The following is a 55884-nucleotide window of genomic DNA, read 5'->3' as shown; positions in this document are numbered from 1 at the left end:
GGACGGCGAGAACACCGCCGATTGCGCGTACTGGATATCCAGGTTCTCGATTGATGGCAGGTTGCCGACACTACCGCATAGCACCACATAGCACTCGTTTTCAATGGCGCGGGCTTGGGCGCAGTGGCGTACCCGCAGGTAGCCGTTTTTGGTGTCGGTCCAGAAAGGTACAAACAGAATATCCATATCCTGGTCAGCCAGCAGGCGGCCCAGCTCTGGAAACTCCACGTCGTAACAGATCAGAATGCCGACGCGACCGGCATCGGTATCGAAGACCTGGAGATCGTCGCCGCCCTCAATGACCCAGTCCCGGCGCTCCTGTGGCGTGATATGCAGCTTCGACTGTTTTTCAATGCTGCCATCCCGATGGAACAGATAGGCCACGTTATAAAGCCGGTCATCCTCGCCCACTTCAATCATCGAGCCGCCGACGATGTTGATGTTGTAAGAGACCGCCATCCGCGACAGCTCGCTCTTGAAGCGGTCGGTAAAGCCCGCCAGGAAGCGAATGGCCCCCATTTGGTCCTGCTGGGCGGCGCGGTCTTGCAGGCCCATCAGCGGCGCATTGAACAGCTCGGGGAAAACGGCAAAGTCGCTCTGATAGTCGGAGAGCGCATCCACGAAGTACTCGATCTGCTGCAGCGCGGCTTCCACCGAGGCAAATTCACGCATCTGCCACTGCACCGCACCCACGCGCACCTGGGTGGGGCGCGTGTCCAGCACGTTCTCTGCTGGCTCGAACAGAATGTTGTTCCACTCAAGCAGAGTGGCGTAGCCACGAGACTGCTCATCTTCCGGCAGGTATTTGCGTAGTAGGCGCTTGACCTGGAAGTCGTTGGCAAGCTGGAACGACAGAATCGGGTCGTAAATCTCTTTACGGGAGACTTTGTCGATGTACTGGGCCGGGGTTAGCTCGCTGGCGTGCTGGTGGTACTCGGGAATCCGCCCGCCTGCCAGAATGGCGCGCAGATTAAGCGAGCGGCACAGCTCTTTGCGTGCTTCATAAAGGCGGCGGCCTAGACGGTAGCCACGGTAGTCCGGGTGGATCAGCACATCCAGCCCGTACATGGCATCGCCATCCTGATCGTTCAGGATAATTTCGCGGTGGCCAATCAAGTCATCGTATTTGTGCGGGTTGGAGAACTCATCGTAATCCACCTGCACGGTGAGGGCGACGCCCACCAGTACGCCGTCGTCTTCAATGGCGATCTGGCCGTCGGGAAACTCCTGGATCAGCTTGTCGATAGTGTGCTTCGGCCAAGCACCACCAATGTCGTGATACACCGCGTCCATCAGCGACTTCAACTGGCCATAGTCGTCGCAGGTCAGGTTACGCAGATTCAGGTGCAGTTCTTCTAGGGACATAGTTCAGGGGTTCCCAGTCGTCGAATGAAGTTAGCCTATTGTATCACTGCTGTACGCTGCGCGTTTTACGCGGCGAAGCGGCACGCACCAACGGGCGGGTTAGCGTTTGCGCCATGATGACACCGGCAAGGATTAACAGTCCGCCGGTGAAGTGGAAGCCCGCAACTTGCTCGCCCAGTAGCGCCATGGCAATTAGCGCGCTAAATAGCGGCATAAGGTTAATAAAGATGCTCGATTGGTTGGCGCCGATTTGGCGTACCGCGCGCATCCACAAAAACGTGGTAATCACCGAAGCGGGAATGCCCGCGTATAAAATCAGCCAGATGTTGTGGCTATCAACCGGTGTCATGGGGCCCATTAAGTAGGGCGGTAGTAGGAACAGCACGGCAAAGCACACCTGGGCATACAGCATCACCCACGGCGGCAGGTTCATTGCCCAGCGCTTGAGCATCACGCCATAAAGGGCGTAGCAGGTGGCGGCGACTACCATTAGCGCATCGCCCTTGGCCACCTCCAACTGTAGTAGGGAGAGCGGATTGCCGCGGCCAAGCAGCACAGTGACACCGATAAAGGCGAGCACGCCGCCTACGACACCGCCTAAAGTAGGAGGTTCCTTCAAAATCAGAGCGCTCAATAGCACCGTGAGTAGCGGCACCATTGCCGCCAGAATGCCCATATTCGTAGCGGTGGTGGTTTCCGCGGCCACATAGGCCAACCCTTGCCAAAGGCCCATCCCCAGAAGCCCTAGCAGGGCAAGCTTAGGCCAGTTACGCATAATCTCATCTTTATGGCGCAATACGGCAGGCAGTACAAAGGGGGTCATTACCGCCAGCGCCAGCAGCCAGCGCAAAAACGCAATACTGCTGGGAGCGATGGCACCCACGGTTAATTGGTTAATGGTCATATTGCCGGACCAGATCAGCACGGTGGCCAGCGGGGGTAAAAAGTAAATCAATGGCATAGCGTATTCCCTTAATACAATCCCTTATCGTTAGCCGGTTAATGTGACGTGCTTTGCCATGATGGGCAAGAGGGAAAAGATAGATGGCGACACGTGGCGCGTATTAAAAACACCCGGCTAGAGTGCGGTAAAGGGCTGTACGTTACGAGCGCTATGTCATACGCTTGTTTGAATATTAACTGGCAAGCCACCCTAATAACAGCCAAGGAGCACCGTGATGCACCATGCGCCAGCTTATCCGCACCTGTTCCGCCCGTTGACCGTTGGGCACTTAACGCTGCCTAACCGTGTATTAATGGGGTCTATGCACACCAACCTGGAGGAAGCGCCCAACGGCTTTGAGCGCTTGGCGGCGTTCTATGCAGAGCGCGCCCGTGCAGGGGTAAGTCTGATCGTGACGGGTGGCATTGCGCCGAATGCCGAAGGGGCGGTATTTCAAGGTGCCAACGCGCTGACAGAGCAATCGCAGGTGGCGGAGCATCGCCACGTTGTCGACGCGGTACACGCTGAAGGTGGGCACCTGTGTATGCAAATTTTGCACGCCGGGCGCTACGCCTACTCACCAGAGCTGGTGGCCCCCTCGGCGCTGCAAGCCCCCATCAACCCGTTCACACCCCGAGCGCTCTCCAGCGAAGAGGTAGAGCAGCAGATTGCCGACTACGTGCGCTGTGCCACCCTGGCCCAGCAGGCGGGTTATGACGGTGTCGAGGTGATGGGCTCGGAAGGCTATTTAATCAACCAGTTTATTTGCCGCCGCACCAACCAGCGCGATGACGAATGGGGCGGTGACTTTGAGCGGCGTATGCGTTTTCCGGTGGAAATCGTCAAACGTATTCGCCAGGCAGTGGGTGAGCGCTTCCTGCTGATTTTCCGCCTGTCGATGATCGACTTGGTGGAAGAGGGAAGCACCTGGGAGGAGGTCGTGCAGCTGGGTCAGGCGATTGAAGCGGCGGGCGCTAACGTGATTAATACCGGCATTGGCTGGCACGAGGCGCGGGTGCCGACCATCGTGACTAGCGTGCCCCGTGCGGCGTTTACCGAGGTCACCCGGCGCATTCGCGCGGCGCTGTCGATTCCACTGATTACCACCAACCGCATCAATATGCCGGAGGTGGCCGAGCGGGTATTGGCTGAGGGCCATGCGGATATGGTATCGATGGCGCGGCCGTTTTTGGCCGACCCCGAGTGGGTGCGTAAAGCCGAGGCGGGCTTGGAGAAGGAGATCAATACCTGCATTGCCTGCAACCAAGCGTGCTTGGATCACACCTTTATGGGCAAGCTGACTTCCTGCTTGGTCAACCCCCGCGCCTGCCACGAAACCGAGCTCACCCTGGAGCCTGTGCAAACGCCTAAACAGGTTGCGGTGGTGGGTGGTGGTCCGGCGGGGCTGGCCACGGCGGTAGCCGCTGCCAGCCGTGGGCATTCCGTGGTGCTCTTTGAGCGGCGCAGCGAGCTGGGAGGGCAGTTCAATTACGCCCGTAAAATCCCTGGTAAAGAGGAGTTTAACGAAACCCTACGCTACTTCCGGGTCATGCTGGAGAAGTACGCCGTGGACGTGCGCTTAAACACGCAGGCCACTGTGGATGCGTTGGCCGGTTTTGACGAGATCGTGCTGGCCACCGGCGTGGTACCCCGCGAACTGGCCCTGCCAGGGGCCGACCACCCCAGCGTGCTGAGCTACGCCGAAGCCATTGAGCAGCCCGAGCGGGTGGGCCAGCGTGTGGCGGTGATCGGGGCAGGTGGCATTGGCTTCGATGTCTCCGAGCTGCTGGCCCATGAAGGGCACCCAACGCTGGACGTGGCGGCATGGTGCGATGAGTGGGGCGTAGATTTAGCGGTAGGCGAGCGAGGTGGCCTAAAAGTACCGCAGCCACCCAGCTCACCGCGCAGCATTGTGATGCTGCAGCGGAAAAGCTCGAAAGCGGGTAAAAACCTGGGCAAAACCACCGGCTGGGTGCACCGTGCTTCGTTAAAGCAGCGCGGTGTGCAGACGCTCACCGGCTGCGAGTATGTGCGTATTGATGATGCGGGCCTGCATATTCGCCGCGATGGGGAGCAGCAGCTGATTGCAGTGGACAGCATCGTGGTGTGTGCCGGGCAGGAGTCGGTGCGCGACCTGGTAGCACCGCTGAATGAGTCGGGCAGCCGCGTGCATGTGATCGGTGGCGCGGATGAAGCCGCCGAGCTGGATGCCAAGCGCGCCATTGAGCAGGGCACCCGGCTGGCGGCCTCGCTGTAACTCGCGTGGAGGGCGTGACGTTAACCGCAAAATGGCGATAGACTGATGGGTCACCCTAACCACTAAGCTGCGTTAGGGGATCAAGGCGCGGGTGGCACCCAGCCTGCGCCGCACGACCGCCAGACAAAAGGACGACTGTCATGCCCTCGGAGTGTACCCCACGATTTTTAGCCAGTGACAACACCTCCGGTATCTGCCCGGAGGCGATGCAGTACTTACTCGAAGCCAACCAGGCGGATGACCTTGCCTACGGCAACGACCGCTGGACCGCCCGCGCCGCCGACCGTTTTCGGGAAATGTTCGACTACGATTGCGACGTGTTCTTCGTGTTCAACGGCACTGCAGCCAACTCACTGGCACTCTCCGCGATGGGGCGCAGCTACCACAGCGTGATTTGCCACGAGCTGGCGCATATCGAGACCGACGAGTGCGGTGGGCCGGAGTTCTTCTCTAACGGTGCTAAGCTGCTGACCTCGCCGGGGGCGAACGGCAAGTTAACGCCACAAGGGATTGAAGCGCTGGTCACTAAGCGCAGCGATATCCACTACCCAAAACCGAAAGTGATCTCGCTCACCCAAGCCACCGAAGTCGGCACCGTTTACTCCCGTGAAGAACTGCTCGCCATTCGCGCCATGGCGGATAAACACGACCTGCGCCTGCACATGGATGGGGCGCGGTTTGCCAACGCCTGCGCCAGCCTAAACGCCTCGCCTGCAGAGTTGACCTGGCAGGTGGGCGTCGATGCGCTGTGTTTCTCGGGTACCAAAAACGGCCTGGCGTTTGGCGAGGCGATCCTGTTCTTCAATCGCGAGCTGGCGGAGGATTTTTCCTACCGCTGCAAACAGGCGGGGCAGCTGGCGTCCAAAATGCGCTACGTATCAGCGCCCTGGCTGGGCCTACTGGAAAGCGGTGCCTGGCTAACCAATGCCGAACATGCCAACGCCATGGCGCGCTACTTATCGGAAGGGCTACAGGCGCTGCCCGGCGTGTCGCTGATGTTCCCTACTCAGGCCAATAGCGTCTTTGTTGAACTACCGCCACACGCCATCGAAGCGTTGAAAGCCAAAGGGTGGACCTTTTATACCTTTATCGGCGCGGGCGGCGCGCGGTTTGTGTGTGCCTGGAATACTACCGTTGAATTGCTGGACCAGCTGCTGGCGGATGTAAAAGCCGTGCTTGATGCGCGTGCGTAAACCGTACCGCCGCTAAGCCGCTCCGACGTTGAGCTCCCACGCGCCGCCTACCCAGGCGGCGCGTTGCGTTGCGCGATCATCACAATATTTAACGCAACTAAACCGCTGCCTTTGTGCTCATAACGTTAACAGCGCTGCGTTGAAGGTGAAGTCATCACTTTTTGCTAATGCTGACTACGCTGATAGAGCGACACCTCAAATAGCATGCCGCCTGGGGTATTGGCTTGGCGGTCGCGCTGGGGGATGGGCCACAGGAGAGTTCCATGAGCATCTTTGATCACGTTCAAGACCGATTTGCCCGCGTTCAGCAAGAGGATATGAGCCTTGAGGAGTACTTGGCGCTTTGTCGCCGCGATCCTAAGGTGTACGCCAGCGCCGCCGAGCGCATGCTGGAAGCGATAGGCGAGCCTGAAGTGATCGACACGGCGAAAGACCCGCGTCTATCACGCATTTTTTCGAATAAGGTGATTCGCCGCTATCCCGCCTTCGCCGAATTTCACGGGATGGAAGAAGCCATCGAGCAGATTGTGGCTTACTTCCGCCACGCGGCCCAAGGTTTGGAGGAGCGTAAGCAGATTCTCTACTTGCTGGGGCCGGTCGGCGGCGGTAAATCGTCGCTGGCCGAGCGCTTGAAGCTGCTGATGGAGCGCATCCCGTTCTATGCCATCAAAGGCTCGCCGGTGTACGAGTCGCCCCTTGGGCTGTTCTCCCCCGAGGAGGATGGGGAACTGCTGGAAAAAGAGTACGGCATTCCAAGCCGCTACCTGCGCAGCGTGATGTCGCCCTGGGCGGCTAAACGTTTAAAAGAGTACGGTGGCGATATTTCCCAGTTTAGGGTGGTACGCCTCTACCCATCGCGGCTAAACCAGATCGCTATTTCCAAAACCGAACCGGGGGATGAGAACAACCAGGATATCTCCTCGCTGGTAGGTAAAGTGGATATCCGCCAGTTGGAGCTTTACTCCCAGGATGACCCGGATGCCTACAGCTTCTCAGGTGGGCTGTGCCGCGCCAACCAGGGGCTGATGGAGTTCGTGGAAATGTTTAAAGCACCGATTAAGGTGCTACACCCGCTGCTCACCGCCACCCAGGAGGGTAACTACAACCCCACGGAGGGCATGGGCGCGATTCCCTTTGATGGGGTCATTCTGGCCCACTCCAACGAGTCCGAGTGGCAGGCATTCCGCAATAATCGTAACAACGAGGCGTTCCTGGACCGGGTCTATATCGTCAAGGTGCCTTACTGCCTGCGGGTCTCCGAAGAGATCAAAATCTATCAAAAGCTGCTGGAAGACTCCTCGCTGAGCGATGCCCCCTGCGCGCCGGATACGCTGCGTATGCTGGCGCAGTTCTCGGTGCTATCGCGGCTTAAAGTGCCGGAGAACTCCAGTATCTACTCCAAGATGCGGGTGTATGACGGGGAGAACCTGAAAGACACCGACCCGCGCGCCAAATCAATTCAAGAGTACCGCGACGCGGCGGGGGTTGATGAAGGTATGCAGGGGCTATCTACCCGTTTTGCCTTCAAAATTCTCTCCAAAGTGTTCAACTTCGACAGTACCGAAGTTGCCGCCAACCCCGTGCATCTGCTCTACGTGTTGGAGCAGGCGCTAGAGCGCGAGCAGCTGCCCTCGGAAGTGTTCGAACGCTACCTTGGCTTTATCAAGGAGTTTCTGGCGCCGCGCTATGTGGACTTTATCGGCAAGGAGATCCAGACCGCCTACTTGGAGTCCTACAGCGAATACGGCCAGAACATCTTCGATCGCTATGTGACCTATGCCGACTTCTGGATCCAAGATCAGGAGTACCGCGACCCCGAAACCGGCGAGCTGCTTAATCGCCAGTCGCTGAACGAGGAGCTTGAGAAGATCGAGAAGCCGGCAGGTATCTCCAACCCGAAAGACTTCCGCCATGAAGTGGTGAACTTTGTGCTGCGTGCCCGGGCGCAAAACAACGGCATGAACCCCAGCTGGCAGTCCTATGAGAAGCTAAAAGGGGTGATTGAGCACAAGATGTTTGCCAATACCGAAGAGCTGCTGCCGGTGATCTCCTTCAACGCCAAGGCGTCGAAGTCGGATCAGAAAAAGCACGAAGACTTCGTGGCACGCATGGTGGACCGCGGCTATACCGAGAAACAGGTGCGGCTGTTGTCGGAGTGGTATCTGCGCGTGCGTAAGTCCCAGTAGCGGGCCGTGGTTAGGCCCGCACACCATAGCGCTGTAGCCAAGCGCTTAAGATCGGGGTGTTAAGGAGGTCGAATGACCTACTTTATTGATCGCAGACCTAACGCTAAGCACAAAAGCGCGGTCAATCGGCAGCGCTTTCTTGAGCGTTACCGTAATCATATCAAGCGCTCGGTGGAGGAGGCGGTGAACCGCCGCTCCATCACCGATATGGAACGGGGCGAGAAAATCTCGATCCCCACCAAGGATATCTCCGAGCCGGTGTTCCAGCACGGCCCGGGCGGGGCGCGCAATATCGTATCGCCGGGCAATAAAGAGTTTCTCCAGGGGGATAAAATCCGCCGCCCCAGCGGCCAAGGGGGAGGCGGCGGTGCGGGAGAGGGTGGTGCCTCCAACCAAGGGGAGGGCAACGATGAGTTTGCCTTTACCCTTACCCGTGAAGAGTTTTTGGAGTTTGTCTTCGATGGCTTGGAGCTGCCCCACTTACAACGTAAGCCGCTCAAGTCCCTGGAAGAGGTCAAAATGGTGCGTGCCGGATTAGCCCGGGATGGCGTACCTTCACGCATTAGCATTACCCGCTCGATGCGCGAAGCCTATGCACGGCGCATCGCCATGCGCGCGCCGATCAAACGGGCGCTGAAAGAGGCCCAGGAGGCGCTAGCGGCGGAGGAGCGCAAAGACCCGGTGCTACGCAATCCGGCGCGTATCGTGGAGCTGAAAGCAGAGATCGAGCGCTTGGAGAAACGCATCGAAGCCATTCCGTTTATTGATACTTACGACTTGCGCTACCACCAGCTTGCCGCCCAGCCGCAACCCTCCAGCCAAGCGGTGATGTTTTGCGTGATGGATGTTTCAGGCTCCATGACACAAAACCATAAAGACATCGCCAAACGCTTTTTCTTACTTCTTTACCTCTTTTTAGAAAAGCACTACGAGAAAGTGGAGCTGGTATTTGTGCGCCACCACACGGCAGCGCGCGAGGTGAACGAGGAGGAGTTTTTCTACTCCCGGGAAACCGGCGGCACCATCGTCTCCAGCGCGCTGAACCTGGTTAAGAAAATCATTGAGAAGCGCTACCCCGCCGGGCAATGGAACCTCTATGTGGCCCAGGCTTCCGACGGTGACAACTGGGACGACGACTCCAATGTGTGCCGCGACCTGCTGGTAAAACAGCTAATGCCACAGCTGCAGTACTACGCCTATGTGGAGATTACCCCCCATGACCATCAGTCGCTATGGCATGAGTACGAAGCGGTAGCCGCCCAGTTTCCCGAGCGGTTTGCCATGCGCCAGATTGTCGAGGCCGGCGATATTTACCCTGTCTTTCGTGAGCTGTTTAAGCGCCGCTTGAGCCAAGAGCGGTAGTGCGAGTTGAGGAGTGCGCCATGAGTGTAACCCGCAAGCCCATAGCGACCGGTTCCGACTGGAATTTCAGCATTCTGGAGCGTTTTGACGAGGAGCTTGCCAGGCTCGCCGATGAGTATCGGCTGGATACCTATCCCAACCAAATCGAGGTGATTACCACCGAGCAGATGATGGACGCCTATGCCAGTGTCGGAATGCCGGTGGGCTACCATCACTGGTCGTTCGGGAAGCAGTTTCTTGCCGTGGAGCAGGCCTATAAACGGGGACAAATGGGGCTCGCCTATGAGCTGGTGATCAACTCCAACCCCTGTATTGCCTATCTGATGGAGGAGAATACCTTGATGATGCAGGTGCTGGTGATTGCCCACGCCTGCTACGGCCATAACTCTTTTTTCAAGGGCAACTACCTCTTCCGTACCTGGACCGACGCGGAATCTATTGTCGATTACCTTGTGTTTGCCCGTAAATACATTGCCCAGTGCGAAGAGCGCCACGGCGTGCACGCCGTCGAGCAGCTGCTGGATGCCTGCCACGCGCTGCAAAACTACGGCGTGGACCGCTACAAGCGGCCGTCGCCCATCTCGGCCGAGGAGGAAGCCAAGCGCCAGGATGAGCGCGAGGCGTACCTGCAAACCCAGGTAAATATGCTGTGGCGCACCATTCCAGAGCCGCCCACTGGCATGGAGTCGCTGCCGGGCAGCCGTCACAATGAGGATGACCCGCTTGGGCTGCATCACGGCGGCCGCTACCCTTCGGAACCCCAAGAAAACCTGCTCTACTTTATCGAGAAGAATGCGCCGCTGCTGGCTCCCTGGCAGCGCGAAATCGTGCGTATTGTGCGTAAACTGGCCCAGTACTTCTACCCGCAGCGGCAAACCCAGGTCATGAACGAAGGGTGGGCCTGCTTTTGGCACTACACGCTGATGAACCGGCTTTACGATGAGGGCAAAGTAGATGAAGGGCTAATGCTGGAGTTTCTCCAATCCCATGCGGCGGTCATTAACCAGCCAGGCTTTGATAGTCCTTATTACAGTGGCCTGAACCCCTACGCGTTAGGGTTCGCTATCTTTATGGATATCAAACGGATTTGCGAAGCGCCAACGGCTGAAGACCGCGAATGGTTTCCCGATATCGCGGGCAGCCCCTGGCGGGAAACCCTGGAATTCGCAATGCGTAACTTCAAGGATGAGTCCTTCATCCAGCAGTTCTTGTCGCCCAAAGTGATCCGCGACCTAAAGCTGTTTTTAATCGTCGATGATGACCAGGCCGAAATGCTGGAAGTTGCCGCTATCCACGATGAGCGTGGCTACCGGCGGGTACGCGAGGCGTTGGCTAGCCAATATGCGCTGTCTGTACGCGAGCCTAATATCCAGGTGGTGGAAGCCGCCATTCGCGGAGACCGCTCGTTGACCCTGCACCATGTCCAGGATAACCGTCGGCCGCTGGGTAGAAGCGTTTATCCGGTGATTCGCCATTTACAGCAGCTATGGGGTTTCCCTGTGCACTTGGTATCCATGGAAGAGGGCAAAGTAACCCGCCGCTACCGCTGGCCAGTAGAAGGGGAAAGTAAAGAGGCCGGTTAAAACCAGTGACCCCGCTCAAGGCGGGGTCGTCGGCTATCGCATGAAGGAAGCGATAGTAACTGAAATGACAGTAATGCTTTGGCCGTTACGCCTTGGCCGTCCACGATTGGCACCAGCCTTCCGGTGCAACGCTGTTTTCCGGGAAGAGTTGGCAACCCTCTGTCTCTGCATTGAAGAACATGCAGTTGGAGCAGAGTTCTCCCTCTTCATAGGCAGGGTGGTCGCTGGCTTCGCTGGCAACTTCAACATAGTTGAGTGCCTGGGCAGTAGGCGAGGAGGGGTCTAGGCGCGGCAGTTCCTGGGCAAAAGCGGTCTTCGACAGGATTCCAGCACCAAACGGCAGGGCGGTGAGGCCTAGCACGCTGTTACGCATGAACTTACGACGGCTCTGATTAGCCATGGTGTCTCCTTATCGTCACGGTCTGACGTTTTGCTACGGTGATCGGGTGGTCATCCACCTCTTAATACTCCGACAAAACTTATAAATCGGAGGTCTGAAGTACATGCTAGCGCATGTGCAAAGTTAGTGCGAATAACCCTGTGAAGAGCGCGACAATCAACCGCGCTGTATAGGCAGCGTTTGGCCGCACCAAGCAGGCTGCTATACTCGCCCCGTAATGTGACACCCACAAAACATGATGGACGAGGATGCCATGCAAAACGCAGTGATCTTGATCAATACCGAAAAAGGCCAAGTCAAAGCCGTCGCTGAACGCCTAGCCGATGTGGAAGGCATCAGTGAAGTGTACTCCACTTGCGGCCGCTACGACCTGGTGGCGATTGCCCGTACCCGTGATTTTGAGAGCTTGGCAGAGCTGGTGACCGAGCGCCTTAACGCGGTAGAAGGGATCAGCGATACCGAAACGCTGAATGCCATGCAGGTACACTCCCGGCATGACCTGGAAACCATGTTTTCACTTGGCTGGTAACACTAGTGGCCTATTAAAGCCCTAGCCATCCATCAAAACGTACATATTGGCCGTAGCTATATCAAAGGCTTGTAAGGGAGTAACTCCGTTGGGGAAATCGCTTATGCACTGGCGTCGTCAGGGGCGGCGCCTGGGCATCGCTGTGCTGTTTGTTATTGTGGGAACCGGGTTATGGGAGTTCCAGGAGCGCCAACATCAGGATGCCTATACCTGGAAAGGCGTGCCAACCTGGGAGGAGTTTCGCCCTACCACGTTCCATCGAGTTTTACGCAATGATGGCTTTTTAACGGGTTGGTCGGATGTGCGTGTCGGTGCGCTGTGGGTGAGCTACCAAGTGGAAGCTGTGCCGAACAATACCCGTATCGGCCCACGGCCCAACTTCCAGACGGATTGGCGCACGTTATGGCCAGTAGGAACAGATAGCTACTCAGGCAGCGGCTACGACCGTGGGCACCTAGCGCCCAACTACGCCATTGCCGCCGTGCATGGTCGTAACGCGCAAATTGATACTTTTTTGATGAGCAATATGACCCCCCAGCGGCCTAACCTAAACCGTCAGCTGTGGCAGCGTTTAGAAGAGTCGGTGATGGATCACTTTGCTCCTCGCTTCGAGCGTCTACAGGTCATTACCGGGCCGATATACCCCGAACGCTTTATGGATAACGTGTTTAACCGCGTTGGCTTTGTGGAAGTGCCCGAAGCCTTCTACAAAATTATCGTCGCCCCCCATGAAGATGCCCCTCTGGCGCTGGCGTTTATCATGCCTCAAGACGTAAGAGGTAATGAGCCGCTGGATGACTACCTAGTGACCATTGATGATATCGAAGCGCGCACTGGGCTGGACTTCTTTCCTGACTTAACCTCCACCATGGAAGCCGTGCTGGAAGGTGAACTGCGCACAGACGGTTGGGCGCTAGAGGAAGTTGCTCGTCGTCCGGGGCGCTATCAGTAAATATGTAAAAGCACGAAGCAACGAACGAGAACAACGAACTATAGCAACGAACTATAGCAACGAATTATGGCGGGTAGAGCGGCGCTGCTGTTTCGCCCGCTAACAAGCGCCTAGCGTGCCCACACGCTGGCAAGTGAGCCAATCTGATAAATAAGTAAAACGTGAACAGGGAAATATAGAAAATCCGCCATGCAGAGATTGCTCTGGGCGATAAAAAATATTGCTATTGAGGATAGAGAGAAGAGTGATGCGGATGGGACCAATAATGGTGCCCAGGAGAGGACTTGAACCTCCACGTCCGTAAGGACACTAGCACCTGAAGCTAGCGCGTCTACCAATTCCGCCACCTGGGCGCATCATCTTTTTGATTGCTATCACAGCTCGACGTTTGTATTCGCATGGTGCCCAGGAGAGGACTTGAACCTCCACGTCCGTAAGGACACTAGCACCTGAAGCTAGCGCGTCTACCAATTCCGCCACCTGGGCGAATACAAACTAACTGCTTGTACATCTGTTTCTTGCTTGCCGCTGCACCCTATTACTTCATGAAAAGGGGATAACATGAAGCAATTTGGTGCCCAGAAGAGGACTTGAACCTCCACGTCCGTAAGGACACTAGCACCTGAAGCTAGCGCGTCTACCAATTCCGCCATCTGGGCAAGTGGCGCGTATGATACCGAGGTCGTGGCTAAATGCAAGCCCTTAGGGGTGTTTTTTAACAAGGAAAACGCATTATTGCAGTGTTAGGTGGTTGGGTGATTGAACAGGCAGCGCTATACTGCGCCTATGACCAAACAAAACATGACACGCTTCAGCTCATTAGCAGCTGAAACCGACGCCAGCGGCGTTGAAGACAACTCCCGCCCGCAGCGCATAGCGCCTGCGTTAACTGTCCGCCTCCCGCAAACGCCACCAAGGATGTTGATCGCATGAAGTATTGGACGTTGAGTGATGATCCGCACGCTGAGCGCGAGGCGCAAAAGTACGATAATCCTGCGCCTAGCCGCGAATATTTACTGGCTGCTTTGGAAAGTTACGGCAAGCCGATTACCCATGAAAACATGAGCCGGATGCTGGGCATTGAAGATGAAGACCATCTTGAAGCTATTCGCCGGCGCATGGCGGCGATGGAGCGCGATGGCCAGGTCCTGCGTGACCGCCGTGGTGCCTATGCGCTGATTGATAAGCTCGACCTTATCAAAGGTAAAGTCTTGGGGCACCGGGATGGTTTTGGCTTTGTACTGCGTGATGACGGTAAAAAGCCAGATTTAGTGCTGCCGCCGCGCCAAATGCGCCGTGTGTTCCACGGTGACCATGTGCTGGTGCGGATCAGTGGCCGTGACCGCCGTGGCCGCGAAGAAGCCACCATTGCCGATGTGATTGCGCGCAACACCCAAACGATTGTGGGCGTATACCGCAGCAATACGCCGGAATTTGGGGTGCTGATTCCTGAAAATCCGCGTATTACTCAAGAAGTCATTATTCCCCATACGGCTAGCGCTGGTGCCAAAGATGGCCAGGTAATTTCGGCTAAGATCGTGCAGCAGCCCGCAACCCGGGTGCAGCCGGTGGGTGAAGTGATCGAAGTACTGGGTGAGCGTATGGACCCCGGTATGGAAATCGATATCGCCATCCGCAGCTACGATATTCCGGCAGAGTTTCCGCCAGAGGTGCTGGACCAAACCAGCGAAATCTCTGCTGAGGTCTTGGAAGAGGATAAAAAGCACCGCGTTGACCTGCGCGATATCCCGCTAGTTACTATTGACGATGAGTCCGCCAAGGACTTCGACGACGCGGTGTGCGCCTGGAAGACCAAGTCCGGTAGCTGGAAGCTGCTGGTAGCGATTGCCGATGTCTCCCACTATGTGCGCCCCGGTACCGCGCTAGACGATGAAGCGCGCACGCGGGGGAACTCGGTCTATTTCCCCGGCCAAGTCGTGCCGATGCTGCCAGAGCTGCTCTCCAACGGCCTCTGTTCATTGAATCCGCACGTCGACCGCTTGGTGATGGTATGCGAGATGAATATCTCCAAGACCGGTGCCATCAGCCGCTACTCGTTCTACGAAGCCGTGATGAACTCCCACGCCCGCCTTACCTATAACAAGGTGGCAGCGATGCTGGACGGCGAGAGCGAAGAGGGCGAGGCACTGCGCCGTGAGCATGCGGAACTGGTTAAGCCGCTCAAGAATTTACATGAGCTGTATGGCCTGCTGCGCTCTGCGCGGGAAGAGCGTGGCGCAATCGATTTCGATACCACCGAAACGGCGATCATCTTTAACGACGAGCGCAAGATCGAAAAAATCGTGCCGCGCACCCGCAACGATGCCCATAAGCTCATCGAAGAGTGCATGCTGGCAGCGAACGTCGCTACGGCACGCTTCCTGGATAAGCACGACTTGCCCGCGCTCTATCGTATCCACGAACGGCCCACCCCCGAACGCCTAGACAAGCTGCGCCTGTTCCTCAGCGAGCTGGGGCTTTCCGTGGGCGGTGGCGATGAGCCGACACCGCAGGATTACCAAGCGCTGCGGGAAGCCATTGCCGACCGGCCTGATGCCGATATTATCCAAACGGTCATGCTGCGCTCGATGAATCAGGCGGTCTACTCGCCGCAGAACGAAGGACACTTCGGCTTGGCATACCAAGCGTATGCCCACTTCACGTCACCGATTCGCCGCTACCCGGATCTGCTGGTTCACCGCGCCATTCGCTCGGTCATTCGTGGCCCCCGTCAAACCAATACGGTGGTGCGGGTAGAGGGCGCGCCAGTAGAGCCGCCGAGCAAGTGGTGCCCGTATACCTTCGAGCAAATGCTGGAGCTAGGCGAACACTGCTCCATGACCGAGCGGAGGGCGGATGAAGCGACCCGCGACGTCGAAAGCTGGCTCAAGTGTGAGTTTATGTCCGACAAACTGGGCGAAACCTTTGAAGGGGCGATTGCCGCCGTTACCCAGTTTGGCCTGTTTGTCCGCTTGGACGATTTCTATGTAGAGGGTCTGGTGCACGTCACCTCGCTGCCATCGGACTACTACCACTACGAAGCCGAGAAGCACCGCCTGAAAGGGGAGCGTACCGGTACTACTTACCGCCTGGGCGACGGCTTGACCGTTCAGGTGGCACGGGTCGATATGGATGATCGGAAGATCGACTTTAGCCTGGTTGACGATAAACCCCGCCCGCGCCGCCAACCGCGCAAGCGGCGCGGCGAGAGCGGGGGGCCGAAAGCCGCCGTGGCAACCGACAAACAGCCGACCCGCCGTGGCCCGCGCCGCACTCGCAGCGGCTCGCGTAAACCATCAGCGAAAAAGGGTTAAGCATGAAATCGTCGTCGTCCCGACGTAACCCGCGTACCACCATTCGCACACCGGATGGTCTGGACCAAGTGTATGGCGTTCACGCCCTGGAGAGCCTGCTTGAGCGCGGCGAGTCGCCTCACGAGCTTTGGGTTCAGCAAGGGGCGGGTAACCGCCTCAAAGAACTGGTGGCAGGCGCCCAAGCAAGCGGTGCGCGTGTTAAAGAGCAGCCGCGGGAAGTGCTCGACCAGCTCACCCAAGGGGCGGCTCACCAGGGCGTGGTGGCATTCTGCCCGCCACTAACGCCGGAAGGCGAAGAGTCACTGTGGCTTAAACTGCGCGCCTGGCAAGCGCCTACACCGCCGCTTCTGCTGGTGCTGGATGGCGTCACCGATGTGCATAACTTCGGTGCTTGCCTGCGGAGTGCCGATGCCGCGGGGGCTCATGGCGTGATCGTGGCAAAAGACAAAGCCGCTCCGCTGAACGCCACGGTTAGAAAAGTGGCCTGCGGTGCTGCGGAAGTCGTGCCGGTGTATCAGGTCACTAACCTTTCCCGCACCTTGGCCAAGCTCAAAGATGCGGGCGTTTGGATTACCGGCACCGCCGGTGAAGCAGAAGCCAGCTTGTTTGAGATTGATATGACTGGCCCCACCGCGTTGGTGATGGGGGCAGAAGGGAAGGGCATGCGCCGTTTGACCCGCGAAGCCTGCGATAATCTTGCCAAGCTGCCTATGGCAGGGCAGGTGTCGAGTCTTAATGTCTCGGTGGCTACCGGTATTTGTTTGTTTGAAGCCGTTCGTCAGCGGCAGCTTGCAAGTTAGCGGTCAGCCCACTAGAATGCTTGCGCCCGTTTATTCATAAGCGGGCGTTCGTATGGGTAAGTGACCCGTACAATCAACAGTTCTGCTTGATGCCCTGTTTTGGCTGTGCGCGGCCAACAGCGGGCATTTCAGTTAACTCCTTGCTTCCCTGTCGCGGTTAAGGCGTTTGCCCTAACGCACTACGGAAGCTGCCAAACCGCAAGGAGATTCCATGCGTCATTACGAAATCGTGTTTATGGTCCACCCGGATCAGAGCGAGCAAGTGCCGGCAATGGTCGAGCGTTACACCAGCCTGGTTACCGAAAACGGTGGCACTGTGCATCGTCTGGAAGATTGGGGCCGTCGTCACCTGGCTTACCCGATCAACAAGATCCACAAAGCCCACTACGTGCTGATGAACGTTGAGTGCACCGGCGAGACTCTCGAAGAGATCGAGAACATCTTCCGCTTCAACGACGCCATCATCCGCAGCCTGGTTGTTCGCTGCAAAGAAGCGATCACCGAAGCTTCCCCGATGATGAAGCCGGCAGAAGAAAAGCGTCCGCGTCGCGAAGAAAAGCCGCGCGCTGAAGCTGAAGAAACTGCCTGATTTTATCCACCGCACGTTTTAAGGAGCTAGTCCATGGCACGTTTTTTCCGTCGCCGTAAGTTTTGCCGCTTCACCGCTGAAGGCGTCAAGCAGATCGACTACAAAGATCTCGACACGCTGAAGGCTTACATCACCGAAACCGGCAAGATCGTTCCGAGCCGCATCACCGGCACCAAAGCACGCTATCAGCGTCAGCTGGCGACCGCTATCAAGCGTTCACGCTACCTGGCACTGCTGCCCTACTCCGATAGCCACCAGTAAGCGTTTAACGTGATGCTGGCACTAGCACGATGGCTGATGCGTGGCACGCCCTATGCCGTAGGCGGGGCAGCGCTAGCAGCGCTAGTGCCCTGGCTATTTTGGCTAGGTGCGGCCATCGCGGCATTAGTGACCTTGCGAAAGGGGTTCGCCCCAGCGCTACCGGTGATTATCGCCGCCGCATTACCAGCAGGTTTTTGGTGGGTGCAAGGAGATGTTATTCCGCTAGCGAGTGTACTGTTAGTGACACTCATGGCGGTTATCCTGCGCGAGAGGATGCGTTGGAGCGAAGCCTTGATCGTTGGCACGTTAGCGGCCGCGGCAATGGTACAGCTTGGTATCTTCAGCCCGCCAGGTGGAACCGAACTCATGCTGGAGCAGCTGCGGGAGAGCTCGGAAGAGATCGACCGTATGCTCACCGAGTTTGCCAACCAAGGAGTCGACACGGCTACCCTGGCATCCATGGTGATTGGTGGCGTAACCGGGCTGGTAGTGCTGTTAGCAGCCATTGCCTGTTTGGCTCTGGCACGCAGCTGGCAGGCTGGGCTTTATAACCCAGGCGGCTTTCGTGAAGAGTTCCATGCACTGCGTCTGACCCCCAAAGAGCTCGCTATTCTAGTAGTGCTTGGGGTGGCAGGTATGGTGCTAGGTGCGCAAGCGCTGGCCATGCTGAGTTGGATTCCGCTGCTGATAGCCGGTATCGCGTTAGTGCACGGGTTTATTGGAATAAAGGGGATGAACGGGCTGTGGCTGGTAGCATTCTATGTGCTGCTGATCACGACCTGGCCCACGATTCTCATTGTGCTGCTGTTGGGGCTGATTGACACATTCGCGAACGTTCGCGCACGCCTTGCCCGCAGCAATTGACAAGAGGTTTACGAGATGGAAGTCATTCTGCTCGACAAAATTGGTAAGCTGGGCGGCCTGGGTGACAAGGTCACTGTTAAGCCTGGTTATGGTCGTAATTACCTGGTGCCTTACGGCTTAGCCGTACCGGCCACCAAGGAAAATATCGAAGCGTTTGAAGCGCAGCGTGCCGAGCTTGAAGCCCAAGCCGCTGAGCGTAAAGCAGAAGCCCAAGCACGCGCTGAGCAGCTGAACGACATCGAACTGTCGTTGGTTTCTAAAGCAGGCGACGAAGGCAAGCTGTTTGGTTCTATCGGCCCGCGTGACCTGGCCGACGCAATCTCCTCCGCTGGCATCGACGTTGCCAAGAGCGAAGTGCGTATGCCGCAGGGCCCGATTCGTCAAACCGGCGAATACGACATCGACCTCCACCTGCATGCAGAAGTGGACGCCGTTGTCCGCGTGGTTGTTGTCGCCGAGTAATTACACTCGCCAACGCTAACGCCTCAAAGGGCGCGGGATCTCCCGCGCCCTTTGTCTTTTTTAAGCCGCTGCTCATTGATCCGTGCTAGTGGTGTGAAGGAAGCTGCCCGGCTAAGATAAGCGCCGTTGGCAATGCGTTACTTTTAAGGAGCTCGCTATGCAGGACCAACCCTCTGCTGATCAGGAAACGGCAGCACTAAAGCTGCCGCCGCACTCATTAGAGGCGGAGCAGTCGGTGTTAGGCGGGCTAATGTTAGATAACCAGGCGTGGGACAGTGTCTCGGAGCGCTTGGTGGCAGACGACTTTTATCGCTATGAACACCGGTTGGTGTTCAATGTAATGATTCATCTAGCGGAGTCTGGCCAGCCGCTAGACGTAGTGACGCTCTCCGAGGCATTGGAAGCGCGTGACCAGCTAGATACTGTAGGCGGGCTTAGCTTTCTGGCAGAGCTGGCCCGCAATACGCCTTCGGCCAGTAATATACGCGCCTATGCAGATATTGTGCGCGAACGCGCCACGCTGCGTAAGCTGATTCGGGCAGCCAACCAAATAGCCGAAGGGGCGTTCTCACCGCAAGGGCGGCCCGCTGATGAGCTGTTGAATGAAGCCGAGCGGCTGGTGTTTCAAATTGCCGAAGAGCGCCCCAAAACCGGTGGCCCCATTGGTATGAGCGAACTGCTTACCAAGGCGGTTGACCGTATTGATGAGCTGTTCAACCTCAAAGGCGAGATGACCGGGCTATCGACCGGCTTCCGTGACCTGGATGAAATGACCTCCGGCCTGCAGCCATCGGACTTGGTGATCATCGCCGGGCGTCCCTCGATGGGCAAGTGTTTGATGAGTGGGTCGCGCCTAGTGGACCCAGATACTGGAGCGCTGGTCACGATTGATGAACTGGTTGCTCGCCAACAAGCACGGCTTTTAACGTTAACCGATGATTTTAAGTTGAAAAAATCGCAGGCATCGGCGTTTGTTGATGACGGTCAAAAGCCCGTTTTCCGTGTTCGTACCGCAACAGGGAGAGAGGTTGCGACAACACTAACGCACCCATTTTTAACGGGAGAGGGTTGGAAGCCACTTCAAGAAATAGCCGTTGGCGAACGTATTGCTGTGCCCCGTGAAATACCTGTGTTTGGCCATGAAGCTATGCCTGAATATCAAGTAAAAGTCTTAGCTTTTATGTTAGCCGACGGGGGCACCACGCAGGCCTGCCCAATGTTCACCAATAGTAGCCCGCTACTGCGTGCGGAGTTCACCCAAGCGGTAAGCTATTTTCCTGGTGTAACATGCCGTTTAGTTGAAGATGCCGCAGAAAACATGGGGCGAACGCCTATTCTGCGGGTGAGCCGCGATGCTAGTCGTCTACGCCCTTTAAGAGAGCAGTTTGCAAGCAGCTTACGTATGAAGCTGCAAGCACATAGCATGACCGGAGAAGCGCTGGCATCGCTGCTCAACGTGAGTAAGGCAGCCGTAAGTGCCTGGTGCAGCGGGAAGACCGTTCCCGCTCAGCCAACGTTTCTGCGCCTTTGTGATTCGTTAAGCATACCTTCAACGGGGGACGATGCTGGTTTTGACTATAGCGCTATAGCAAAAAACTCTCCGAACCCTGTAAGAGTGTTTCTTGAAACGCATGGTGTTTGGGCGAAAAAAGCACTGCATAAACGGGTGCCAGACTGCGTATTTCGCTTACCTAAACAGCTGCTAGCGCTATTTCTCAATCGTCTCTTTGCCTGTGACGGTAGCGCCTTTGTACAGGCAAATAGTCAAGGCCGTATCAGCTATGCTTCATCAAGTCGTGAGTTGATCCGTGATGTACAGCATTTGTTACTGCGCTTTGGTATTTTGAGCAAAATCCGAGAGAAGCAGAATCACTATGTCAATCTGTGCCAATCACCCTGGGAGCTTGAGATACTCGATCAAGCAAGCCTGAAGCGTTTTATCCAAGAGATTGGCATTTTTAGCAAAGAGCAGGCATTAGAAGCGCTGAGCGCCTGTCTTGATACTAAGCGCGCACATAGCAATCGCGACAGCCTACCTAAATCGGTCAATCGCTATGTGCTTGCCAAAAAAGGGCAGCGGTCCTGGCGTCAGTTGTTTGAGCAGGCGGGCGAGTCTTTGCCAGTGGGTTATAATCCGCATCTGTCAGCAGGTAGCGAGCGGTGCCTATCGCGTCGCCGAGCCGCCGAATTTGCTCGCCTGCTGGAAGGGGATGTGTATCTTGAAAATTTAGCCACGTCCGATGTGTATTGGGATGAGATTGTCGCCATTGAGCCGCTCGGGAGGCAGCAGGTCTACGACTTGACGGTGGATGACACACATAATTTCGTCGCCGAGGATATCTGTGTCCATAACACCACCTTTGCTATGAACCTAGTAGAGCACGCGGTCATCTCTAGCGACAAGCCGGTGATGGTGTTCTCCATGGAGATGCCCGCCGAATCGCTGATGCTGCGTATGCTCTCTTCGCTAGGGCGCATTGACCAAACGCGGGTACGTTCGGGGCAGTTAGAGGATGAAGACTGGCCGCGCCTCACCTCGGCAGTGAACCTGCTGAAAGATAAACAGTTGTTTATTGATGATACCGCCGCGCTCTCGCCCAATGAGATGCGCTCACGCCTGCGCCGCGTGGTACGCGAGCACGGTAATATGGCGCTCATCATGATCGACTACCTGCAGCTAATGCAGATCCCCGGCTTCTCCGAAAACCGTACCGGCGAGATCTCCGAGATCTCCCGCTCTTTGAAAGGTTTGGCAAAGGAGTTCAACTGCCCGGTTGTGGCGCTTTCGCAGCTCAACCGCTCCCTTGAGCAGCGCCCCAACAAGCGCCCCGTGATGTCGGATTTGCGCGAATGTGTCACGGGAGACACGTTGGTCATGCTGGCGAACGGAGAGCGACAGCCCATTCGCGAGCTAGTAGGGCAAACGCCTAGCGTTGTCTCGTTAGGGGAGAACGGTAGGCTCCATCGCTCCGCCACGGATCTCGTCTGGTCAGTGGGTGCCAAACCTGTATTTGAAGTCTCCCTCGCTAGTGGGCGGCGTATTCGTGCCACTGCTAAGCATCGCTTAAAAGCACTGAGGGATTGGAAAACCGTGGCCGAGCTGAAGGTGGGTGACCGTATTGCGTTAGCAAGGCAACTCCCCGAGCCAGAGAACCCGGTGGTATGGGAGGAGCACGCGCTTATCCTGCTAGCCCATTTGTTGGGCGACGGCAGCTATGTCAAAGGCCAACCGCTACGTTACACCACGGCCAGCGAGGCGAATAGTGAGGCTGTCCAGCGCGCCGCTGAGCAGTTTGGTTCAACCGTTACCCGCCATGCTGGGCGTGGTAACTGGCATCAGCTCGTCATTGCTGGTAATGGCAATCGCTGGCATGCACAAGGGGTAGGGCGTTGGTTGAAATCATTGGGGATTTTTGGCCAGCGCTCTGCTGAAAAGTATATTCCTAGCGATGTTTTCAAGCTCTCCAATCAGCAGCTGGCGCTATTTATGCGTCATCTGTGGGCAACCGACGGCAGCATTACGACGGGTAAGAATGGCCGACCTCGGCTCTACTTCGCAACGGTTAGCCGTCGCCTCATTGATGACGTTAGCGCCCTGCTGCTGCGCTTCGGTATTGTGGCCAGAATTCGTCACGTTCTATCGGGTGAAGGTGGCGGATGGTATACCGCAGATGTATCGGGAAGCGAGCAACAGCAGCGCTTCGCCCGGCTGATTGGTGCATTTGGTCATCAGCAGCCAGCGCTGGAGCGAATTAAAGCGGCAACGATGACGGCCAACACTAATATCGATACCTTGCCGCAGGAGGTATTTGATCACGTTAAACAAGCCATGGCGGCGAAAGGGATCAGCCAGCGGCAAATGGCGGCGATGCGGGGTACGGCCTATGGCGGCGCATCGCACTTTAGCTTCGCCCCTTCACGGGCAACGCTCAGCAGTTACGCTGACGTGCTCGGTGATGCTGCTTTATCGCAAATAGCCTCCAGCGAGCTATTTTGGGATCAGGTCGTCGAGATACGTCCCTGTGGGGTAGAAGAGGTGTTTGACTTAACCGTACCGGGGGATGCGTGCTGGTTAGCCGACGGTATCGTGAGCCATAACTCGGGAGCGATCGAGCAGGACGCAGACGTCATTGCCTTCGTTTATCGGGATGAGGTGTATAACCCGGATAACCCTGACAACCAGGGGATTGCGGAGCTGATTATCGGTAAGCAGCGTAATGGGCCGATTGGTACAGTGCATATGGCCTTTATTGGTAAGTACACGCGCTTTGAGGACCTGGCTCCCGATAGCTACGGCGAAGCGTTTGGTGATTAACTTGAGTGGCCAGGGGGAGAACGTATAATGCGCAACCCCATTGGGCAGTTGGCCTTTGATCGATAGCCTTGGGCAAACAGCCTTGAGCAGATAGATAGACAGGAGTAGCAAATGGCAGGTGGTTTTAGGCGCGGTAACCGCAAACGTATCCCTAAATTGGAAGGCCGTGGTGAACTCCAGTCGCTAGAGCGCGAGGGGCCTTTTAAAGAGTGGCTGGGTATGCCCGACCTCTATCGCTACTTTTTGGTAGTGGAAGGGGAGAAGTACAGCTACCAAACCGAGGATGCCGAGCTTCCCGTTGCTGTCGGTGACAAAGTGGTCTTTCGCTACAAAGAGACCAAAGGGGGCAACTGGATCGACCGCAACTCGCTGGGTAAGGCGATTGACCCTTCCGAGTATCAGTAAGTCGACCATAAGTTGACGAATTGGTCAGGAACTCTTTTCTGTTATTGCCGTCTCAGGCAGTTAGTGCCAAGGTAATATTATTGTCATGGGGTCGCGTCATGCTGTGCTCCATGACAATGACCAATAACAGGAGGGAACCATGGAACTGAAAGCACTCAAACAGTTCGTCGCAAGTCACGACAACTTTGAAATTCGTGTGATTACCCACTCGGGTAGCCGCTTCTACCAAGTAGAGCTGGAAGATGTAGAGGGCGAGCGGCACATGCTGATGCAGCGCAACAAGCCAATGCTGTTCCGCTCGCTGGATGACGTTTACCTGGAGTTAAAGCGAGCGGGTATCCACCGTGCCTATCTGGTGCAGCACGTACCCCAGGATGAAGTGATTGGCCGCGATGCCCATTACAGCTCGCCGCTGACCTCGCGTATGCCGCTGGTATTTTAAGCGCTTACCCGTTGTCTCCACGCTTTCAATCACTATTTGAAACACTAGCTCAATCACTACGTTTACAGCGCATTTCCCACCACTGCCCCAGCCTGATACGGCGTCGGGCAAAGAAACGGTAGCCTGCATCCATTATGCTTCGCAGGCCCGGTAAGCAAGATATCCTTACCAGCCGCCGGTAGCCCAATACCGCATAGAGGGCCCGGCTGGCGTCCATACCGATAAACCACCTCCCTTCATGATCTTGCAAATGCAGTTGGCCCATCATGGCATCGAAGCTGCGGCCGATTTCGCTTGCGTTAAACTCATTGCTTTGAATATCGATAAGCCTTACGCGCTCTTGATGACGGTGCTTGGCAAGCCAAGCAACTTCGACCCGGCAAAATGGGCAGTGGCCGTCATGATAGAGCGTGACTGGGGCCTGTGCCTTTAACGTTGCAAAGCGGCTCATGAGCGGTTCTCCTGGTGGGGATGCTGGGAAGGGCGTGCGTAACCTTGGGTATGCGCTGGCTGGCCGTAGCTGGCGCTGGTGGGCAGCTTGGCAAGAAACTGCTCCGCCTGTTGGCGGATGGCGTCCCGCTTCTCTCCTTTCATGCGGGAAAGCGAGCCGTAAATCAGCTTCATGCGCGGGTTGCGGTTGAGCTGTTCGGCATGGGTTTCCAGAAAGTGCCAGTAGAGGCTGTTAAACGGGCAGGCCTTGGGGCCTGTCATTTGTTTGGGGGAGTAGCGGCAGTGCTGACAGTGGTCGGACATTTTATCGATGTACTTGCCAGAGGCGCAGTAGGGCTTAGAGCCCATTAGCCCACCGTCGGCGTGTAGTACCATCCCTAAGGTGTTGGGCAGCTCGACCCACTCGCAAGCATCGGCATAAACGGCTAGATACCAGTCGCATAGCGCTTCGGGCTTTACACCGCACAGCAGTGCGAAGTTGCCGGTGACCATGAGTCGCTGGATATGGTGGGCGTAGCTGTTGTCGATGGTCATTTGGATAGCGCGCTGCAGGCAGCGCATATCGGTGTCCGCATCCCAATAGAAGGCAGGAAGCTCGCGGGTAAACCTTAGCCGGTTCTCCTGCTTGTAGCTGGGCATTTGGGTCCAGTAAAGCCCACGCACATACTCCCGCCACCCAAGGATCTGGCGGATAAATCCTTCCACTGCATTAATCGGCGCCTTGCCCGCATGGTAGTGCGCCTCGGCGGCTTCGCACACTTCAACAGGAGAGAGCAGGCCAATATTCATCGCCGCAGAGAGCCGCGAGTGGTAGAGGTAAGGTTCGCTATCGCTGATCGCATCCTGGTAGCGGCCGAAATCTGCCAGCCCATGCTCGATAAAGTGGTGCAAATCATCCAGAGCTTGGCGGCGGGTCACCGGTAGGTTAAAGGTGTCTATCGACCCTATATGGTTGTCAAAATAGTGCGTTGCATCATCAAGTGCTTCACGGGTGACGCTATCCTGTTCGTGGTTTGGTAGGGGAGGAAAGCTCAGCGTGGATTGAATGGGTTCGCGGTTATCGTGATCGTAGTTCCACTGCCCGCCGACAGGCGTATCGCCCTCCATCAGCAGCGCGGTGCGCTTGCGCTGCTCCCGGTAAAAGTACTCCAGGCGCAGCTGCTTGCGGCCTTTGGCCCAGGTGGCAAAATCATCAGGCGTGGTGAAGAAGCGATCATCCTCTATCAGCTGCCAGGGCAGGGCATTAGCGTGGTGTCGCTGCACTTGGCGCTGCTGCATGGCGCTCCATAGCCGCCACTCTCCAGGGCGAGTGACGCGTATCTCATCGCAGCCGTACTGCTTGCCAAGCCGCTCGGCTTCTTCGATCAGTGAATGGGTGTTATCAGCATCACTTATCCGGCTGTAGTGCACTAGGTAGCCTTGATCGCGTAGCGTTGCGGCGAAGTGGCGCATAGCGGCCATAAACAGGCCGATTTTATGCAAATGATGCGGCACATAGCGTGCTTCTTCGGCAACTTCGCAGAGTGCAACCACCGCATTCGCAGGAGCGTTGCGTAATGTCGGCAGCGAAAGCGTGAGCTGGTCACCCAGTACCAGCAATAACGGCTTAGACATGAGTTGGCCTGTAGTTATACAAATAATGTTAATAGTATAACTTTATGCCGCAGCTTTGCTGAAAAGTGTTAAGATTTTGCCCATTATGTACCGCACCTAAGGAGTTAGCGAGATGGCCGATAGCGTTGTAAAGGATCAACCCGGTGAGGGGCGTTTGGCCCATGCGCCCAGCAATCACCCCGCCGTTCCCCGCGCCAAGGTAGGCGTCGTGTTGGCAAACCTGGGAACCCCCGATGCCACCGACTACTGGTCCATGCGCCGCTATCTCAATGAATTCTTATCCGATAAACGGGTGGTGGATTACGCCGGTTGGAAATGGCAGCCGCTGCTGCAGCTGATTATCCTTACCAAACGCCCTTTTTCATCGGGCAATGCTTATAAAAGCATCTGGAACAATGAGAAGAACGAAAGCCCGCTGCTGACCATTACCCGCGCTCAAACGGAAAAAATGACCGAGCGTCTCAAGGCGCTTTATGGCGATGACGTAGAAGTCGATTTCTGTATGCGCTACGGCAACCCTTCTACTGAAAGCGTGCTGACACGCATGAAAGAGAAGGGCTGCGAGCGCATTGTCTTCTTCCCGCTTTATCCGCAGTACGGCTCGCCCACCACCGCAACCGCCAATGATCAGGCTTTTCGCACGCTGATGAAGATGAAGTGGCAGCCCTATATCCGCACCGTGCCTGCCTATTTCGAGCATCCTGCCTATATTCAGGCGTTAGCCAACTCTGTGCAGGAGGCGTATGACAGTTTGGAAACCCGCCCCACTAAGCTAGTGGCTAGCTACCACGGGGTGCCGGAGCGCTATTTAATGGAGGGCGACCCCTACCATTGCCAGTGCCAGAAAACCACGCGACTGCTGCGTGAGAAGCTAGGCTTGAGCAAAGAGGAGGTGGATACCGCCTTCCAGTCGCAGTTTGGCCCTGAGAAGTGGGTTGGCCCGCAAACAGTGGAGCACGTTGCCGAACTGGCCAAGCAGGGGCATAAACATATTGCCATTCTCTCGCCGGCGTTCTCCTCTGACTGTGTGGAAACCCTCGAAGAGATCAAAGAGGAGATCCACGACAGCTTTATGGAAGCGGGTGGGGAAACCTTTAGCTATATCCCCTGTTTGAACGACCGTGACGATCATATCGATGCACTGCTGGCGGTGGTGAATAACGAGCTTTCCGGCTGGCTACCGACTCCTTGATATACCGCATTTGTTAAAAAAAACCGTCTAGCGTTATGCGTTAGGCGGTTTTTTTGTTGGGCCGACTTTTCTAGAAATGTGAGAAAGGCTGGTATAAGGTTTGTGGACATAAAGTCACACTTATTCAACGTTTGAGGGTTATGGCACCTACAGGTGCCGCGAGTTCACATGATGTAACGCGCTACGAAGGAGAGACCGCCGGATGCTGCAATTCGCCGTGTTAATGGGCTTCGTGCTAGCTGCGTTGTCGCCACTGCTTAACCGCTGGTATGGAGAGCGAGCAAGCCTGCTGCTTGCCTTGTTTCCGGCGCTCCTGTCTGCTTGGCTCTTTAGCCAGGCGCCTCTGGTCTTAAATGAAGGGCCGCAGCTGCTGGAGTGGGCGTGGGTGCCTTCGCTAGGGATCAGTCTTAGCTTTCTACTGGATGGCCTTTCGCTGCTGTTTGGCTTGTTGATTACGGTGATTGGCACCTGCGTACTGGTCTACGCGGGCGGCTATCTAAAAGGCCACGAGGATATCGCCCGCTTTCATTTGGCCTTAGTTGCCTTTATGGCGTCTATGCTGGGGCTGGTCTTGGCCGATGGCCTGCTCACGCTGTTTATCTTTTGGGAGCTGACCAGTATCACCTCCTACCTGCTGATTGGTTTTCACCACACCGATATCGGGGCACGCAAAGCCGCCCGACAAGGGCTGTTTGTCACGGTAGCTGGCGGACTGGCGCTGATGGCAGGTTTGGTGCTGCTGGGTGTGGCCGGTGGCAGCTGGTCGTTTTATGACATTTTGCAGTCAGAAGACGACCTGCGCCAGCACGCACTCTATACCCCCATGCTGATCTGTTTGCTGCTAGGTGCCTTTACCAAGTCGGCGCAGTTCCCTTTCCACTTCTGGCTACCTAACGCCATGGCCGCACCAACCCCTGTGTCGGCCTACCTGCACTCTGCCACTATGGTGAAAGCGGGGATCTACCTATTGGCGCGGCTACAGCCGGAGCTGGGCGGTACGGCTATGTGGGTGACGATACTCTCAGTGGTGGGAGCGACCACCATGCTGACCGGTGCATTTTTAGCGATCCACCACACCAATATCAAAAAGCTGTTGGCGTACTCCACCATGATGGCGCTGGGAACGCTGACTATGCTGCTGGGCATTGGCTCCGAGTACGCCATGACCGCGTTTGTCACCTTCCTGCTGGCCCACTCTATGTATAAAGGGGCGCTATTTATGGTGGCGGGGATTCTGGACCATGAAACCGGCACGAAAGATGTCACCGCCATGGGCGGGCTCAAAAGCGTGATGCCCGTTACGGCAGTGATTGCTTTTGTGGCGGCGCTCTCCCTAGCGGGAGTGCCGCCGCTGTTTGGCTTTATCGGTAAGGAACTCATGCTGGAGGCAGCGTTAGGCGCCGAGCACGTTCAACTCTTGCTGGTGTTGTTTGCCTTCCTGGCTGCCATCCTGACCATTGCGGTGGCGGCGATTATTGTGCTACGGCCGTTCTACGGCGCACGCCACGAAACGCTTAAAACGCCCCATGAAGCACCGCTAAGTATGCTGGTTGGCCCTGGGCTATTAGCGTTTGGTTCGCTAGCGCTTGGCCTAGCGCCTGCCATGCTAGGGGCCGATGCGCTGCTGACCTCGGCGGCGACTGCCGTAGCCGGAGAAGCCCTGCCGGTATCGTTGTCGCTCTGGTATGGCGTCAATATGGCGCTGATTATGTCCGTGACGAGTTTGATTCTTGGCTTCCTGCTGTTTAAACGCTGGGATAGCATCCGCGGGCAGTTAGCCAGATTGGCGCCGGTGATGCGCCACGGTCCTGAAGCGGGTTACGAAGGCTTGATGAATGGCATTGTGCACGTCTCCGAGTGGCAAACTCGGCTGCTGCAAAATGGCTATATGCGTAACTACATTCTGGCGATGCTGGTGGTACTGATCGCGCTGATTGGTAACTCGATTTTACTGCGTCACTCGCCCCAGCTGGCGTTCGCCTTAGATGTACGTTTCCATGAAGTCATCGTGGTAGCCATGATGGCAATGGGGGCACTGTTTGCCACCATTTCACGCTCGCGGTTGGGGGCGGTGGTGTCCGTGGGCATCATGGGCTTCTCTATTGCGCTGATCTTTATTCTGTTCAGCGCGCCGGACCTGGGGATTACCCAGCTGCTGGTAGAGACCATGACGGTGATCCTGCTGGTACTGGTGCTGTTCCGTTTGCCACGCTTCTCCAATCTCTCCACCCACCTTGAGCGCATCCGCGATGGTGCTGTGGCAGCGACCATGGGCGTACTGATTTTCCTACTGATCATGACTGCCTGGAGCATCGACCAGTTTGAGACAATTTCTACCTATATGGTGGAAAACAGCGCACCGCTCGCCCATGGCCGCAATATCGTCAACGTCATTTTGGTGGATTACCGCGCGCTCGATACCCTTGGCGAGATGTTTGTACTGGCACTAGCCGCCATTGGGGTCATCGCCATGCTTAAGCTGCGCCACGGCGGTACCGAAGGCAAAACAGCAGATGGCGATAAAACCAGCGTAAAGGAGCCTTACGATGGTTAAGTCAGGCACGATTATCCTGAACACCGCTGCGCGTTTTTTAATGCCGCTACAGCTGATGTTCTCGGTTTTTTTGCTGCTACGCGGCCATGACGAACCGGGCGGCGGCTTTATCGCTGGTCTGGTAGCCGCCGGCGCGTTCACTCTCTATCTATTTGCTTTCGGGGTAAGCGCCACCAAAGAGGTGCTGCGCATGGTCGACCCGCGGGATTTGATCGGCGCGGGCCTACTGCTGGGGATGATCTCGGTGGTGCCCGCTTGGTTTATGGGGCAACCCTTCCTCACTGCCCAGTGGTGGACGATTCCGGTGATCGACTTCAAGGCGTCTACGCCGTTGATCTTCGATATCGGGGTTTACCTGGCGGTGCTTGGCTCGGTCATGGGAATGGTGATGGCGTTAATGGAGGTGGATAAGGATGAACCATAAGTTACCCAACCCGTTATACGCAGGAGGCTACCCATGGAACCGTTAATGGCACTGGCGATTGGCCTGTTATACGCCACCGCTATTTTTATGATGCTGCGTCGTTCTATTGTCAAACTGGTGATTGGCCTGCTGCTGCTATCCAATGCTGCCAACCTGCTGATTTTCACCACCGCCGGTATGACCCGTGGCGCACCGCCGCTGATTCCCGAGGGAATGATGCAGCCTTTGGGCGCGGTGGCAGACCCGCTCCCCCAGGCGGTAGTGCTCACTGCCATCGTGATTGCATTCGGGGTGTTGGCGTTTGCGGTGGTGCTGATTCGCCGGGCTTACGAAATCGTTAAGGCAGATGATTTGGACAAGATGAAGGATACCGACACGTGAGGCCCGAAGTCGCACTTCCCATTTTACTGCCGCTGCTGTCTGGGGCTGTCTCGCTGCTGTTTTGGCGCTCACGGCCCATGCAACGTTTCATCGCTGTCGCGGGTAATGTAGCCCTTTTTGTAGTGAGTGTATGGCTGTTTATAGCAGTGCGAGCAGATGGCTATATCACTATGCAAATGGGGAGTTGGCCCGCGCCTTTTGGCATCACCCTAGTGGCCGATATGCTCAGCGCTGTCATGATTCTGCTGACAGGGATGATAGGCCTCGCCATGGGGATTTACTCCCTAGCAACCACCGGCCGCGGCCACGAAAAATTTGGCTACTACCCGTTAATGCATCTGCTGCTGGCAGGTGTCGCGGGTGCCTTTCTAACCGGCGACATTTTTAACCTCTATGTGTGGTTTGAGGTGATGCTAGTGGCATCATTTGCGCTGCTAACGCTTGGTGGCGAGCGCGCGCAGATGGAAGGGGCCATTAAGTACGTCACATTAAACCTTCTTGCCTCAGTGATTTTTCTCAGCGCCGTTGGTTTGCTGTACGGCACGGTAGGCTCACTCAATATGGCCGATATCGCGCTGCGTATGGATGAAGTCGAACACAGTGGTATGGTTGAGGTGCTGGCGGTGATGTTTATGGTGGCCTTTGGCATCAAAGCCGCCGCGTTTCCGCTGTTTTTCTGGCTGCCGGCTTCCTACCATACGCCGCCGGTAGCCGTATCCGCGCTGTTTGCAGGGCTATTAACTAAGGTGGGCGTTTACTCACTGTTCCGAGTGTTTACGCTGATCTTCGATCAAACCATGGGCTACCTACAGGACATCATGCTGTGGGGGGCCGTTTTCACCATGGTGACCGGCGTGCTGGGGGCGGCTGCCCAGTATGAGTTCCGACGCATCCTGTCATTTCATATCGTCAGCCAGATTGGCTACATGATTTTAGGGCTGGCGCTCTATACGCCGCTGGCGGTTGCAGGTGGGGTGTTCGCCATCATGCACAACATCATTGTTAAGACGAACTTATTCTTAATTAGCGGTATTACCCACCGGCTACAGGGGACATATCGGCTTAAAAAAATGGGCGGCCTCTACCGCGAACGCCCCTGGTTATCCGTTGCGTTCTTTATTAGCGCCTTCTCACTGGCAGGCGTACCCCCGCTGTCCGGCTTTTTCGCTAAATTTGTCTTGGTACGCGCTGGTTTAGAGGCAGAGGCGTATGTAGCCACTGGTATTGCCCTGGCGGTGGGGCTGATGACGCTCTACTCCATGGTGAAAATCTGGAATGAAGTGTTCTGGAAGGCGCTTCCCGAAGAGAACCAAGTGCCCCAATCGCATACACCGGAAGGGGACGATGGGCGCTTGCTCAAACCTAGCCTGTGGATGATGTACTTACCGGTAGTGGTGCTCGCTGCAATGTCGCTGCTGATCGGTATTTTTGCAGAGCCGATTATGCGGGTAATGAACCAAGTTGGTGACCAGTTGATGACCCCAGCGGGCTACATTGAAGCGGTACTTGGGGCATCGGCCAGCGCAGAGGCCGCCCTGTTAGAGCCAGCAGTACCGGTAGAGGATGCTGGGAAGGAGGCTCCATGACTGGCGCAATTTGGAACCTCTTTTTAGGGCTAGCCTGGGTACTGCTTAGCGGCGATTTTTCGGGTTTGAACCTGTTAGTCGGCATGGTGTTCGGCTATATCGCCCTAGTGCTTATCGAGCCACAGGTGGATGGCTTAAAAGGCTATCCCGCCCGGGTGCCGCGCATTATTGGCTTTATTGGCTTCTTTATTAAAGAGTTAGTACGCGCCAATCTGCGGGTGGCTTTCGATATCGTAACGCCGCCTTGGCATATGCAGCCAGGGGTGATTGCACTGCCGCTCTCGGCTCGCACCGAAATGGAAATTACCATGGTGGCGAATTTGATCTCACTCACCCCGGGCACGCTGAGCCTGGATGTCTCGGATGATCGTAAGGTGCTCTATATCCACGCCATGTTTTTGGATGACGAGGAGGAGCTGCGGCGCAACCTAAAAGAGATGGAACACCGGGCACTGGAGCTATTTCGTTAATGGATACCGTGATTTTAATCAGCCAGGTGATTATGGGGTGTGCACTAGTGCTGACCTTTGTGCGCGTGGTACGTGGCCCCAGCCTGCCGGATCGCGTGGTGGCCCTAGAGCTATTCTCAACCACCGTGGTGGGTCTTGTGGGGGTATACGCAATTCAGTCCGGCGTCTCGAACTTTCTGGATGCAGCGATTGTGATTGCGCTCATGGGCTTTTTAGCCGCCATTGGCTTTGCGCGCTTTTTGGAACGGGGAGGGCCACGGGATGATTGATGTGATCAAAGGTGCCATGCTGCTAACGGGGTCTAGTTTTATATTGTTAGCCGCTATTGGTTTGCTCCGCCTGCCTGACCTGCTCACCCGTATGCATGCCACCACTAAAGCCGCGGCGCTCGGGGTGATTTTGATTATGCTGGCATCGGCCATGCACTTTGCCGAAGTGGGCGTGGTAGCGCGCTCGTTTGCCATTATCGTGTTTATCTTGATTACTGCCCCCATTGCCGCCCATGTCATTGGGCGGGCAGGGTACTTTGTCGGGTCGAGACTCTGGAGCGGCACGGTGAAGGATGAATTACGCCCCAACTATGACCCGCTTACCCACGAGCTTAAAAGTGGGATGGAGACCCAGGAGAACGCCAAACGCCATCCGCGCAGCACCGACCCGGATTAGTACCTGGCGCCGCTAACGCCAACCCCAGCGCAAAGACCCTCCCAAGCCACCGCCGGTGGCTTTTTTACGCCTGTGAAAAAAGCCAAGCGGATGCGTGTTTCTAAAAAAACTGTTATTCAATTTATGTACAATAATTGTACTGTATAAGATACTATGTCCATGTATTAGAGCGTGGTGTGTTAGTTTTGCCATGCAACGAGACGAATAGATGAGACGTAAACAAGACTTACCGCAAAAAGAGTGCGTTCAATGCCAGCGCCCATTTACCTGGCGTAAGAAGTGGGCGCGTTGCTGGGATGAGGTGCGCTTCTGCAGTAAACGTTGCCGTCGTGGAGCCAAGCAGACCAGTACCCCGAGGAGGCAAGAGCGTGAATAGCACAACTGATATTGTCTGGTTACAAGATAACCTGCGCGTAGCCGACAACCCCTTACTACATTTCGACACACCCCCTGACCAGCTGCTTTGCCTCTATGTATTAGACCAACGCTGGCTAACATCAGCGCTTCCTGGTGATAGTACGCCCCGGTTAGGGCCAGCGCGTCTGCGTTTTTTATGGCAAAGCCTGATGGAGCTGCGTGGCGAGCTGCTGCAGCGTGGCAGTGACCTGTTGGTACGCATTGGCGACCCAGCCGACGTGGTGGTAGAAGTAGCCACTACGCTTAACGCCAAAGAAGTACGGGTCACCGAACACTCGGGGTATGAAGAAGCCGGCAATATTGCCCGGGTAGCGGCGCAGCTCCCCAAACACTGCCAGCTATACCGCGTCGATAGCGGCTATTTAATTGACGCTAATGCGTTACCGTTTGATTTGGCTGACCTTCCCGCTAGCTTCTCAGCGTTTCGACGTCAGGTAGAGAAGCACTGCGAAATCCCAGCTCCCAGGCCTGCCCCTATTACGCTGCCCGGCTGGCCGGAAGGCGCTCCTCGCGGTTTCCCGCCGCTAAAAGCCGTATGCGAAGCGAGCGCCGCCTGGCAGCCAGACAAGCGCCAAGGGTTTGTGTTTGTAGGTGGTGAATCCGCAGCCAATGACCGGCTGCAGCACTATTTGTGGCGGCAAAACGGCGCCGAGTCCTACAAGAAAACCCGTAACGGGCTATTAGGAGCCAACTTCTCGACCCGCTTTTCCCCCTGGCTGGCACGGGGCTGCCTCTCGGCGCGCCAAGTGCATCAAGAGGTCAAGGCATGGGAAGCCGTTAACGGCAGCTGTGAATCCAGCTACTGGATTGTGTTCGAACTGCTATGGCGCGACTACTTTCACCGCGCGGCACAGCTGGAAGGGGCGACGCTGTTTGGCAGTGAGGAGTTGCCTCCTGCTAACGAAGCTTTCAATACCTGGCGCAACGCTGAAACGGGGCTACCGTTTATCGACGCGGCGATGCTGGAGCTCAAGCGAACCGGCTGGGTTTCCAACCGTGCCCGCCAGAACGTGGCGAGTTTTCTGGTGAAGGACCTGAAGGTGGATTGGCGGCTGGGTGCCTGGTGGTTTGAACACTGCCTGATTGATTATGATGTGGCCAGTAACTGGGGCAACTGGCGCTATATCGCCGGTGTTGGCCGCGACCCACGCCAAGACCGGTATTTCAACGTGTTAAAGCAAGCAGGGCATTATGACCCCAAAGGGCTTTACGTGGCGTATTGGCTGCCTGTCCTGGAGTCACTGCCCCTTGGTCTTGAACGCCATCAGCCCTGGCGGGTAGCACCTTCTCAGTTTAAGCCACCCTGCGTATTGCCCAGCGAGTGGCAGCGCTGGTTGATTGACACCACCGAGTGTGAAGAGGCAGACGAGTAAAATGTTGTTAACAGTGAGCGATCGCCAATTAGCGTGGGGATTAGGGCTTGCCGGGCTGCTGCCATTCATCGGCAGTAGTGTTGCCGCTTGGCTGGCTTCATCAATATGGCAGGTGAGTGCGATTTATGCTTTCAGCTACTATAGCGCTGTAATCTTATCTTTTTTAGGCGGCGTTCATTGGGGCAGTGCGCTCCAGGTGCCGCGCGCGGACAATACCAGGCGGCTTCTATTGGCGATGGTGCCTAGTTTGATTGCTTGGCCCGCTTTGCTGTTCAACACGGTTACCGGGCTATGGGTACTTTTGGCAGGCTTTCTACTGATGGGAGGGTACGATCTCAGCCGTGAAGGGCGCGAAGGCTTTCCCACTTGGTATCTAACGCTGCGGAGTGTACTCACTGTCATTGTGGCGGTTTGCCACCTAGCCGTTTTATGGCGCTTGATGGCCTAGGGCTAGTATCTCTCTCATTTCTGGGCCATTATCGGCCCCACGCCAAGGATTGCCGGGAGATAGATGCTATGTCGTTGAAACATAAAGGTTCGCTAAGTGCTTGTCGTGGCGCTTTTTTACCTCTTTTGCTTGTGGTAACAACGGCGGCTTTTAGCAGCCAAACTCAAGCCAGCCAGCAGCTAATGACCGAGGTAGACGCCCGCGCTGCCGAAGAAGTGCGCTATGCCAACTTCCATCAGTGGTTAAGCGAGTTTCGTCGCTATGCCGCCAATCAAGGGGTGAGCGAGGCGACATTAGCCTCTGCCTTTGACGGCCTGCGCTATCTTGAGCGCGTCATTGAGCTTGACCGCTATCAGCCCGAGTTCGTGCGACCCATTTGGCAGTATCTTGATACGGCAGTGTCGAGCACGCGAATTAATAACGGCCGTGAAAAGTTTGCCGCACACCGCGATACCGCACGGCAGATGGAACAGCGCTACGGCGTACCTGCGGAAATTATCGTAGCGATCTGGGGCATTGAGAGTAACTACGGCAGCAACTTCGGTGACTTTTCGACCCTGGAATCCCTAGCCACGCTGGCTTATGACGGCCGTCGGCGCGACTTTGCGCGTAACGAGCTACTTGCCGCACTGCGTATTATCGACCAAGGCGATATCGCCGCCGACCGGATGAAAGGCTCTTGGGCAGGCGCCATGGGGCATACCCAGTTTATTCCCAGTAGTTTTGAAGCCTACGCGGTGGATGGCGATAACGATGGGCGCCGTGATATTTGGGGCAGCATTCCCGATGTGATGGCCTCTACCGCCAACTATCTGGCCCGGGCAGGCTGGCAAACCGGACAGCCCTGGGGGGCGGAAGTAGCGCTGCCTGACGACTTTAACTACGCCCAAACTGGGCACAAGAGCAGTGCGGAGTGGGCCGCCCAAGGCGTGCGCGCCGTTAGCGGGGAACTGCCGTCGTTTGAGAACGCAGCGGTGATTGTGCCTGCAGGCGCCAATGGCCCTGCGTTTATCGTTGGCCCCAATTTCCGCGCCATTTTGCGCTATAACAACGCCACCAGTTACGCCCTGGCCGTGGCTACGCTGGCCGATGCGATTGCTGGCCGCGATGGCATCACCCAATCCTGGCCACGGGATGAGGCACCTTTAACCCGCGACGATGTCAGAACGCTCCAGCAGCGCTTAAATAACGCCGGTTACTCGGTAGGCACTGCCGATGGCATTATGGGGCCGAATACCCAGGCAGGCCTGCGAGCTTTCCAGCGCGACCAAGGGCTGGTGCCAGATGGCTTTGCCACCCAGTCGCTGTTAGAGCGGCTGCGCTAGCGCACGCTATTCGCACTGCTGAACCTCTTCAATCGTGTCGTCAATTTCTCACCAAGGATGAGTGTTAATGGGAAAAGCAGTTCTAGGAGGAGTGGGGGCCAGTATACTGGCCAGCTCCCTGTTGTTCAGTACCACCACGCAGGCTGAGGATAGCGTATTCGGCTGGGTCGAAAACGCCTACATCGAGCCGTGGGGGATTGCCGTTAAAGCCAAGCTGGATAGCGGGGCGCTTACTTCGTCACTTGATGCCCGCGATATCGAGATGTTTGAAAAGGATGGCGAAGTGTGGGTGCGCTTCCGCTTAAAACTGGAAGACCAGGAGAGCGGTGAAATCTTTAGCGACCAGATCGAGCGCCCGCTGTACCGCGAGCAAGCGGTGCGCGGCGCCGGTGGCCGCGATGAACGCCCGGTAGTGCTGATGGATGTGTGCATGGGGAACACCATCTACGAAGAGCAGTTTAGCCTGCGCAATCGTGAAGAGATGAACTACCCGCTGCTGCTGGGGCGGCGCACCATTAGCCACCTGGGCCTGCTGGATGTGCGTAACACCTACCTGCAGGAACCCGAGTGTGGGGAGGATGCCGCTTACGTTCCCCACGACCCGAAAGATGAACAGTCTTAAACGCCTAAAACAGCCGTGATAGTAGCGCTGTCACGGCGGTTTCCACCCGCAGGATGCGAGGGCCTAGGTGCATTCCCTCGCAGCCTGCAGCGAGAAGCTGCTCCACTTCCCACGGGATAAACCCGCCTTCAGGCCCTACCAGCAGCAGCGTTGGTTCATCAATACCGCGCGGGCAGGCGTTCTCCATGCCAGGGTGGGCGACCAATCCGCGCCGCTCGGTTAGCAGCGCCGGCAGCTGCTCTTCCATGAAGGGCCTAAACCCTTTGCAGAGCGTCACGTTAGGCAACTGTGTATCGCGTGCTTGCTCCAGCCCTAACACCAAATGCTGGTGAATTTTTTCGGGCCGCAGTTCCGGTGACTGCCAGTAGCTCTTTTCTACCCGCTTGGTGTGCAGCAGGGTAATCTCTTTGACCCCCAGCGCCGTGACGTGCTCCAGCGTGCGTGCCAGCATACGCGGGCGCGGCAGCGCTAGGACAAGATGAACAGGCAGGGCGGGCGGCGGCGGTTCATTGATATCTTCCAGCGCGAACAGAGCCTGCGTTTTGCTAAGTGCGACTAGCGTGGCCTTGCCCATTGCCCCGCCTTGAATACCCACGGTCAAGCGGTCGCCTTCGCTGGCGCGGTGAACCTCATGCAGATGAGTCAAGCGGCGTGCATCGGTAATACGGGCGTGGTGACCATCGACCTCGCTCGGGTCTAGCAGTATCAAATTCATCAGATTCGTCGTCTATTGGTAACAGGGAATGCAGGCTTAACGGCACTAATCCGCTAAGCTGGCTTGCATGGGCGCGTGTTGCAGGCACAATAGCAGCAACGGCGACAAAAGCCTTTATCGCGTTTAAGGAGATGCGCTGTGCGCGTAATTCGCAAATATGCCAACCGCAGGTTGTACGATACCCAGCAGAGTCGCTATGTCACCCTGGAGGACTTGCGGCGTTTAATTATTGAAGAAGAGCCGTTTCGCGTTGAAGACGCCAAAAGCGGCGAAGACCTGACGCGCACCATCCTGCTGTCGATTATTATCGAACAGGAGCAGGCGGATAGTGAAGCCGAAGTGTTCTCCAACGACCTGCTGGCACAACTGATCCGCGTGTACGATATGTCCTCCCCGCTGCCGCTGGCGCGCTACCTAGAGCAGGGCACCCAGCTGATGCTGGAGCAGCAAAAGCGTATGCAGACCCAGTGGCAGCAGGCCATGCGCCACTCACCCATTGAGTTTATGCGCGAACTGGCCGAAGAGAACATGCGCTTCTGGCAAAATGCGCTTAACCAGCCCACCCAAACGGATGACGACGACAAAACGGACAAAAACTCATAGTCCCCCTTTAGGCCACGTTAGGGGCGCGTTGTGGCATAATGCGCTCCAACGACGCTCTCCCGTTTGAGAAGGATACCCATGAAAGTTTTGATGATCGGTGGCGGTGGCCGCGAACATGCCCTTGCTTGGAAACTTGCCCAATCCAATGATGTTGAGCAAGTGTTTGTCGCACCTGGTAATGCAGGTACTGCCACAGAGCCTAAGCTGACCAATGTCGCTATCAGCGCAACCGACTTGGATGCGTTGGTCACTTTTGCTCAGCAAGAGCAAATCGCGCTCACCGTGGTAGGGCCGGAAGCCCCGCTGGTGGAAGGCGTGGTAGACCGCTTTCAAGCCGCCGGTTTGACGATCTTTGGCCCTAGCCAGCGCGCGGCACAGCTCGAAGGCTCCAAATCGTTTACCAAAGACTTTCTGGCCCGCCACGCTATCCCCACGGCCGCCTACCAGACCTTTACGGCCGTAGAGCCTGCGTTGGCGTATCTAGCCGAGATGGGCGCACCGATTGTTATCAAAGCCGATGGCTTAGCGGCGGGTAAAGGCGTGATTGTGGCCATGAGCGAAGCGGAAGCCGAAGCGGCGATCCGCGATATGCTCGAAGCCAACGCCTTTGGTGACGCGGGCGCGCGGGTAGTGATTGAAGAGTTCCTGGAAGGCGAAGAGGCCAGCTTTATCGTGATGGTGGATGGCGAAAACGTCGTGCCCATGGCCACCAGCCAGGACCATAAGCGCGCCTATGATGGTGATACCGGCCCCAACACCGGTGGTATGGGCGCCTACTCCCCGGCACCGGTAGTAACCCCAGAAGTAGACGCGCGGATTATGGAGCAGGTAATTATGCCCACCGTGCGCGGCATGGCGGAAGAGGGCAACGCCTATACCGGCTTCCTGTATGCTGGGCTGATGATTGACCCGCAAGGCAACCCCAAGGTCATCGAGTACAACTGCCGATTTGGCGACCCGGAAACCCAGCCGATTATGATGCGCCTCACCTCCGACTTAGCGGCGCTCTGCCTAGCGGGTGCCAAGGGCGAGCTGGCAGGCAAGCAGTGCGAGTGGGATAGTCGCGCGGCAGTGGGCATCGTAATGGCAGCCGGTGGCTACCCTGGCAGTTACCGTAAAGGCGACGTGATTCACGGCCTAGCCGATGCCGAGCAGGCCCACTGCAAAGTCTTCCACGCGGGAACGGCACAAAACGCCGAGGGCGAGATCACCACCGCTGGCGGTCGCGTGCTGTGTGTGACAGCCCTGGGCGACAGCGTCTCGGCTGCCCAGCAGCAGGCGTATCAAGGAGTTAAAGCGATTCACTGGGATGGCGTCGAGTTCCGCCGCGATATCGCGTTCCGTGCCATTGCACGGGAGCAGTAATTACCGGCTTTTTAAGGTCAAACCGTCACCTGACAAGGAGTTGAACTATGGAGCGTGTTTCGCTGGACTTTCCCACTGCAGCGGTTATCCATCGTCATCCGCTAACCGTGCGGGTGACGGATATGAACTATGGCCGCCATCTGGGGCACGATGCCCTGGTATCGCTGCTCCATGAGGCGCGGGTGCAGGCCTTCGCTGCCCTCGACTTGCCCGAATGGGATATGCACGGTTACCCCAGCGTCGTGGTGGATCTCGCGGTGCAGTACCAGCAGGAGGCCCGCTTCCCCGATGCGCTGGTGATCGAAACGGCGGTACCAGAGCCTGAGGGCAAAGCCTTAACGGTGTATCAGCGGGTCACTAAAGCAGCAACGGGCGATGTCGTAGCCACTGCCCGCGTAAATAAACTGCTATTAGACCTAGCAACTGGCCGTCCGGTGGCGGTTCCCGATGCGCTCAAGCAAACGCTTGCGGATGCCAGGGGGGGATAATGTCCCGAGAATATCCCATCATCGCGGTAACGGGCTCGTCGGGAGCGGGCACCACCACCGTGCGCCGCAGCTTCGAGCGCATGTTTCTGCGTGAAGATGTCCATGCCGCCATGGTGGATGGCGATGCATTTCACCGCTACACCCGCGATGATCTAAAGCGCATTTTCCGCGAAGAGCCCGAGCGTAAAGACGAGCTTTCCCACTTTGCCGTGGAAGCCAACTTGCTTGACCGCCTGGAAGGGCTGTTTATTGAGTATGGCGAGCACGGTACCGGCACCTTCCGGCACTATATCCACGCGGAAGATAAGCAGAAAATTGAAGCCGGATACCGGGTAGGCACCTTTACCGAGTGGCAGTCACTGCCTTGCGGTACCGACCTGCTGTTTTACGAAGGGCTGCACGGTGGGTTAGTCACCCAGGAGTACGATATTGCCCGCCACGTAGACCTACTGGTGGGGGTGGCACCCACCATGAACCTGGAGTGGATTCAAAAGATCGACCGCGACACCAAGCTGCGCGGCTACTCCCAGGAAGCGGTGATTGACACCATTTTGGGCCGTATGGACGACTACGTGCGCTACATCCAGCCGCAGTTCTCCCGTACCCATATCAATTTCCAGCGAGTGCCGACGGTTGATACCTCCAACCCCTTCGAGGTGCAGGATATCCCCACCGATGCGGAGTCGTTCGTGGTCATCCGTTTCCGTGACCCCTCAACGGTGGATTTCCCTTGGCTGCTGGCGATGATTAAAGACTCCTTTATGACCCGCCCGCATACCTTGGTGGTGCCAGGTGCACGTATGTCGCTGGCGATGGAGCTGATTCTGGCACCGCTGGTTCGTCATTTACTATCGCAGCGCCGCTTTCGCTAACGGGGTAAGCGGCGATGCTTTTTCACCGATAACAAACGCGCCAAACCAAAGGAGGCTGCGATGGAGTGCCTGTTCTGCAAAATTATTAACCGCGACATTCCCGCTGATATCGTGTACGAAGATGAGCACGTACTGGCATTTAACGACATTAACCCCCAAGCGCCGACCCACCAGCTGATTATCCCCAAAAAGCATATCCCGACGCTGAACGATATTGCCTCCGACGACTTAGCCCTTGTGGGGCGCTTGCAGCACACCGCCGCGCAGCTCGCCCAGCAGCAAGGGTTTGCCGAGGATGGCTACCGCGTGGTGATGAACTGCAACGAAATGGGCGGGCAGACCGTCTACCATATCCACATGCACTTAATGGGTGGGCGCGAGTTTACCTGGCCCGCTGGCTAAACGGTTTCGCCAGCCAACAGTAAACAGCTATCCATAACCATCCATAAAAAAGCCCTGCGGCGGGAAACGCCAGCAGGGCTTTTGCGTTGGCTAACGCCTAAAACATTAAGCGTCGATGCGCTTGTACTTCATGCGTTTCGGCGTGTCGTTACCGACGCGTTTCTTGTGATCCTCTTCATATTCGGTGTAGTTACCGTCGAAGAATACCACTTCCGAATCGCCTTCAAACGCCAGGATATGGGTGGCGATACGATCCAGGAACCAGCGGTCGTGAGAGATCACCATCGCACAGCCGGGGAAGGCGAGCAGGGCTTCTTCAAGGGCGCGCAGGGTTTCGATATCCAGGTCGTTGGAGGGTTCGTCCAGCAGCAGCACGTTAGCACCCTGTTTCAGGGTTTGGGCCAGCTGCAGGCGGCCACGCTCACCACCGGAAAGCTCATCCAGGCGCTTCTGCTGGTCGTTGCCCTTGAAGTTAAAGCGACCAACGTAGGCCCGTGAAGAAACCTCATAGCCATTGATATTAAGAATATCCTGGCCATCGGACACTGCTTCCCACACAGTTTGCTTGTCGTCGAGGGCATCACGCAGCTGCTCAACGTAGGCAATATCGACGGTTTCGCCAATCACCACTTCACCGGCATCCGGCTGCTCTTTGCCGGTGACCAGCTTAAACAGCGTCGATTTACCGGCACCGTTGCCCCCCACAATACCCACAATCGCACCCGGCGGAATGGTAAAGGAGAGATCCTGATAGAGCAGTTTGTCATCGAAGCGCTTGGTAACGTTGTGGAACTCAATCACTTTGTCACCTAGGCGCGGGCCAGGCGGAATATAGATCTCGTTGGTCTCGTTACGCTTTTGGAAGTCGCCAGACTGCATCTCTTCAAAGCGGTTAAGGCGCGCTTTGCTTTTCGCTTGGCGTCCTTTAGCGTTGCTGCGTACCCACTCAAGCTCCTGCTTGATGGCTTTCTGGCGGGAGGCTTCTTGCTTCGCTTCTTGGGTCAGGCGCTGCTCTTTCTGCTCCAGCCACTGGGAGTAGTTGCCTTCAAACGGAATGCCCTGGCCGCGGTCCAGTTCCAGAATCCAGCCCGCTACGTTATCTAGGAAGTAGCGGTCGTGGGTAATGGCAACGACAGTGCCGTTGTAGTCGTGTAGGAAGCGCTCCAGCCACGCCACGGATTCAGCATCCAAGTGGTTGGTGGGCTCGTCCAGCAGCAGCATATCCGGGCTTGAGAGCAGCAGGCGGCACAGCGCCACACGGCGGCGCTCACCACCAGACAGGTTGCCTACTTTGGCCTCCCACGGCGGCAGGCGCAGCGCTTCCGCAGCGACTTCCAGCTTACGCTCGATGTTATGAGCATCTGCGGCTTCGATGATGTTCTCAAGCCGCGCCTGTTCGCTAGCCAGGGCATCAAAGTCGGCGTCAGGTTCGGCGTAGGCGGCGTAGACCGCGTCTAGCTTCTCCTGCGCTTCTTTGATGACGCCCAGAGCCTCTTCAACGGTATCCCGGACATTTTTTTCGTCGTCCAGCTGTGGCTCCTGGGGCAGGTAGCCCACATTAATGCCTGGCATCGGACGAGCTTCACCTTCAAACTCTTTATCGACACCGGCCATAATGCGCAGCAGCGTGGATTTACCGGCACCGTTCAAGCCCAGCACGCCAATCTTGGCGCCAGGGAAGAACGAGAGCGAAATATCCTTGAGAATTTGCTTTTTGGGAGGCACTACTTTGCCAACCCGATTCATGGTGAATACGTATTGCGCCATGGAAATCCGTTAGGTTGTGGTAAAAGCGGGATCAGCGTAATGCTGACTAGGTGCACAGATGATAGTGCCCAGCGCGGCTAAAGGCCAGAGACGCAGCGGGAAGTATGCGGTAGAAAAGAGGCGGTGGTGCTACTCAATGAACGTGCTAGCCAACGGTAAAGGGCGCTAAATCAAGCGCCCCATGCGGGTGGCCATGAAAGACAGCAGTACAGTGACATAGGTAAGTGACGTAGGTAAGTGAAGTAGATACAAGCTACTCTTCTTCGTCCCAGTCATCTTCAATAGCGCGCTGCAGGCGGCGCTCTTCAAGCCAGGCTTCTACTTGGCGACGGGCACGTAGCGTGTCCGCTTTACTAGGTTTACTTTTACCGTAGTGATCGTCATTGACAGCATCCAAGTTATCAAACTCGTCAACGTCAAGCCCGTCGCTGGTGTAGGTTTCACGATTTAAGGGGTCACGGCTCATGGTATGCCCTCCAACCCAAGCCGGCGCACCGGCATCACAACGGCTCCTTACCTAACGAAAGCAAAGTAAGAAGCGCCTAACGCTAAACAAGCGCCTTGCCGCTATATAACGCCACTTGGGTGGAAGTTCAAGCCCTAACTGTTTTTTTATCAGTCAGCGCGGAAAACCGCTTACTTTTAGTGAGCGGATGAATAGCGCGGCGTCCGCCAGGACGCCTTGTTTTCTTACCACTAGATGGCTAATGTGTAAGCCATGACAACCGAACGCGCCTACAGATACCGTTTCTATCCGACGCCCGAGCAGGCAACCCTGCTGGCGCAGACGTTCGGGTGCGTGCGGTTTGTCTGGAACACGGTGCTGCGCTATCGCACCAATGCGTTCTATCAGTGCCAGGAGAAAATCGGCTATCACGACGCCAGTGCGTTCCTGACGCAACTCAAGAAGCAGCCGGACACCGCCTTTCTAACCGAGGTTAGTTCGGTGCCGTTGCAGCAATGCTTACGCCATCAGCAAACCGCGTTCAAACACTTCTTTGCCAAGCGGGCACGCTATCCCCACTTTACATCCAAGAAACACCGGCAGTCGGCCACCTTTGCCAGTTCGGCGTTTTCGTACCGCAATGGCCAGATCACGCTGGCCAAGTGCCGCGAACCGCTCAAGATTCGCTGGAGCCGCGACCTGCCCTCGGCGCCCAGCACGGTGACCGTTTCCAAAGACCGCGCTGGTCGTTACTTCATTAGCTGCCTGTGCAAAGTGGACACTGAAGCGCTGCCGATCACGCCCAAGATGGTCGGTATCGACCTGGGGCTGAAAGACCTATTTGTGACCAGTGACGGAAAGCGGGTTAACAATCCCCGCCATACGGCGCGCTATGCGCGCAAGCTGGCGCGGGCGCAGCGGCAATTGAGCCGTAAGCAAAAAGGTTCGAATAACCGTGCCAAGGCGCGGCTAAAAGTGGCTAAATGCCATGCCAAGATTGCCGATACTCGGCGTGACCACCTGCATCAACTCACCCGCCAGATCGTGAACGACAACCAAGTGATCGCGGCGGAGAGTTTGCAGGTGAAGAACCTGGTTAAAAACCGTCACCTTTCCAAAGCGATCAGCGATGTCGGCTGGGGGGAGTTGGTTCGCCAGCTTGAGTACAAAGCGGCGTGGGCGGGACGGCAGTTTGTCCAGATCGACCGCTGGTACCCCAGTAGCAAACGCTGCCATGGCTGCGGCTTTGTGCGGGAGGCCCTGCCGCTCGATGTGCGCGTCTGGGATTGCCCAGGCTGCGGTACCCAGGGCATTGACCGTGACCTCAATGCCGCTCGAAACATCCTACAAGCCGGCACCGCGCTACTCGCCGGTGCCGAGAGTTGCAGCAAATACCGAGGGGCCCTCGGGAATTGACGCCTGTTGAGTTTGTGTAAGACCGTCAATGCCAAGGCATTGAAGGCAACGGACAGCGAAGCAGGAACCTGGAAGGCGACAACCAGGGAATCCCTTTCTTTTACGCCGCAGGCGGCAGCTTCCTAAGAAGCTGAGGGAGGGGAGGAGGTCAATTGGCGTTTTCCTGCTGCTTTTTTAGCTCGGCGAGTGCCAATTGGGCCTCAACTCGTTCGGTAACATCTTTCTGAACACCGATGTAGTACATCAAGTTGTCGGCTTCATCATATACCGGCGTAATCGACAGTTCATTCCAAAACATCGTGCCGTCTTTTCGGTAGTTACGCAGCACCTCCCGCGAGGGGCGGCCATCCTGTAACGCTTCGCGGATCGACGATAGCGCATCCTGGTCGCGGTCTTCGTTTTGCAGAAAACGGCAGTCGCGATACAGAATTTCATCCGCACTGTAGCCCGTTAAGCGCTCAAAGCCCTTATTGACGTAAATCAGGATGTTTTCGTCACCTTCCTGCTCCGCAACGACGATGCCATCTTCAGAAGCGTCAATAATGCGCTCAAGTAACTCCGGGTTGATCAAGGGAGATCGTTTCATTAATGAGTTCCTGTTGCTGCTTTCGTTCTTTCGTAGCCGTGGCGCTGTTGATCAGCGCGGGGCTCTCTTACTGCAGGACGATGCGGAATTTCACACCACCGAATAGAGGTAGAATAGCAAAAAAACAGCTCTCTACCGCCAACTGTTGCCCATCATGGCGAGCGTTGCGATGCTTTGCAATCAACAACGCTATTCAGCTTCCGGTAACCGCTGTGCGCTGAACACCGCCCCCGCTGCCGTGAGCGCCAATACCACCAGCAACATGGCGCTTCCTAGCCATTGCGCCAACGCGCCGATAACCCCCCCGACAACCAGCATCAGGATGCCCGTGAGCGTGTTGGAAAGCGCTACGTAAAGGGCGCGGTTATCCTGGTTGGCAATATCCACCAAATAGGTTTTACGCCCCAAGCGAACACCGTGATGCACAATCACCAGCAGCGCATAGATAGCCGCATAGGGCAGCACGCTCTGGGTCCAGTGGCCCGGTAGCCAAGCCAGGACCGCGCCTAATAGGCAGCACAGCACGGTACCCACGGCGGCGTCGCGCATTACCCGACGGCTGGATTGATCCGCGCGCTTGCCCCATATCGGGCTTGCCACCATGGCGGCCAGGCCGGAAACCACAACCAACACGCCTAGGCCGCCCAGCTCGGTTCCGCTCTGCTGCTGGCCAAGTAGCGCCAGATAAGGCAGCGCCAGCGCGCTTGAAAGTAGCAGGGCCCTAGCGACATTGAAGTGTAAAAATGTACGGTCTTCACGCAGTAGCGATAGCCCCAGCTTAATGCTATCCCAGGCGTTTTCGCCGCCCTCGATAGAACCTGGCACCTCTTTAATGCGGGCAGCGCACAGCGCATTAAGCAACCAGCCCGCAGCTGCCACGCCCAGCAGTATAGCCAATGCCAAATTGCCGGGGCGGTCACCGAACCACATCAATACACCGCCGGCAACCAGCGTTGCGCCCCCCGCGACGCTGCCGCTCCAGCCCATCAAAGTGCCTCGGCGGCGTTTGGCGATGGTTTTGCCGAGCACATCCTTGGTAGCAATGGAGGAGAGCCCCCGTGCCAAAGAGAGCATGACCAACGCGGCCAACACCAACGAGCCACCAATAGCCCCGCTGCCCATTAGAGCCAGTAACGCCAAAGCAATAGCCGCCACCGCCTGCAGCACAGCCCCCGCCACCCACACCCACTTGCGCTGGGGTTTTAGACGAATAAAGCCAGCCACAAACAGCTGGGGGAGGAGGGCGCCTGCTTCACGAATCGGCACTAATAACCCCACCATCCATACCGGAGCGCCGATAATACCCAGCAGCCAGGGCAGCACTAAGCGGGCGCTCGACAGCTCATCCGCTAACTTATTGCCTAACGAAGCGAAAAGATGCAAAAAAAAGTTGTGTGGCTGCTCTTGGCAGGCATCGTCAGGTATATCGTCGCACATACGGCTATCGTCATCGCCTGTCAGCCACTCGTATAACTGCGTCTGTGAAACATCCGGTTGAGCCATGTCGGTTCCTTGGCGATTGCTAATTTAAGATGACAGAATGCCTACTTAGGATGCCACACATTGCTGCCAATAGGCTGGGCTGAAAGAAGCCGGTTGGCAAAGGAACTAATCAATAAGGATTCGAACGATGTCCCGCATTCAAATTCGCTACTGTACCCAATGTCAGTGGCTATTGCGTAGCGCCTGGTATGCTCAAGAGCTTCTCTCTACGTTTGGCGAACAGCTAACAGAGGTCGCGCTCTCCCCCTCCCACGGCGGTACGTTTGAGATCTGGTGTGGCGACACGCTGCTATGGGAGCGCAAGCGTGATGGTGGCTTTCCCGACATCAAAACACTCAAGCAGCAAGTGCGTGACCAGATCGACCCTGCCCGCGACCTGGGGCATATCGACCGATGACCCAAGATCAACAGGCGATGCTGTATGGATTGGGCGCCGTGGCGCTGTGGTCGACCGTTGCCACCGCCTTCAAGGTAGCCCTTGCATGGATGAGCCCCCTGGAGCTGATGTGGATAGCGGCGCTGGTTTCCTGGCTGTTGATGGGCGCACTGGTCATCAAACAGGGCAATATGGCGCTAGCGCTGCGCCAAGGCTGGCGAACAGCGCTCTGGGCCGGGCTAATGAACCCCGTGGCGTACTATCTGGTGCTATTTGCCGCCTATGACCGGCTGCCGGGTCAAGAGGCCATGGCGCTGAACTACACCTGGGCGCTTGCTATGGCGTTTCTGGCAGTGCCGCTACTGGGGCACCGCTTAACCCGCCTGGATGTTACGGCAGGGCTAGTCGCGTATAGCGGCGTGTGGGTGATCGCCACGCGGGGGAACGTCTTCAATGTCGCGTTTGAAGACCCCTTGGGCGTGCTGCTGGCGCTCTCATCAACCCTGCTATGGGCGCTTTATTGGTTGTTAAACGCAAAGGACAAGCGACAGCCCCTGGTAGGCCAGTGGCAAAATTTTAGCGTTGGGTTACCGGTGCTAACCATGTTGTTACTGCTTGGCCCCGGTGTGCAATGGCATGGCTGGCCCGCGCTAGGCGCAGGCGTTTATGTCGGCCTGTTTGAAATGGGCGTAGCCTTTGTGCTTTGGCAATTGGCCGTACAAAAAGTCTCCCGCACGGCCAAGGTCTCTAACCTGATCTTCCTATCCCCGCCGGTATCGCTGCTGCTGCTTTATCTTGTAGTTGGAGAGCCAATGCTGCCCTCCACGCTGGTCGGATTAGTGTTGATTTTATGCGGGCTTGGAATACAGCAGCTGCCAGGTAAACGAGAAAAGCGCGCAGCATAAAGATGGATTAAATCGTCAACCTACGACCTCTTTGTGTAATAACGCCATGCTATTAGGCATTAATGATGTACGTGGACCGCGGGAAGCCACCGTGCCCAACGCCAACCGCCGCAAGCTGCCTATTGGCATCCAAACGTTTTCAGATATTCGGGAAGGAAATTATTACGGCAGAGCGCTTGGTCAGATCAAACACAAAGGCAATGTTTTATGCTGCTGGCTCTTCATGATGCGGCTTCGCCGTCAAATCCATACCCAGTGCACGCATGACGGCCAACATCGTCTTTAGCGTTGGGTTGCCTTGCTCGCTGAACGAACGATAGAGCTGCTCACGGGAGAGGCCGGTTTCGCGAGCAAGTTCTGTCATTCCTTTAGCGCGCGCTACGATACCCATCGCTTTAGCAACATAAGTGGCATCTCCGGTTTCCAGCGCATCAGCGAGAAAGAGCGCGATGGCTTCATCGTTCTCTAATGCTGCTGCTGGGTCATAGTCGTAAATCTTATCGCTCATGACTCCTCCCATTCTGCTGCCAGACGCTGCGCTGTATCGATATCGTTTTGCTGCGTGCTTTTATCGCCACCACACAACAGGATGACAAGCTCATTGCCGCGTTGTTTAAAATAGACACGATATCCTGGGCCATGATGAATACGCAGTTCGCTGATGCCTTGGCCAACGGGTTTTACATCGCCAGCTAATCCATTGGCCAGCCTGAAAATACGGGCGGCAATCAGTGCTTTGGCGCGCGAATCGCGGAGCTTACGCTCCCACCGTCGGTAAGTGTCAGTCTGTTTAATAGCGAGCATGAAAATATAGTAGTTCTTAGACTACATGCGTGCAAGGCATGAAAAAATGGCGGTGCCCAGCGAGTCAGTGCCGTACGTAAAGTACGCTACTGAGAAGAAGCCTGGTACGTTTCCTCCAACAGCGTCTCAAGCGCAGGCCACACATTATCTAAGATAATCGGCTGGGCCTCGGCAGTGGGGTGGATACCATCGCTCTGCATGAGCTGTTTATTAAGCGCGATACCTTCCAGCAAGAAGGGCACCAGCGGAATATCGTACTCATCCGCGAGCGAATGAAAGACACTGGTAAACGCATCGCGGTAGGCTTGGCCGTAATTAGGCGGAATATCGATACCCAGCAGCAGTACTTCGGCATCGGCCTGCTGGCTCTGCTCGATGATGGTTGCCAGATTAGCGCGCATTTGGGCAGGCGGCAGGCCGCGTAGGCCATCGTTGCCGCCCAGCTCTAAAAGAACGATATCCGGCGGTTGCTGTCCGATGAGTTCGGCAAAGCGCTGGGCACCGCCTGAGGTGGTTTCCCCGCTAATACTGGCATTGACCACCCGGGCGTCGTCTTCAAGGCGTTCAGCCAGCAGCGCTACCCAGCCCTGCTCCTGCTCAATGCCATAGGCAGCGCTTAAACTGTCGCCCATGACCAGCAGCGTAGGTGGCTCTTCGGCGTAAAGGGGCGTCGTGCTCACCCACATGACCAGTGCAAAAGCGCTGGCTAAGCCAAGCCGGGCGGAGGTTAGCCGCGCCCATGCTTGAACGGCGCGCCGTCGTACCGATAGTGTTTGAGCAGCCAGTGTTTTAACAACCAGCATTTGAACAGCCAGTTTGTGAATCGCAAAAGGGAATCCATGCTTCATGTCGTACTCCTCTGACCCAACGTCCAATATGCCCACCGAAGATGCTTGCACGCGTCAGCCCACCACCGACATATCACCCGCCGATAAGGTTCCTCACGAAGCTACCAGCCAACCGGTTCTAAAAGCAGAAAAACTTGCCAAACGGGTGATAAGCGGTGAGCGCACACTTACCATCTTACACGACCTTTCCCTTAGCGTGGCGGCAGGGGAGAGCGTGGCGATCCTGGGTAAAAGCGGGGCGGGAAAATCAACGCTGCTAGGTTTACTGGCAGGGCTGGACACCCCCAGTGATGGCGAGCTAACGCTCTTCGGCCACGCGTTAAGCCGCCTGGATGAAGATGGCCGTGCCGCATTGCGGGCAGGGCGGGTAGGGTTTGTGTTCCAGAACTTTCAGCTGCTGCCTACCCTCAGCGCGCTGGAAAACGTGCTGCTGCCTCTAGAGCTATCCCCCCGCGCCGGAGAAACCCGCACCGCCCAGCAGTGGCTAGAGCGCGTGGGGCTGGGTGAGCGGACTTCCCACCAGCCCAAACAGCTCTCTGGCGGCGAGCAGCAGCGGGTGGCTATTGCCAGAGCCTTTGTGACAGACCCGGAGCTAGTGTTCGCTGACGAACCCACCGGCAACCTGGACCCCGACACCGGCGCGCAGATTATCGACCTGCTCTTTACGCTGAATAAAGAAGCAGGCACAACGCTGATTCTCGTCACCCACGACCACGCCCTGGCTCGCCGCTGCGACCGCTGCCTGCGCCTGACCAATGGGCAGCTAGTCCCGTTCGAGCCAGCCTCTACCAACAGTGAGGAAGGCGATGAGTGATATTAACTGGCGTTTAGCGGCGCGTAGTCTCAAGCGCGACCTGCGCGCAGCGGATGTGCGGGCGCTGTTTGTCGCGCTGGTGCTCGCGGTGGCCGCTTCCACCATGATTGCCTTCTTTCTCGATCGGTTAGAGCGCGGCCTGGAGCGCCAGGCAGGGCAGATGTTAGGGGGCGATTTAGTGCTTGAACAGCGCGACCCTTTCCCCGAAGAGCTGCGCAATACCCTAGAGCAGGCGGGGTTTACGCTCAGTGATCAGGTGGATCTGGTCTCCATGATTAGCCAGGGGGAGCGCTTTCAACCCGCCAGCCTCAAAGCGGTGGATGATGTATACCCGCACTACGGTGTCTCCCATGTAGATAGGGGCAATGGCGTAGAGCAAATCGCCTCCGGCCCACCCGCAGGCGAAGCCTGGGCCGACCCACGGTTGGCCGAGCTGGTCGGAATAGAGATAGGCGACCGTGTGCAGGTGGGGCAAACAGAACTCACCATCAGCGGCATTATCGAACGCGAAGCGGACCAATCCGCTGGCTTTAGTAACTTCAACCCCCGCCTGATGCTCAATACTGCTGATCTGGAAGCCACCGGGCTGATACAGCCAGGCTCGCGCATCGAGTTCGAGCTGCTAGCCGCTGGGCCGCCTACTGCACTAGACCAAGTGCAGGGTTTGTTGGCCGAGCTAAGGCGCGAAGGCGTAGAAGTACGTGATGTGCGGGTAGACCGCCCGCAGTTGGGTAATGCCCTGCAGCGGGCGGAAAGCTACCTGGGCCTTGCCGGGTTAGCGGCGGTACTGCTGGCAGGGGTGGCCGTGGCGATGTCGACCCGCCGTTACGTAGAGCGCCACCTGGATACCGCCGCGCTGCTGCGCTGCTTTGGTGCCAGCCAGTATCAGCTTGTGACGATTTTCAGCCTGCAACTGATCGGGCTAGCGTTAATGGCCTCCCTTATCGGCGCGCTGCTGGGCTTGGTAGGCCAAGCGGTGCTGCTATGGCTATTAACCAGCTTCCTGCCCATGACGCTGCCGCCCCCTGGCATTATGCCGCTATGGTTGGGCATCTTCACCGCGCTGGCGGTGCTCGTGGGGTTTGCGGGGCCAACGCTGCTGCGTATCAAGCAGGTCAGCGCATTGAAAGTGCTGCGCCGTGAGCTGGACCCGCTGCCACCCGCTGCATGGCTGGTCGTCGGCGTGGCCGGTACGGTGTTTGGTGGCCTGTTGTGGCTCTACTCCGGCAGCTTCTCTCTGGCCCTCGCCCTACTGATTGGCGGCTCGGCGCTGCTTGCGCTGCTGTGGGGCGTCAGTTCCGTGTTGTTAAATGGCTTACTCCGCGCTGTGCAGGGCCTGACCGGGGGTGGTGAATGGGTACAAGCGTTCCGCCTGGGCGGGCGCCAGTTAGCCCGCCGCAAGCAGGCGGGATTAGGCCAACTGCTGGCATTTTCAGTGACGTTTTTTGCTATGGCGATGATCGTCCTGGTGCGTGGGGATCTGCTCACCACATGGCAAGACCAACTGCCAGACGACACCCCCAACTACTTTGCCATCAACATTCAGCCCAGCGAGCGGGATGCGTTTGAGCAAGCAGTGGCGCCACGGGTCGAGACCCAAAGCACGCTCTACCCTATGGTGCGCGGGCGCATCACCGAGATTAACGGCCAAGCGCCCAGGGAGGCGGTACCCGCCGATGCCCGAGGCGACAACTCGCTGCGCCGCGAGCTAAACCTGACCTGGCAATCCGAATTGCCCGAAGGCAACCAAGTGGTGGCAGGGCAGTGGTTCACCCCCGCCAGCGAGCCGGAAGGGTGGATGAGCGAAGTAGACGCGACACCTTCTAGCAACACACAAACCGTGCCGATTTCGGTTGAGGATGGCTTGGCCGAGCGTCTTGGATTGGGGCTGGGTGACGAAATCACCTTCTCCGTGGGCAGCGACAGCATCACCACCCGCATTGAAAGCCTACGTAGCCTGAACTGGGACAGCTTTAACCCGAACTTCTTCGTGATCTTCCCGCCCGGCGTGCTGGAGTCGTTTGGCCACAGCTACATTACCGCTTTCCATCTGCCGGATGAAGAGCAGGGCTTGGTGCGTGAGCTGGTCAGCGACTTCCCCGGTGTCTCGCTGCTCAACGTGGATGCCATTCTAGGGCAGGTGCGCGATGTGTTGACTCAGGTGACTCGCGCCGTGGAGCTAGTGCTAATCCTGGTGCTGTTAGCAGGCATCAGCGTGCTCTACGCCGCGCTCACCGCCAGCCGCCCGGTGCGTGCCCATGAAAGCGGCCTGCTGCGGGTATTTGGTGCTGGCAACCGGATGATCTCCCGCGTGCAAGGGGCTGAATACGCGCTGCTCGGATTCGCCAGCGGCCTGCTAGGGGCAGTGCTCGCAGAACTCGCCACCGCCGCACTCTACCTCTACTGGCTCGATTTAACCCCACGCCTGCACCTCGGCCTATGGCTAGCACTCCCCATCGGCGGCGCGCTGCTGATAGGCATCATCGGTCATGCGCTTTCCTACAGCCTGCGTAGGCAAGCCCCCGCCGCCAGCTTAGGTCTGCTAGGCGAGGCTTAATCTACAGCCATAAAAGCTCCCTCCTACAGCAGTTTATCGGGGCATTGCCGAAGGCAGTTGTAGGAGGGGCACCTGATTAGGCGATGAAGACACGATTGTGGGAGGCCAATTTATTGGGCGACGGCGGCACCAGCCGCCCTTAGCCTGCCGAGGCACCAGTGCCTTCATCATCGCGAGCGTTTTCTTGTATGTTTAGGAGAGATTATGCCGATTGCGCCAGGTAATTACCCAATCATCGAGCCCAACACACCACTTGGGCGCGCGCTAGTTGAGTTTTTTGATGTGCTCGTGCCTGTCTATGGGAGCGGAGAAAAGGGGGTCTTCCAGGCTATTGTATTCGGTGGCTGTGCGGTTCATATCCACACACAAGCTCGAGGCAGTGCCGATATTGACGCTGAGGTAGCATCACATGGATTGGCTAAGAAGTCTGATATTATCGCCCTTCTGGGCGAAGATGCCTATGTGTTTACCGATGATGCAGGAGTTGTGCAAATATTGGAGCTAGATATCAGCTTTAACACGACATTAGCTCCATTGCATGAAGATTACGAAGATCGTGTCATTCGGTTGATGATCCAAAGTCATGCCCCTAACGTTGAAGTCTATGTCGCGAGTGCGCTAGATGTGGCGATCTCAAAGCTTGGTCGTTTTGGCGAACGCGACCAAAATGATATTCAAACATTGTTGCAACTCCCCTATGTTGATATCGAAGAATTCGAACGGTTAGCTCGGGAAGCGATCAGTTACTATGTTGGCGATGAAACTCGTATTTTAGGTAATCTGAAAATGATGCTGGATGAGTATCATCATAGCGAGGGTTAAAGATGCAGTTTTCCGTCACGCATAAGCAGCTATATCGGGTGGGGGCTCGCCCCCTTGAGAGTGCTGTTGAGGATATCAAAAAGCTGGCTGATTCCATCTGGTATAAAGGGTATCGGCCTACTTGGAGAGAGCTCGAAACCCTCGCTACTGCTATGCCTCATGAGCAGTTCCAGCGTTCGCTCTGTGTTCTTGAAATGCTGAGCCAATATCCTGTTTGTCACCGTGATACTGCGCTAGATTTACAGCAGATGACTCAGCGGTACCATCAGCAGTTGTTAGGAAAAGATGAGGTTTTAACACCGGGCCGATATTCTCCTAGCAAAAGATGGGGGCTAAGTGATACCACCGTATCGCTTCGAAAAGCCCTGCTACCTTTGCAAACACGTACTTATGCTGACAAACACAGCCGCTTCCACGGGCTTAGCGCCTGAAAGATAAGAAAGCCCTTGCAGGGTCCCATTGCCCACCGTCTCAATCATCGCGAGCGGAAGCTCCCTCCTACAACAAGCCTGATCGATTCCAAGTAATGAGCTACCTCCGTGGGAGGCCAATTTATTGGGCGACGGCGGCGCCAGCCGCCCTTAGCCTGCCGAGGGACCAGTGCCTTTATCATCGCGAGCTAAAGCTCCCTCCTACAACAAGCCTGATTGATCCCAAGTAATAAGCTACCTCCGTGGGAGGCCAATTTATTGGGCGACGGCAGCGCCAGCCGCCCTTAGTCTGCTGGGGCACCAGTGCCTTCATCATCGCGAGCTAAAGCTCCATCCCACCATGGTTTATCGCTAAAGACTGGCATACCAGCTCCCTCCTGCAGCAGTTTCTCGCCATAACTACATCACCAATCCACCCCTC

At 56.7% G+C, this 55884-nt stretch carries 54 protein-coding genes and 3 tRNA genes (1 of these 57 only partly in view); 41 read left to right on the top strand and 16 right to left on the bottom strand.

Annotated elements, in window-relative coordinates:
* Positions 1–1365, bottom strand: partial view of a GNAT family N-acetyltransferase gene (locus LG300_RS11005; RefSeq protein ID WP_404375362.1) — the 5' portion only. The gene continues 204 nt to the left of window position 1, outside the view; only the first 1365 of its 1569 coding nucleotides appear in the window; the start codon lies at positions 1363–1365; its stop codon lies beyond the left edge, outside the window.
* A gap of 43 nt (positions 1366–1408) precedes the next feature.
* Positions 1409–2326: a DMT family transporter gene (locus LG300_RS11000; protein WP_404375361.1), complete on the bottom strand. Its 918-nt coding sequence runs from the start codon at positions 2324–2326 to the stop codon at positions 1409–1411.
* Positions 2327–2543: 217 nt separating this feature from the next.
* On the opposite strand from LG300_RS11000, the gene LG300_RS10995 reads away from it, so the two are divergent.
* The 5 genes from LG300_RS10995 (at position 2544) to LG300_RS10975 (ending at position 10889) form a co-directional block, all read left to right on the top strand.
* Positions 2544–4565, top strand: a complete 2022-nt coding sequence (locus LG300_RS10995; RefSeq protein WP_404375360.1) for an FAD-dependent oxidoreductase — start codon at positions 2544–2546, stop codon at positions 4563–4565.
* Between the two features lie 140 nt (positions 4566–4705).
* A complete protein-coding gene (locus LG300_RS10990; RefSeq protein WP_404375359.1) occupies positions 4706–5758 on the top strand; it encodes a threonine aldolase family protein in 1053 nt (350 codons plus the stop codon).
* A gap of 263 nt (positions 5759–6021) precedes the next feature.
* A complete protein-coding gene (locus LG300_RS10985) occupies positions 6022–7944 on the top strand; it encodes a PrkA family serine protein kinase (RefSeq protein WP_404375358.1) in 1923 nt (640 codons plus the stop codon).
* A gap of 72 nt (positions 7945–8016) precedes the next feature.
* Positions 8017–9306, top strand: a complete 1290-nt coding sequence (locus LG300_RS10980) for a YeaH/YhbH family protein (RefSeq protein WP_404375357.1) — start codon at positions 8017–8019, stop codon at positions 9304–9306.
* A gap of 20 nt (positions 9307–9326) precedes the next feature.
* Positions 9327–10889, top strand: coding sequence for a SpoVR family protein (locus tag LG300_RS10975; protein WP_404375356.1), 1563 nt, complete (start codon positions 9327–9329; stop codon positions 10887–10889).
* Positions 10890–10974: 85 nt separating this feature from the next.
* Here the strand turns inward: LG300_RS10975 and LG300_RS10970 are convergent, their stop codons facing one another.
* The gene (locus LG300_RS10970; RefSeq protein WP_404375355.1) at positions 10975–11289 is read right to left on the bottom strand and encodes a high-potential iron-sulfur protein; all 315 of its coding nucleotides are present in this window, start codon (positions 11287–11289) and stop codon (positions 10975–10977) included.
* Between the two features lie 253 nt (positions 11290–11542).
* Between LG300_RS10970 and LG300_RS10965 the strand changes: the two genes are divergently transcribed.
* Entirely contained in the window at positions 11543–11818 is a 276-nt protein-coding gene (locus LG300_RS10965; protein WP_044628486.1) for an Lrp/AsnC family transcriptional regulator, read from the top strand.
* A gap of 103 nt (positions 11819–11921) precedes the next feature.
* Complete coding sequence (locus tag LG300_RS10960; protein ID WP_404375354.1) at positions 11922–12770, top strand: DNA/RNA non-specific endonuclease; 849 nt, start codon at positions 11922–11924, stop codon at positions 12768–12770.
* A gap of 266 nt (positions 12771–13036) precedes the next feature.
* Here LG300_RS10960 and LG300_RS10955 read toward each other — a convergent pair.
* The 3 genes from LG300_RS10955 to LG300_RS10945 form a co-directional block, all read right to left on the bottom strand.
* A tRNA-Leu gene (locus LG300_RS10955) sits at positions 13037–13123 on the bottom strand.
* Positions 13124–13169: 46 nt separating this feature from the next.
* Positions 13170–13256 (bottom strand) — tRNA-Leu (locus LG300_RS10950).
* Positions 13257–13342: 86 nt separating this feature from the next.
* A tRNA-Leu gene (locus LG300_RS10945) sits at positions 13343–13429 on the bottom strand.
* Positions 13430–13699: 270 nt separating this feature from the next.
* Here LG300_RS10945 and rnr point away from each other — a divergent pair.
* From rnr to LG300_RS10900, 9 genes are all read left to right on the top strand, one after another.
* Positions 13700–16084, top strand: a complete 2385-nt coding sequence (rnr, locus tag LG300_RS10940; protein WP_404375353.1) for a ribonuclease R — start codon at positions 13700–13702, stop codon at positions 16082–16084.
* Positions 16085–16086: 2 nt separating this feature from the next.
* Complete coding sequence (gene rlmB / locus LG300_RS10935) at positions 16087–16884, top strand: 23S rRNA (guanosine(2251)-2'-O)-methyltransferase RlmB (protein WP_404375352.1); 798 nt, start codon at positions 16087–16089, stop codon at positions 16882–16884.
* 211 nt (positions 16885–17095) lie between these two features.
* Positions 17096–17473: a 30S ribosomal protein S6 gene (rpsF, locus tag LG300_RS10930; protein WP_404375351.1), complete on the top strand. Its 378-nt coding sequence runs from the start codon at positions 17096–17098 to the stop codon at positions 17471–17473.
* Between the two features lie 33 nt (positions 17474–17506).
* A complete protein-coding gene (rpsR, locus tag LG300_RS10925; protein ID WP_009097135.1) occupies positions 17507–17734 on the top strand; it encodes a 30S ribosomal protein S18 in 228 nt (75 codons plus the stop codon).
* Positions 17735–17746: 12 nt separating this feature from the next.
* Complete coding sequence (locus tag LG300_RS10920; protein WP_404378025.1) at positions 17747–18598, top strand: hypothetical protein; 852 nt, start codon at positions 17747–17749, stop codon at positions 18596–18598.
* A gap of 15 nt (positions 18599–18613) precedes the next feature.
* Positions 18614–19060: a 50S ribosomal protein L9 gene (gene rplI, locus LG300_RS10915; protein ID WP_404375350.1), complete on the top strand. Its 447-nt coding sequence runs from the start codon at positions 18614–18616 to the stop codon at positions 19058–19060.
* 157 nt (positions 19061–19217) lie between these two features.
* Entirely contained in the window at positions 19218–23375 is a 4158-nt protein-coding gene (dnaB, locus tag LG300_RS10910) for a replicative DNA helicase (RefSeq protein WP_404375349.1), read from the top strand.
* A gap of 111 nt (positions 23376–23486) precedes the next feature.
* Positions 23487–23780, top strand: a complete 294-nt coding sequence (locus tag LG300_RS10905) for a hypothetical protein (protein ID WP_404375348.1) — start codon at positions 23487–23489, stop codon at positions 23778–23780.
* A gap of 139 nt (positions 23781–23919) precedes the next feature.
* Complete coding sequence (locus LG300_RS10900; protein ID WP_074210310.1) at positions 23920–24222, top strand: DUF6482 family protein; 303 nt, start codon at positions 23920–23922, stop codon at positions 24220–24222.
* 49 nt (positions 24223–24271) lie between these two features.
* Here LG300_RS10900 and LG300_RS10895 read toward each other — a convergent pair whose 3' ends face one another.
* Positions 24272–24673 carry a thiol-disulfide oxidoreductase DCC family protein gene (locus tag LG300_RS10895; protein ID WP_404375347.1) on the bottom strand — a complete coding sequence of 134 codons (402 nt, stop codon included), beginning with the start codon at positions 24671–24673 and terminating at the stop codon, positions 24272–24274.
* Positions 24670–26286, bottom strand: coding sequence for a cryptochrome/photolyase family protein (locus tag LG300_RS10890; RefSeq protein ID WP_404375346.1), 1617 nt, complete (start codon positions 26284–26286; stop codon positions 24670–24672). The genes LG300_RS10895 and LG300_RS10890 overlap by 4 nt, the downstream gene beginning before the upstream one ends.
* 112 nt (positions 26287–26398) lie before the next feature.
* On the opposite strand from LG300_RS10890, the gene hemH reads away from it, so the two are divergent.
* From hemH to LG300_RS10825, 13 genes are all read left to right on the top strand, one after another.
* A complete protein-coding gene (gene hemH / locus LG300_RS10885) occupies positions 26399–27478 on the top strand; it encodes a ferrochelatase (protein WP_404375345.1) in 1080 nt (359 codons plus the stop codon).
* Positions 27479–27683: 205 nt separating this feature from the next.
* The gene (locus tag LG300_RS10880) at positions 27684–30032 is read left to right on the top strand and encodes a putative monovalent cation/H+ antiporter subunit A (protein ID WP_404378024.1); all 2349 of its coding nucleotides are present in this window, start codon (positions 27684–27686) and stop codon (positions 30030–30032) included.
* Positions 30025–30456, top strand: coding sequence for a Na+/H+ antiporter subunit B (locus LG300_RS10875; protein ID WP_404375344.1), 432 nt, complete (start codon positions 30025–30027; stop codon positions 30454–30456). Before LG300_RS10880 ends, LG300_RS10875 begins: the two co-directional genes overlap by 8 nt.
* 33 nt (positions 30457–30489) lie before the next feature.
* A complete protein-coding gene (locus tag LG300_RS10870) occupies positions 30490–30837 on the top strand; it encodes a Na+/H+ antiporter subunit C (RefSeq protein ID WP_404375343.1) in 348 nt (115 codons plus the stop codon).
* Positions 30834–32423: a Na+/H+ antiporter subunit D gene (locus LG300_RS10865; RefSeq protein WP_404375342.1), complete on the top strand. Its 1590-nt coding sequence runs from the start codon at positions 30834–30836 to the stop codon at positions 32421–32423. The genes LG300_RS10870 and LG300_RS10865 overlap by 4 nt, the downstream gene beginning before the upstream one ends.
* Entirely contained in the window at positions 32420–32893 is a 474-nt protein-coding gene (locus tag LG300_RS10860) for a Na+/H+ antiporter subunit E (RefSeq protein ID WP_404375341.1), read from the top strand. Before LG300_RS10865 ends, LG300_RS10860 begins: the two co-directional genes overlap by 4 nt.
* A complete protein-coding gene (locus LG300_RS10855) occupies positions 32893–33162 on the top strand; it encodes a monovalent cation/H+ antiporter complex subunit F (RefSeq protein ID WP_404375340.1) in 270 nt (89 codons plus the stop codon). Before LG300_RS10860 ends, LG300_RS10855 begins: the two co-directional genes overlap by 1 nt.
* On the top strand, positions 33155–33559 hold the full coding sequence (gene mnhG / locus LG300_RS10850; protein ID WP_404375339.1) for a monovalent cation/H(+) antiporter subunit G: 405 nt from the start codon (positions 33155–33157) through the stop codon (positions 33557–33559). The genes LG300_RS10855 and mnhG overlap by 8 nt, the downstream gene beginning before the upstream one ends.
* A 208-nt stretch (positions 33560–33767) precedes the next feature.
* Positions 33768–33935, top strand: coding sequence for a DUF2256 domain-containing protein (locus tag LG300_RS10845; RefSeq protein WP_404375338.1), 168 nt, complete (start codon positions 33768–33770; stop codon positions 33933–33935).
* A complete protein-coding gene (locus LG300_RS10840) occupies positions 33928–35349 on the top strand; it encodes a DASH family cryptochrome (protein WP_404375337.1) in 1422 nt (473 codons plus the stop codon). The genes LG300_RS10845 and LG300_RS10840 overlap by 8 nt, the downstream gene beginning before the upstream one ends.
* 1 nt (position 35350) lies before the next feature.
* A complete protein-coding gene (locus LG300_RS10835) occupies positions 35351–35797 on the top strand; it encodes a DUF3429 domain-containing protein (protein WP_404375336.1) in 447 nt (148 codons plus the stop codon).
* Positions 35798–35865: 68 nt separating this feature from the next.
* Entirely contained in the window at positions 35866–37122 is a 1257-nt protein-coding gene (locus LG300_RS10830; protein WP_404375335.1) for a lytic murein transglycosylase, read from the top strand.
* A gap of 67 nt (positions 37123–37189) precedes the next feature.
* Positions 37190–37744, top strand: a complete 555-nt coding sequence (locus tag LG300_RS10825) for an ATP-dependent zinc protease (protein ID WP_404375334.1) — start codon at positions 37190–37192, stop codon at positions 37742–37744.
* 4 nt (positions 37745–37748) lie between these two features.
* Here LG300_RS10825 and LG300_RS10820 read toward each other — a convergent pair whose 3' ends face one another.
* Positions 37749–38459, bottom strand: a complete 711-nt coding sequence (locus LG300_RS10820) for a 16S rRNA (uracil(1498)-N(3))-methyltransferase (protein ID WP_404375333.1) — start codon at positions 38457–38459, stop codon at positions 37749–37751.
* A gap of 138 nt (positions 38460–38597) precedes the next feature.
* Between LG300_RS10820 and phaR the strand changes: the two genes are divergently transcribed.
* From phaR to LG300_RS10795, 5 genes are all read left to right on the top strand, one after another.
* The gene (phaR, locus tag LG300_RS10815; protein WP_044628507.1) at positions 38598–39062 is read left to right on the top strand and encodes a polyhydroxyalkanoate synthesis repressor PhaR; all 465 of its coding nucleotides are present in this window, start codon (positions 38598–38600) and stop codon (positions 39060–39062) included.
* A gap of 78 nt (positions 39063–39140) precedes the next feature.
* A complete protein-coding gene (gene purD, locus LG300_RS10810; RefSeq protein WP_404375332.1) occupies positions 39141–40427 on the top strand; it encodes a phosphoribosylamine--glycine ligase in 1287 nt (428 codons plus the stop codon).
* Between the two features lie 47 nt (positions 40428–40474).
* Positions 40475–40915 (top strand): acyl-CoA thioesterase, encoded by a 441-nt coding sequence (locus LG300_RS10805; RefSeq protein ID WP_404375331.1) that lies wholly within the window; start codon positions 40475–40477, stop codon positions 40913–40915.
* On the top strand, positions 40915–41787 hold the full coding sequence (locus LG300_RS10800; protein WP_311064914.1) for a phosphoribulokinase: 873 nt from the start codon (positions 40915–40917) through the stop codon (positions 41785–41787). The genes LG300_RS10805 and LG300_RS10800 overlap by 1 nt, the downstream gene beginning before the upstream one ends.
* Positions 41788–41847: 60 nt before the next feature.
* A complete protein-coding gene (locus LG300_RS10795) occupies positions 41848–42189 on the top strand; it encodes a histidine triad nucleotide-binding protein (RefSeq protein WP_404375330.1) in 342 nt (113 codons plus the stop codon).
* A gap of 105 nt (positions 42190–42294) precedes the next feature.
* On the opposite strand, the gene ettA is transcribed toward LG300_RS10795, so the two are convergent.
* Positions 42295–43956, bottom strand: coding sequence for an energy-dependent translational throttle protein EttA (ettA, locus tag LG300_RS10790; RefSeq protein ID WP_404375329.1), 1662 nt, complete (start codon positions 43954–43956; stop codon positions 42295–42297).
* Between the two features lie 253 nt (positions 43957–44209).
* The gene (locus tag LG300_RS10785; protein ID WP_404375327.1) at positions 44210–44422 is read right to left on the bottom strand and encodes a PA3496 family putative envelope integrity protein; all 213 of its coding nucleotides are present in this window, start codon (positions 44420–44422) and stop codon (positions 44210–44212) included.
* A gap of 252 nt (positions 44423–44674) precedes the next feature.
* Here LG300_RS10785 and LG300_RS10780 point away from each other — a divergent pair, with 252 nt between their 5' ends.
* Entirely contained in the window at positions 44675–45817 is a 1143-nt protein-coding gene (locus LG300_RS10780) for an RNA-guided endonuclease InsQ/TnpB family protein (RefSeq protein ID WP_404375325.1), read from the top strand.
* Positions 45818–45965: 148 nt separating this feature from the next.
* On the opposite strand, the gene LG300_RS10775 is transcribed toward LG300_RS10780, so the two are convergent.
* Both LG300_RS10775 and LG300_RS10770 read right to left on the bottom strand, forming a co-directional pair.
* Entirely contained in the window at positions 45966–46403 is a 438-nt protein-coding gene (locus LG300_RS10775; protein WP_404375323.1) for a PAS domain S-box protein, read from the bottom strand.
* A gap of 189 nt (positions 46404–46592) precedes the next feature.
* Positions 46593–47906: an MFS transporter gene (locus LG300_RS10770; RefSeq protein ID WP_404375321.1), complete on the bottom strand. Its 1314-nt coding sequence runs from the start codon at positions 47904–47906 to the stop codon at positions 46593–46595.
* Between the two features lie 127 nt (positions 47907–48033).
* On the opposite strand from LG300_RS10770, the gene LG300_RS10765 reads away from it, so the two are divergent.
* Together LG300_RS10765 and LG300_RS10760 are read left to right on the top strand one after the other, a co-directional pair.
* Positions 48034–48303 (top strand): SelT/SelW/SelH family protein, encoded by a 270-nt coding sequence (locus LG300_RS10765; RefSeq protein WP_404375319.1) that lies wholly within the window; start codon positions 48034–48036, stop codon positions 48301–48303.
* Complete coding sequence (locus tag LG300_RS10760) at positions 48300–49187, top strand: DMT family transporter (RefSeq protein ID WP_404375317.1); 888 nt, start codon at positions 48300–48302, stop codon at positions 49185–49187. The genes LG300_RS10765 and LG300_RS10760 overlap by 4 nt, the downstream gene beginning before the upstream one ends.
* Positions 49188–49392: 205 nt before the next feature.
* Here LG300_RS10760 and LG300_RS10755 read toward each other — a convergent pair whose 3' ends face one another.
* The 3 genes from LG300_RS10755 to LG300_RS10745 all read right to left on the bottom strand — a co-directional run bounded on the left by LG300_RS10755 (position 49393) and on the right by LG300_RS10745 (position 50677).
* Positions 49393–49695: an addiction module antidote protein gene (locus LG300_RS10755; RefSeq protein ID WP_404375315.1), complete on the bottom strand. Its 303-nt coding sequence runs from the start codon at positions 49693–49695 to the stop codon at positions 49393–49395.
* A complete protein-coding gene (locus LG300_RS10750) occupies positions 49692–49991 on the bottom strand; it encodes a type II toxin-antitoxin system RelE/ParE family toxin (RefSeq protein WP_287148703.1) in 300 nt (99 codons plus the stop codon). Before LG300_RS10750 ends, LG300_RS10755 begins: the two co-directional genes overlap by 4 nt.
* Positions 49992–50077: 86 nt before the next feature.
* Entirely contained in the window at positions 50078–50677 is a 600-nt protein-coding gene (locus LG300_RS10745) for an arylesterase (protein ID WP_404378023.1), read from the bottom strand.
* A gap of 160 nt (positions 50678–50837) precedes the next feature.
* Between LG300_RS10745 and LG300_RS10740 the strand changes: the two genes are divergently transcribed.
* The 4 genes from LG300_RS10740 (at position 50838) to LG300_RS10725 (ending at position 55463) form a co-directional block, all read left to right on the top strand.
* Entirely contained in the window at positions 50838–51653 is an 816-nt protein-coding gene (locus LG300_RS10740; protein ID WP_404375313.1) for an ABC transporter ATP-binding protein, read from the top strand.
* Positions 51646–54210 (top strand): ABC transporter permease, encoded by a 2565-nt coding sequence (locus LG300_RS10735; RefSeq protein ID WP_404375311.1) that lies wholly within the window; start codon positions 51646–51648, stop codon positions 54208–54210. The genes LG300_RS10740 and LG300_RS10735 overlap by 8 nt, the downstream gene beginning before the upstream one ends.
* A gap of 204 nt (positions 54211–54414) precedes the next feature.
* The gene (locus tag LG300_RS10730; RefSeq protein ID WP_044630553.1) at positions 54415–55032 is read left to right on the top strand and encodes a DUF6036 family nucleotidyltransferase; all 618 of its coding nucleotides are present in this window, start codon (positions 54415–54417) and stop codon (positions 55030–55032) included.
* Between the two features lie 2 nt (positions 55033–55034).
* Entirely contained in the window at positions 55035–55463 is a 429-nt protein-coding gene (locus tag LG300_RS10725; RefSeq protein WP_044630554.1) for a hypothetical protein, read from the top strand.
* Positions 55464–55884 lie beyond the last annotated feature (421 nt).

The organism is Vreelandella aquamarina, from assembly GCF_044805175.1.
GTDB classification, from domain to species: domain Bacteria; phylum Pseudomonadota; class Gammaproteobacteria; order Pseudomonadales; family Halomonadaceae; genus Vreelandella; species Vreelandella aquamarina_B.
This window is presented reverse-complemented; position numbering and strand designations above follow the sequence as displayed.

What these genes read in the sequence shown, in the direction of transcription:
- LG300_RS10755 (WP_404375315.1), bottom strand. Translation starts at nt 49,695, where the DNA reads ATGAGCGATAAGATTTACGACTATGACCCAGCAGCAGCATTAGAGAAC.
- LG300_RS10730 (WP_044630553.1), top strand. Translation starts at nt 54,415, where the DNA reads ATGCCGATTGCGCCAGGTAATTACCCAATCATCGAGCCCAACACACCA.
- LG300_RS10805 (WP_404375331.1), top strand. Translation starts at nt 40,475, where the DNA reads ATGGAGCGTGTTTCGCTGGACTTTCCCACTGCAGCGGTTATCCATCGT.
- LG300_RS10745 (WP_404378023.1), bottom strand. Translation starts at nt 50,677, where the DNA reads ATGTGGGTGAGCACGACGCCCCTTTACGCCGAAGAGCCACCTACGCTG.
- purD (WP_404375332.1), top strand. Translation starts at nt 39,141, where the DNA reads ATGAAAGTTTTGATGATCGGTGGCGGTGGCCGCGAACATGCCCTTGCT.
- LG300_RS10725 (WP_044630554.1), top strand. Translation starts at nt 55,035, where the DNA reads ATGCAGTTTTCCGTCACGCATAAGCAGCTATATCGGGTGGGGGCTCGC.
- rplI (WP_404375350.1), top strand. Translation starts at nt 18,614, where the DNA reads ATGGAAGTCATTCTGCTCGACAAAATTGGTAAGCTGGGCGGCCTGGGT.
- LG300_RS10855 (WP_404375340.1), top strand. Translation starts at nt 32,893, where the DNA reads ATGGATACCGTGATTTTAATCAGCCAGGTGATTATGGGGTGTGCACTA.
- LG300_RS10835 (WP_404375336.1), top strand. Translation starts at nt 35,351, where the DNA reads ATGTTGTTAACAGTGAGCGATCGCCAATTAGCGTGGGGATTAGGGCTT.
- LG300_RS10740 (WP_404375313.1), top strand. Translation starts at nt 50,838, where the DNA reads ATGTCGTACTCCTCTGACCCAACGTCCAATATGCCCACCGAAGATGCT.
- LG300_RS10960 (WP_404375354.1), top strand. Translation starts at nt 11,922, where the DNA reads ATGCACTGGCGTCGTCAGGGGCGGCGCCTGGGCATCGCTGTGCTGTTT.
- LG300_RS10980 (WP_404375357.1), top strand. Translation starts at nt 8,017, where the DNA reads ATGACCTACTTTATTGATCGCAGACCTAACGCTAAGCACAAAAGCGCG.
- LG300_RS10990 (WP_404375359.1), top strand. Translation starts at nt 4,706, where the DNA reads ATGCCCTCGGAGTGTACCCCACGATTTTTAGCCAGTGACAACACCTCC.
- LG300_RS10785 (WP_404375327.1), bottom strand. Translation starts at nt 44,422, where the DNA reads ATGAGCCGTGACCCCTTAAATCGTGAAACCTACACCAGCGACGGGCTT.
- rpsR (WP_009097135.1), top strand. Translation starts at nt 17,507, where the DNA reads ATGGCACGTTTTTTCCGTCGCCGTAAGTTTTGCCGCTTCACCGCTGAA.
- LG300_RS11000 (WP_404375361.1), bottom strand. Translation starts at nt 2,326, where the DNA reads ATGCCATTGATTTACTTTTTACCCCCGCTGGCCACCGTGCTGATCTGG.
- LG300_RS10750 (WP_287148703.1), bottom strand. Translation starts at nt 49,991, where the DNA reads ATGCTCGCTATTAAACAGACTGACACTTACCGACGGTGGGAGCGTAAG.
- LG300_RS10970 (WP_404375355.1), bottom strand. Translation starts at nt 11,289, where the DNA reads ATGGCTAATCAGAGCCGTCGTAAGTTCATGCGTAACAGCGTGCTAGGC.
- LG300_RS10965 (WP_044628486.1), top strand. Translation starts at nt 11,543, where the DNA reads ATGCAAAACGCAGTGATCTTGATCAATACCGAAAAAGGCCAAGTCAAA.
- LG300_RS10765 (WP_404375319.1), top strand. Translation starts at nt 48,034, where the DNA reads ATGTCCCGCATTCAAATTCGCTACTGTACCCAATGTCAGTGGCTATTG.
- LG300_RS10775 (WP_404375323.1), bottom strand. Translation starts at nt 46,403, where the DNA reads ATGAAACGATCTCCCTTGATCAACCCGGAGTTACTTGAGCGCATTATT.
- LG300_RS10920 (WP_404378025.1), top strand. Translation starts at nt 17,747, where the DNA reads ATGCTGGCACTAGCACGATGGCTGATGCGTGGCACGCCCTATGCCGTA.
- rnr (WP_404375353.1), top strand. Translation starts at nt 13,700, where the DNA reads ATGAAGTATTGGACGTTGAGTGATGATCCGCACGCTGAGCGCGAGGCG.
- dnaB (WP_404375349.1), top strand. Translation starts at nt 19,218, where the DNA reads ATGCAGGACCAACCCTCTGCTGATCAGGAAACGGCAGCACTAAAGCTG.
- rlmB (WP_404375352.1), top strand. Translation starts at nt 16,087, where the DNA reads ATGAAATCGTCGTCGTCCCGACGTAACCCGCGTACCACCATTCGCACA.
- rpsF (WP_404375351.1), top strand. Translation starts at nt 17,096, where the DNA reads ATGCGTCATTACGAAATCGTGTTTATGGTCCACCCGGATCAGAGCGAG.
- LG300_RS10905 (WP_404375348.1), top strand. Translation starts at nt 23,487, where the DNA reads ATGGCAGGTGGTTTTAGGCGCGGTAACCGCAAACGTATCCCTAAATTG.
- LG300_RS10845 (WP_404375338.1), top strand. Translation starts at nt 33,768, where the DNA reads ATGAGACGTAAACAAGACTTACCGCAAAAAGAGTGCGTTCAATGCCAG.
- LG300_RS10890 (WP_404375346.1), bottom strand. Translation starts at nt 26,286, where the DNA reads ATGTCTAAGCCGTTATTGCTGGTACTGGGTGACCAGCTCACGCTTTCG.
- LG300_RS10870 (WP_404375343.1), top strand. Translation starts at nt 30,490, where the DNA reads ATGGAACCGTTAATGGCACTGGCGATTGGCCTGTTATACGCCACCGCT.
- LG300_RS10735 (WP_404375311.1), top strand. Translation starts at nt 51,646, where the DNA reads ATGAGTGATATTAACTGGCGTTTAGCGGCGCGTAGTCTCAAGCGCGAC.
- LG300_RS10985 (WP_404375358.1), top strand. Translation starts at nt 6,022, where the DNA reads ATGAGCATCTTTGATCACGTTCAAGACCGATTTGCCCGCGTTCAGCAA.
- LG300_RS10760 (WP_404375317.1), top strand. Translation starts at nt 48,300, where the DNA reads ATGACCCAAGATCAACAGGCGATGCTGTATGGATTGGGCGCCGTGGCG.
- LG300_RS10995 (WP_404375360.1), top strand. Translation starts at nt 2,544, where the DNA reads ATGCACCATGCGCCAGCTTATCCGCACCTGTTCCGCCCGTTGACCGTT.
- LG300_RS10895 (WP_404375347.1), bottom strand. Translation starts at nt 24,673, where the DNA reads ATGAGCCGCTTTGCAACGTTAAAGGCACAGGCCCCAGTCACGCTCTAT.
- LG300_RS10975 (WP_404375356.1), top strand. Translation starts at nt 9,327, where the DNA reads ATGAGTGTAACCCGCAAGCCCATAGCGACCGGTTCCGACTGGAATTTC.
- LG300_RS10795 (WP_404375330.1), top strand. Translation starts at nt 41,848, where the DNA reads ATGGAGTGCCTGTTCTGCAAAATTATTAACCGCGACATTCCCGCTGAT.
- LG300_RS10800 (WP_311064914.1), top strand. Translation starts at nt 40,915, where the DNA reads ATGTCCCGAGAATATCCCATCATCGCGGTAACGGGCTCGTCGGGAGCG.
- LG300_RS10780 (WP_404375325.1), top strand. Translation starts at nt 44,675, where the DNA reads ATGACAACCGAACGCGCCTACAGATACCGTTTCTATCCGACGCCCGAG.
- LG300_RS10825 (WP_404375334.1), top strand. Translation starts at nt 37,190, where the DNA reads ATGGGAAAAGCAGTTCTAGGAGGAGTGGGGGCCAGTATACTGGCCAGC.
- hemH (WP_404375345.1), top strand. Translation starts at nt 26,399, where the DNA reads ATGGCCGATAGCGTTGTAAAGGATCAACCCGGTGAGGGGCGTTTGGCC.
- LG300_RS10860 (WP_404375341.1), top strand. Translation starts at nt 32,420, where the DNA reads ATGACTGGCGCAATTTGGAACCTCTTTTTAGGGCTAGCCTGGGTACTG.
- LG300_RS10830 (WP_404375335.1), top strand. Translation starts at nt 35,866, where the DNA reads ATGTCGTTGAAACATAAAGGTTCGCTAAGTGCTTGTCGTGGCGCTTTT.
- mnhG (WP_404375339.1), top strand. Translation starts at nt 33,155, where the DNA reads ATGATTGATGTGATCAAAGGTGCCATGCTGCTAACGGGGTCTAGTTTT.
- LG300_RS10770 (WP_404375321.1), bottom strand. Translation starts at nt 47,906, where the DNA reads ATGGCTCAACCGGATGTTTCACAGACGCAGTTATACGAGTGGCTGACA.
- LG300_RS10900 (WP_074210310.1), top strand. Translation starts at nt 23,920, where the DNA reads ATGGAACTGAAAGCACTCAAACAGTTCGTCGCAAGTCACGACAACTTT.
- LG300_RS10820 (WP_404375333.1), bottom strand. Translation starts at nt 38,459, where the DNA reads ATGAATTTGATACTGCTAGACCCGAGCGAGGTCGATGGTCACCACGCC.
- ettA (WP_404375329.1), bottom strand. Translation starts at nt 43,956, where the DNA reads ATGGCGCAATACGTATTCACCATGAATCGGGTTGGCAAAGTAGTGCCT.
- LG300_RS10875 (WP_404375344.1), top strand. Translation starts at nt 30,025, where the DNA reads ATGGTTAAGTCAGGCACGATTATCCTGAACACCGCTGCGCGTTTTTTA.